Raw genomic sequence first — 57,166 nt, 5'->3', positions numbered from 1 at the left:
GAGCCGCAATCAATTCATCAGGCGCAGGGGTCAGCTCTTCCCTGTTACGCACCTGCTCGAACATGGCATTCACATGGTCCAAAGCTTCCAGCACAACATCCATCAGCTCGGAATCCACCGCGCGCTTATGGTTGCGCAAAATATCGAACACGTTCTCAGCGGAGTGGCAACAGTTCACCAGAGCATCCAACTGCAGAAAGCCTGCACCGCCTTTTACGGTGTGGAATCCACGGAAAATGGCGTTGAGCAAATTGCTGTCGTCTGGATGTTGCTCAAGATCAACAAGCTGTTCCGACAGCTTCTCAAGGATCTCCCCAGCCTCCACCAGGAAGTCTTGCAGGATCTCATCATCGGCATCAAACGCCATGGGTTAACCTCTTCTGTTCAGAAACCGAGACTGGATAACAGATCGTCTACGTCAGTTTGTCCCGAGACTACATCTTCGCGCTCTTCTGCCTTCATCTGAGGTCCCACACCCTGTTCGGCGGAGACTTCTTCACTTTCAATCTGGTGCACTGTGCCGGTAAGTTGATCAACATGGCTGGCCATAACCACCAGGCTGAGCATCTGCTCCTCAACTTCCTTCACCAACGCGGTCACTCGCTGTATCACCTGGCCGGTCAGATCCTGGAAATCCTGCGCCAGCAAAATTTCAGAAAGACCGTTATAGAGGGTGTCCGCATCGTTGGTTACGCTCAGAAAAAAGGCGTCGATACGGCCATACAAATCACGGAATTCAGCGGGCTGCATTTCGCGGCGGCGCAATCGCTGCCACTCCTGGCTCAATGACGTAGCTTCTTCGCGCAGGGTTTGAGCAAGAGGCATGCTCTCTTCAACCAGATCCATAGTGCGATTGGCAGCCTGGCCAGTCATTTGAACAACGTAAGCCAGCCTGTCGGACGCATCGGTCATCAGGGACAGGACTTCTTTCTGCTCCGGGCTGCGCGGATCTATCTGGAAGTTGCGAATTGCCTCATGAAGCGTTCGCGTCAAACGGCCGACTTCACGATAAAGACTCTGGTCCCTGACCTCGCTTAACTCGTTGATCAGGTTCATAGCGCTGGCATAATCACCGCGCTCAACGCTTTGGGCGAGCTCTGCTGCCTGGTGCCGGAGCTTTTCGGTCACTTCTGGCTCAAGACCCCGATGGATCTTCTTGTTATCGCTCATACGACCCATCCAATTTCCAGTTACTGAATTCGTTCAAAAATCTTCTCGATTTTTTCTTTTAGAACGGCTGCAGTAAATGGTTTTACCACGTACCCATTTACGCCAGCCTGAGCCGCTGCAACAATCTGGTCACGTTTGGCTTCGGCGGTAACCATCAAAACAGGAAGGGTTTTCAGGTTTTCATCGGCCCGCACGGCCTTGAGCAGATCAAAGCCAGACATTCCCGGCATGTTCCAATCCGTCACAAGAAAGTCGTACTTGCCACTTTTCAGCATGGGCAAAGCCGTATTGCCGTCATCCGCTTCATCCGTATTGGTGAAGCCCAGATCACGGAGCAGGTTTTTGATGATCCGTCGCATTGTGGAGAAGTCATCCACAATGAGAATTTTCATGTTTTTGTCCAAAGGGACCTCCAGTTATTAAGACCCGGAATTCGTTTTGACCTTTGCGCTTAAAGTGTAGCAGGCCGCTGATTTAACCATGTATTGTCTGATCTTTATCGCGCTTGTAAAGCATCGGTTACCAAATACTACACTTCATCAGAACCCTGAAGTCTCCTGCCACGCCTAGCTGTGCTCCTCAAGGCGCCACTCGGACAGCCTTCCACGCAATCTCAACGCGGCCTGACTGTGAATCTGGCTAACTCTACTTTCACTGACACCCAACACAGCGCCAATCTCTTTGAGGTTGAGCTCTTCCGTGTAATACAGGCTCAGCACAAGCTTTTCCCGCTCGGGAAGCAGCTCAATCTCGGCCGCCAGGTTGCTGCGAAACGAATCAGATGTGAGATCATCCAGCGGATTATCCCGGGCCTCTGTTTCTTCTATCGGCAGCTCACCGGATTCATTGAGCTCATCAAGACTAAAAAGCCGTCCGCTATTGGTGTCGGCCAGAGTGGCGTGGTACTCCGAAAGCTCCATATCGAGCTTTTCGGCCACTTCAAAGTCTTGGGCTTCGCGACCCTCTCGATCTTCTACGGCCTTGATTGCACGGGCGACACGACGGGCGTTTCGGTGAACAGAGCGCGGCACCCAGTCGCCTTTGCGAATTTCATCCACCATGGATCCACGGATGCGAATTCCTGCATAGGTTTCAAAGGTTGCGCCTTTGGTCGAACTATAGCGCTGTGCGGCCTCCAACAACCCGATCATGCCCGCCTGCATGAGGTCGTCGAGCTGCACCGAGGCCGGTAGCCGAGCCAAAAGATGAAGTGCGATTTTCTTTACCAGGGGGGCGTGAGTTTCTATGAGGTCCGAGGGACTTTTCACACCAGCCTGATGATAAATTCCCAGGTTTTTCGCCAATGTCATGCATCCGGTTTTATTTTTTACGGGATCCGTTTCAGACTTCGACGAGCCGCTCCACAAAAAACTCCAAGTGTCCGCGGGGTGATGAAGGCAGTGGCCAGCTTTCTACCTTGTCAGCCAGTGCCTTGATCGCAAGCGACGCTTTGGCTCGGGGGTATGCATCCAGCACGGCTTTCTGGCGCTGAACGGCTTTCTTCACAGCTTCGTCGTAGGGCACCATACCTACATATTGTAGTGCCACATCGAGAAATCGTTCGGTTACCCGGGTTATTTTTTCAAATAAATGGCGGCCTTCCTGCTCACTACTCACCTGATTGGCAAGGATGCGGAAGCGATTAGTACCGTAATCACGGTTCATCAGCTTAATCAGAGCGTAGGCATCCGTTATGGATGTGGGCTCATCGCACACCACCAACAGCAGTTCTTGCGAGGCCCGCAAAAAACTTACAACAGACTCTGAAATCCCGGCCGCTGTATCCACAATAAGCACATCAATTTGATCGCCCAGCTCGCTGAATGCGTTAATCAGGCCCGCGTGTTCCATGGGACTGAGCTGAGTCATGCGCTGGGTTCCGGAAGATGCCGGTACAATCTTCACCCCGCCAGGGCCATTTACCAGAACGTCCCGGAGGTCACATTCTCCTGCCAAAACATCCTGCAAGGTACGATTGGCGGTTACCCCGAGCAGCACATCAAGATTTCCCAGGCCCAGATCGGCATCGAGCAACACAACGCGCCTGCCTTTTTGAGCCAGAGCGATGCCAAGATTAACTGAAATATTGCTCTTGCCGACCCCGCCCTTGCCGCCGGAAACCGCGATCACCTGTACCGGATGTGCTTTGCTCATACTGTTTATAATCTCTCGCCAGGATTAACCGGATATGGTTCATAGCCGGATACAACTCGGAACTTCAGAGCCTCACGCAATTTCCCGCGGGCGCTCTGTGCCAGGCAACGTCTCTGCCGCTGCCTGCTGCTGAAGCATTTTCAGGCGCTCGACGCCTAAACGAACAAGCGGAACTGCTTCGGCATGATGCAGATCCCCCGGGATTTTTTGTCCATCTGTGTAGTAGGCAACCGGCAACCCTGTTTCCATCACAAAGCCCAAAGATTCGCCCAGAGTCAGGGCTTCGTCAATCTTGGTCATCACACAGCCTGTAAGACCTGCCATCTTATAGCAATGCCAGACGGATTTCATAATACGCGGCTGGCTGGTTGCAGAAACCACCAAGTGTGTCCGGATCTTATGATGACTACGGGCCAACTCTGCCAACTGCTCCTGATACCCTCTATCTGTGCTGGTTAGACCCGCAGTATCAATCAACACCAAGTGCCGGTCTGACAGCTCATCAAGAATATCGTCAAGGGTGTTGCTTTCATCCACCACTCGCACCGGCACATTCAAAATACGACCAAATACAAAAAGCTGTTCATGGGCCGCAACCCGATATCTATCTGTCGTAACCAGGGCGATTGAATCGGCACCGTGTTTCAGCACATAACGCGCTGCAAGCTTACCTATGGTGGTTGTTTTTCCAGAACCTGTAGGGCCAACCAATGCGTATACACCGCCTTCGTCAAGCCATTCCTGACTGGGAGTGCGTATGCCCGCAACGAGCATTTTCAGTGACTGCTTCCATCCGTCTTCCAGCTTGCCGCCTTTGTGGCGACGGGAGAGCGAACCTGCCAGGTCCGTACCAAGACCAAATTCCTGAAGTCGTTCTGCAAGCCGCTGCTGAACCGCATTGATACCGGGTTTCTCCGGCTCACCAGGCTGGCCACTCATTAGATCCCGCAACGAGCTGATTTCCGCACGCATGCGCGCAAGCTCATCGGAATAGTTTGTATTAGCGGGACTTTGGCTCAGCGGCTCTGAAAAATCGTCACTCGCACCCCCGTGCAGCTCTGCAAATGACGCATCAGCATAGCCCTGACCTCGCGCGGCGCGACTTTCACGCACGTCGCGAATACGGGAACGGGAACGGCTCAGCTCATCCTCCAACCGGCGATGTCGCTCTGCCTGCATTTCTGCAAGGCGGGCGCCATTGGTGGCCTCACTGGCCTCGGCGCCCAAACTCTGGCGCGCCATATTCTCGTCGTAGTCCAGCGCAGTGACGATCTCGACGCCACCGTCTACACGGCGATTGGAAAGGATGACAGCATCAGGCCCCATTTGCTCGCTAACCTGCTTTAGCGCCTCGGCCATGCTTTTGGCAAAAAAACGTTTAACTTTCATGATATTGCATCCTCCACCGGCCACACTCTATCTGAGCTGCCCGTTCTTTCATCCGCCAGCCTATTGGCCCACGGACGCCACGATCGTTATTTGTTTGTTATCCGGTATTTCCTGGTAGGAGAGCACATGCAGCCGCTCCACACCGTAACTGGCAAACTTTGCGAGCACTGGCCGCAAGGGCCCGGATACCAGCAGGATGGCGGGCTTACCCAGCATCTCCTGGCGCTGCACGCTGTCTTGTAATGAGCGTTGCAGCTTCTCCACCATATTCGGTTCCAGAACCAGGCCTATATCTTCCAACCCGCCAGATTGTTGACTCTGCTGAACAGACTTAAGCAATAACTGTTCCAAATCCGGATCCAAGGTAATTACCGGTATCTCCGAGTCGTTGCCACAGATGCTTTGGATAATCATCCTGCGCAGAGACTGACGCGCCACCGTGGTCAATAATTTTGGATCCTGGCTCTTTGGATGCACGTTCACCATGGATTCAGCAATGGAACGCATATCCCGGATGGGGACTTCTTCTTTGAGGAGGTTCTGCAGAACTTTCAGCAGGAGGCTGATAGACACAGTGGTCGGCACCAGCTCCTCTGCCAGCTTGGGCGAGGCCTTTTCGAGCTGATCCAGCCACTTCTGCACTTCTTCGTGCCCCAACAGTTCGTGGGCATGCTTTTGCAGAACCTGATTCAGATGGGTTGCAACAACCGTGCTGGCATCCACCACTGTATAACCGAGCGTCTGCGCCTGATCTTTCTTTTCAGGCTCAATCCAGCTCGCATCCAGACCAAAAGCAGGATCCTTTCCCTCTATACCTTCGATTTTTCCGAACACCTGACCCGGATCGATCGCCAGTTCGCGATCAGGGTGGATATCCGCCTCCGCGATGGTTACTCCCATCAACGTGATGCGGTAAACGTTCGGCATCAGATCCAGGTTGTCGCGAATATGCACGGAGGGCATCAGGAACCCCAAATCCTGAGACAGTTTTTTACGCACGCCTTTTATACGGCTAAGCAACTGACCGCCCTGGGTTCTATCGACCAACGGAATCAGGCGGTAACCCACCTCCAGCCCGACAATATCAACCGTAGCTACGTCGTCCCAACCCAGCTCGCGAGTTTCGCCCGGCGCGGGTAACTGACGCCCCGGATCACCACCCATATCACCGGTTAGCGGCAAGTCACGCCCACCAGGGCCAGACACAACACCCGCGCCTCCGCGGCTAGGAAACATACCCCCCTCTTCCACTGTTTGACTGTCTTTTTTCCAGATATACCAGGCACTCCCCGCTGCAATCCCGCCAAGACCAAGGAAGGCCACGTGGGGCATACCGGGAATCAAACCAAGCAATATCAGAATGCCGGCAGCAATCGCCAGGGCTTTTGGCGCACTGAACATCTGCTGAAGTATCTGCCCACCCATATCCTGGCTGGAAGTAACACGGGTAACCATGATGGCAGCGGAGGTAGAGAGCAGCAGTGAAGGGATCTGGGCAACCAGGCCGTCACCAATGGTGAGCAAGGCGTAGCGTTCCATTGCAAGCCCAAAATCGAGGCCATGCTGAATCATGCCAATGGCAACACCGCCAATGATGTTGATTGCAAGAATCAGCAAACCGGCAACCGCATCACCTTTAACAAACTTCGAGGCACCGTCCATGGAGCCGTAGAAATCCGCCTCTTGGGCGATTTCTTCGCGACGGTGTTTTGCTTCGTCCTGATTAACCAGGCCTGCGTTCAGGTCGGCATCAATGGCCATCTGCTTGCCAGGCATGGCGTCCAGGGTGAACCGGGCGCTCACTTCCGAAACCCGACCAGCACCTTTGGTCACCACGAGGAAGTTAATGATCATCAAAATGGCGAACACCACGAGACCCACCGCGTAGTTACCACCGATCAGAACGGCACCGAAGGATTCAATAACCTTACCCGCCGCATCACCGCCCTCATGCCCCTCCAGCAATACAATTCGGGTAGATGCCACGTTCAGGGCAAGCCGCAACAGAGTCGCAACCAGCAGTACCGTTGGAAAAGACGCAAACTCCATGGGGCGCAAGGCATAAACACACACCAGAAGAATGACTATGGAGAGCGTAATGTTGAAGGTGAAGAATACGTCCAGCAAAAACGCCGGCATGGGCAGTATCATCATGCCCAGCAATCCCATCAGCATAATGGGTACGCCGAGGTTACCCCGCGTCAGGGATTTGACGTTACTGAGGACTAAAGCTCTGTCCATGCCCTAAGCTACTCCGATTTACTGATTCTGAAGGCGTTTTCATGGTCGAGATTCTGACACATACGTATCTTTTACCCTGTTACCGCAAGATCCGTACCAGCCTGCACAGTATTTCATTCACAAGCTGACTTCCGGTGCCTGACTCACCCTGTAAGATGCGGTATCCTTGCGCCACTAAACTGCAACACAACCCTTTAACCCCAGACCCAGAAAACAGGTGAGCCCATGCCAGTCCACGAGGTAAGACACCCCCTGATCAGACACAAACTCGGCTTGATGCGCCGCGCAGAGATCAGCACCAAGAATTTTCGTGAATTGGCCCAGGAAGTCGGGGCTTTGCTGACGTATGAAGCAACCAAGGATTTCAGCCTGCAGGAAAAAACGATAGATGGCTGGGCTGGCCCGGTTAGCGTTGAACAAATTCAGGGCAAAAAAATCACTATCGTTCCCATTCTGCGAGCTGGGCTCGGCATGCTGGATGGTGTACTCAGCCTGATTCCGGTTGCCCGAGTGAGCGTGGTAGGCCAGATCCGTAATGAGGAAACTCTGGAAGCCAATACCTATCTGGAAAAGCTGGTGGGTGAATTGGATCAGCGCATGGCTTTGATCGTAGACCCTATGGTTGCGACGGGTGGCTCAATGATTTCCACCATCGACGTTCTCAAAAAAGCCGGAAGCACTGAAATTCGTGCCCTGGTACTGGTAGCAGCGCCCGAGGGTATCAAGAAGGTTCTGGACGCGCACCCGGATGTATCCATTTACACCGCGTCTGTAGACGATGGCCTGAACGAGAAAGGCTACATCCTGCCCGGGCTTGGCGATGCCGGCGACAAAATTTTCGGCACCAAGCAGAAGGACGTTTAATCATGGAAGACCACACTAAGGATCCTGTCTGGAAGCAGGCGATTGCCGGCTCGCAGATGCTCCTCGTAGCATTTGGCGCGCTGGTTCTGATGCCACTGATCACAGGCCTTGACCCGAACGTTGCCCTTTTCACTGCCGGTGTGGGCACTCTGATTTTCCATATCGTTACTGGCGGCCAGATTCCTATTTTCCTGGCCTCGTCTTTCGCTTTTATCGCGCCTGTTATCGCGTCCAAGGGCAAGTTTGGCCTTGAGGAAACCCTGGGTGGCCTGATGGCGGCAGGTATTCTTTATATCATCCTGAGTGGCGCCATAAAGCTGCGAGGAACCGGCTTTGTAACCCGCCTATTGCCCCCTGTGGTGATCGGCCCGGTGATCATGGTGATCGGCCTTGGGCTAGCATCTGTTGCTGTGCACATGGCGGCAGGCCGCACCGGCGATGGTGCTGTGCAGTTGATACCAGAGGCTACAGCTCTTTGGATTGCAATGACGTCACTGGTTGTGACGATTGTTGCCTCGGTATGGGCTAAGGGCATTTTCCGCCTGATTCCCATTATGTTTGGTGTGATTGTTGGCTATGTATTATCTGCACTTGCAGGCATTGTTGATACTACGCCTATACAGCAAGCCCCTTGGTTTGCCGTTCCCAACTTTGTGGCACCAGCGTTTAGCTGGGGGGCGATTTTATTCATGATTCCGGTGGCCATTGCTCCGGCCATTGAGCACATCGGGGATGTTCTGGCGATCGGTAACGTGACCCGCAAAAACTATCTGGAAAAGCCCGGGCTGCACCGCACGCTGCTGGGCGATGGCCTTGCTACCAGTGCTGCCGCCATGCTGGGCGGGCCGCCGAATACTACATACTCCGAGGTAACCGGCGCTGTGATGCTGACCCGTAACTTTAACCCGAAGGTTATGTGGTGGGCCGCCTGCACTGCGATCGTGTTGGCCTTCGTAGGCAAGTTCGGTGCGGTTCTGCAGACTATTCCGGTACCGGTAATGGGGGGCATTCTGTGCTTGCTGTTCGGTTCTATTGCCGTGGTAGGCATGAGCACTCTGATCCGCCATCAAGTTGATCTATCCCAGGCGCGGAATCTGGTTATCGTAGGCGTAACTCTGGTGTTCGGCATTGGCGGCATGGTTCTGGGCCATCTCGAAGGTATCGCCCTGTGCGCGGTTGCGGCCATCATCTTGAACCTGATTCTTCCGGGCAGCCGCGAAGCATGGGGTAAGGCGATTTACGAACACAAAGAAGACTGACCTCAGCGTTAATTGTTGCCCCACTGGTGCCTTCGGGCACTGGTGGTGGTTCATCCTCCTTGTACCTACCCTCCTTTTTTGTAGCCTGCCATCTTGGGTGATAACCTACAGGTGAGTATCCCTCCCAAAAACCGCTACGAGCACATCCATGTGCGCTTGTCTTCGGCCGTCCTTGGCCTACGACATTTTTGGGAGGGATACTCACCCGTAGGCTATCCGGCTTCTCAGATATCTCGACATAGCGTGCCCTGAACCGCCCCGCCACTGCCGCTTTGCCCCAAAACTACCCAGCTAAACCCAACTCAAATATCCCGCCGCAAATCAGAAGGAATCGGCAAATCAGGCATCCCAGGCTTGGGCCCTCGCCCCTTGCGGAACTGCCGGAGCTGGAACACATAAGCCAGAACCTGAGCTATGGCCATGTAGAGGCCATCGGGGATTTCGTCGCCTATGTCGCTGTTGTGGTACACGGCTCGGGTTAGCGGAGGCGTGCGGAGGATTTCGACTTTGTGCTCGCGGGCAATTTCCATAATTTTGAAGGCCGTCTGGTCATTGCCTTTTGCCACAACCATTGGAGCCCCCATGGAGTCCGGATCGTATTTCAGCGCTACCGCATAGTGAGTCGGGTTGGTGATGACCACGTCGGCCGTGGGCACGTCCTGCATCATGCGGCGTTGGGCCATTTCGCGCTGGAGCTGGCGGATTTTGCCTTTGACCTCAGGCTTGCCTTCACTGTCTTTGTACTCATCTTTTATTTCCTGCTTGGTCATTCGCAGCTTTTTCTGATGGTCGAAAATCTGGAATGGTACGTCGATCATGGCAATGATGATGGTGGCACACGAGAGCAGGAAAAAACTCCAACCCAATGTCCAGAGCACGTGCTCCATGGCGGGCACTGCCGGCTCATTGGCGATAGAGAGTAAATCTTCGGTGCGAACGTTCAGAATCAGGAGCGCCAAGGCCATTACCAGGCCCACTTTGGCGATGGCTTTGACCAGCTCGATCAGGGAGCGTGCGGAAAACATCCGGCCCAGACCCTTGATGGGGTCCATGCGATTGAGTTTGGGGGCTATGGCCTTGCCGCTGAACAGCAATCCCCCAATGCCTATAGAGCCAGCGATAGCGGCGATGACCAAGAGAACAAGAATGGGCGAAAGCGCCCAAGCTGCTTCTTTGGCGGACGCCATCAGCTGAATGCTCATGTGCCGGGTGTCGAATATGGCTGAGCGTTCCAGAGTAAAGGCATCACGCATGATGGCTTCCATTGAGGCACCCAGTTGCGCCCCGAACATCAGCAGACCGCCAGCCCCAGCAATCAGGACCGCCATGGTGGCCAGCTCTTTTGATCGGGCAGTTTGGCCATCCTCCCTGGCTTTTTCGAGCCTTCGGGGGGTGGCCTCTTCGGTTTTCTCCTGACTGTTGTCGTTTTCTTCAGCCATGCTAAAACTCTTGGCGTATCAGTTAGGGTTGCCCCTGAAGGCCCCGCATGAACTCAAAGGTTTGCTCAGTGTAGTTCTGGAAATGCGGCAGAAAGTTGGCGTGCAGCACCCATATAGCAAACAATCCAAAAATCAGGCCAATTGGGAAGCCCAACGCAAAGATGTTCATTTGAGGGGCGGCCCGGGTCATTACGCCGAAGGATATGCTGACAATAAGCACCGCAGTCACTGCCGGTAGTGCGAGCAGCATGGCAGACGTAAACATCCAGCTTATGCGGTGCGCCAGTTCCCATACACCTACCTGGCCCAAGCCTTCCATGCCGATGGGCATGGTTCGGAAGCTTTCAATAAACACCTCAAACGCCACCAGATGACCGTTCATGGCAAGGAACAGTAAGGTAACGGTTATGGTGTAGATTTGCGCCAGTACAGGCACGTTAACGCCGTTGGCAGGGTCGACCATGGAGGCGAAGCCGAGGCCCATTTGCATGGCGATCATCTGGCCGGCAACAACGAACAGCTGCCAGAGCGCCGTCAACGCGAATCCCATGCCTACGCCGATCAGTATTTGCTGCAGAGTGATAACGACCGCGTCTGCACTCAGAGCGTCGACTTTTGGCACTTCTGGAATCATCGGTACAATCAAAATAGTCATTAACAGCGCAAGCCCCAAGCGCACTCTGGCCGGAACCAACTGGGTACCGAAAATGGGGATGACCATCAGAAAGCTGGCCAAGCGAAACAGTGGCCAAAGGTGCTGCCCAACCCACTGGCCGAGCATGTCTGCACTGAGTTCCATGGGGGTCATGGATTAACCAATCAGGTAGGGGATGCTGGAGATCAGCCGGTGTGCATGATCCAGAAGCTTGGTCAGCAACCAAGGGCCCAAAACAATGATCACAATAAGTGTTACCAGCAGGCGTGGCAGAAAGCTGAGGGTTTGTTCGTTGATCTGGGTGGCCGCCTGGAAGGTACTCACCACCAGACCAATAACCAGTCCCGGCCCGATAATGACAGACGCAAAAAGCACAATCATCCACAGGGCTTCACGGATGATGTCGATAACGGTTTCCGGAGTCATGCTGCTCTCCTGTTTCCCATAGCCTGTCTATATCCCGTAACTGGCTGCGAGGGTGCCCATGATCAGGGCCCAGCCGTCCACAAGAACAAACAACATAATCTTGAACGGCAGCGAGATAATGATGGGTGACAACATCATCATACCCATGGCCATCAAAACACTGGCGACGACCATGTCGAGAATCAGAAACGGAATAAACAGTATAAACCCTATCTGAAAGGCTGTTTTCAGCTCACTGGTCACAAACGCCGGCATCAGTATCCAGAACGAGACATCCTGAGCCGTATCATACTTCACGTCTGCAATGCGCATGAACAACGCAAGGTCGTCTTCTCGGGTTTGCCCCAACATGAATTCTTTAAACGGCTTACTGGCCAGTTCCACGGCTTCCAGAGAAGTCACCTCCTCCTGAAGGTAGGGCTGCAACCCTGCGCGATTAGCCTCTTCCAGCACTGGTTTCATGATAAAAATACTGAGAAACAGTGCAAGGCCAAGCAGTATCTGATTTGAAGGCGTCGCCTGCAGGCCCAGAGCCTGTCGTAAAATTGCAAAGACTACGATGATGCGAGTGAAGGATGTCATCATCATCAGCATGGCAGGCAGGAACGTCAGCGCCGTCATCAACGCTAGGATTTGCAGGGTTACCGTGTACTCCTGAACACCCTCACCCTCACCGGGCTGAACGGTGAATGCGGGAATACCAGGCAAATCTGCGAACGCCAAAGGCGTCCACAGCAGGCCTGCGAGCACAACGAAGAGCGGAAAGTGTCGTTTGAGCTTGGCCACCATCATAGGGCTAATCATTCCTTGCTCGGAGCTGTCCAGGATTTACCAATCATGCCCTGCAGGCGTTTGGCGAAGTCTCCGGGATTTGCTTTACCTGCATCCACAACCGGTTCTTCAAACACCTGCAGTGTTCGTATAGCGGATGGGGTGATCCCCAGTAAGATCTGCTGGCCGCCCACTTCAATCAACGCAATGCGCTCACGGGCGCCAATGGCCATTACGGAGACAACTTTGATGGCATTGTTATTCATGCCCGTCATGCCATTCATTCTGCGAATGATCCAGGCACAACCATAGATAACGGCGATAACAGCCAGCAAGCCGACGCCCAGGCTAAGCAAGGTGCCCAAGGTATCCGGAGCGTTGCCCGTCATTTTTGCAGGGGCACTCTTTACGGCCTCAGCGGATTCTTCTGCAATGGCAGGTACTGCCAGCAGGAGCAGCGACACTACCGCTGTCTGAATCCTCATATTATTTCTGCAGCCGCTTGATGCGTTCGCCCGGGCTGATCACGTCGGTCAGGCGGATGCCGAACTTTTCGTTGACCATAACGACCTCACCGTGGGCGATAAGGGTTCCGTTTACCAACACATCCAGCGGCTCGCCTGCAAGCCGATCCAGTTCGATCACCGAGCCCTGGTTCAGTTGCAGCAGGTTGCGAATGGGTATTTGGGTGTTCCCGACCTCCATAGAGATACTGACGGGTATATCCAGAATCACATCCAGATCTGGCGGCGTAGCGCTGCCTGTGGTCGCGATGCCACTTTCGTCAAACTCCTCCATGGGAGCGGTGCGGACGCTGCTATCGGCGGCCTTACCAGCCCCTGTCTCCCCAGCCTCTTCCATAGCTTGAGCCCACTCATCATCCGTGGACTCTTCGGAGCCTTCATCACCGGACTCTTCCATAGCCGCTTCCCATTCGGCAGCCAGCTTTTCGTCCTCGCTCAGCTCCTGACCTTCTTTATTGTCGTCAGCCATTGCGTCCTACCTTCGATTGTTTTTTTACCTTTGGGCGTTCCGCCCGCTCATGAATTCTCAACGCCAGCTTTCCGTCCCGGGTTCCCATGGTTGCCTTGTAAATGGGAATACCATTGGCGGTGACTGTCAGATGCTCAGGCACCTCTACCGGTATAATATCGCCGGCCTTCAGCTTGGCGACCTCCCTCAGGGAAATCCGGCGCCTGCAGACAGTGGTATTGATCGGGACCTCCACCTCTTTGATGTCTTCCTGCATGGCGCTGACCCAGCGCTCGTCCACGTCATCAACGTCGCTTTGAACACCAGAATCGAGCACGTCACGGATAGGCTCAATCATTGAATAGGGTAAAGCAAAGTGTAGCTCACCTCCGCCGCCATCAAGCTCTATATGAAAGGTGCTGACCACCACCACCTCGCTGGGGCTGACAATGTTGGCCATGGCCGGGTTTACCTCGGAACTGAGGTATTCGAAATCGACTTTGATAACCGCTTGCCAGGCTTCCTGCATGTCCTGAAAAACCTGATTCAGGACCATCTGAACAATGCGGTTTTCTGTTGGCGTGAACTCGCGGCCTTCGATCTTTGCATGCCGCCCCTCACCGCCGAAAAAGTTATCAACCAGTTTGAATACAAGCTTTGCATCCAGAACAAACAGGGAGGTTCCCCGCAGCGGGCGTACCTTGCAAAGATTCAAACTGGTGGGCACATACAGAGTGTGTATGTACTCGCCAAATTTCATGATCTGAACGCCGCCAGTGGAGACATCCGCATTGCGGCGCAGCAAGTTAAACAGGCTGATACGGGTGTAGCGGGCAAAGCGCTCGTTTATCATTTCCAGCGTCGGCATCCGACCCCGGACAATACGATCCTGACTGGAAAGGTCGTAGGACTTTACACCGGTTTCGTCGCTTTCTTCATAGGTATCAATGTCACCTTCATCTACGCCGTGAAGGAGCGCATCAATTTCATCCTGTGACAGTAAATCCTGCATACCTTGTCCTGCCGCTGAAAAGCTTTGCCCAAAAAAAGGGCTCTGTTGCGCTGACTATTGAACTACAAAGTTCCTGAACAACACCCTGGTGATGGCGGGCTCGCCTTCCTGCTCCAAAACCTGATTCACTGTACCCAGCATACTGGCCGCGAGATTTTTACGACCGTCTGGCGTTTGCAGTTCAGCAAAGCTGCTATTCCCGAGCACCATCACCAACTGGCTACGAATCAAAGGCATGTGCAGCTCGGCCGCAGCCAGAGCCTGAGGGCCCAGCGCTTCCAGCGAGACATACACCTGCACATAACGCTGGCGCCCCTCTCCCTGAACCGTTGTTACCAAAGCTTTGTCGATATCCAGATAAGCACTGGGTATAAAGGGCTCTTCGGTTACTGCACTGTCCTCGCTGGCGCCGTCGCCCCCCATTCCGGGTAGGGTGCCACCTAGAAACCACAGGGTTCCTGCGACGGATAACGCTATTGCCAATATCACTACGATCACCAGCAAAATGATCAGTTTCAGTTTACCTTTTTTGGCCGGTGTTGCTTCAGCTGCGCTGTTTTCTGCCATAGTGTTTTTCGCCAAAAATCCGTCGATGAACGCTCTTGCCCATGACGTTTGTAAATTTGGTTGCAAGGAGTGGGCCAGAACGCCCTACCCTCCGTTCAGTCCCGCAGTTTAGCCTTGCAAGAGGTGTTGGGCAAAGGCGTTTGGCGAGCAGAACTCAGTATTTAGCGCTGATGCTCAGGCAAATACATCGATAGCGCCGTTCCAGCTCAGGTCAAGATTGCCGGCTAGCCCCCCTTCGTCACCGCCTTCCAGAGCTGAGAGTGTTGTGCCGGTCCCGGGCGAAGAGCCGTTTCCTTCGTCTGTATTCTGCTCTCCAGACGAATTCCGAGAGTTATCCGACACATCAAACTGAGCCAGAGAAAGGCCTTGCTCACCCAGCATGTCGCGGAGCCGGTGGGAATGAAGTTCCAGCTGCTCACGAACCACAGGGTTCGCTGCATGTACGGTTATGTTGGCCTGGTCATTCTGAACTCGTACCCGAACCTCCATTGGGCCCATGTCAGGAGGCGTCAGGTGAATCTCTGCCACCGACAGGTTTTTGGCTGTGAGCCAACTGAGCTTGCCCATCAGCTTGTCGCCCCATTCTGCATGATTTACCGGCACATCAACCGATGTTGCGTAGCTCCTCAGGGGTACCTGTGCGTCTGCCGCCAGTTTCCCGGCAGCGTTGTTGGCGTTTTGTTGGGAAACCAGTTCAACCGCCGATTCGAAACGGGTTCCGGCCAGCAGCGTAGAAGGATCAACAGAGCCGGCCGATTTACCGGCCAAAGGCATCAATGCGTCGGTTAACTGAGGGGAGGTCTGTTCAGGTTTAGCTCCGGCAAGCCCAGCAACCAACTCGGCACCTGGCGCTGTTACCGCAGGATTGTTAGCAGCTAATCCGCCTAAGGCAGATGTCTGCCCTGTCGCCGGCACCAGCAGTGCCTGCAATTCTGCAAAGGTCAGAGGAATGGCGAGAGCTTCCATCTCGGGCGCAAGTTCTGCGCTCGCTCCGTCAGCACCGGTACCAACCACAGTTGCTTCGTCTGTTGTGGCGGTTTTGCCATTTTTGCCCGGTTCACCGTGCTTCCCGGAAGGCTGAGCCTGGTTCGCATTCGGCTCGCCGTTGGCGTTTCGGGCACTTTTCGTTTCGGCCTGTTTGTTATCGTCACGACGCTGGGTCTGTTGGCGATCCAGCCGTTTTTGCTCCATACGGGAAACAGAATCATACCGGCTTTCACCGGCCACATTGTCTCGACCTGATCCGGTTTTGGAGGCACCGGCATCATTCTGCATCCCTGGTGCGGGAGTCTGGGGAAGAACCATCTGAGTCATGGCAACCTCTTGCCGCTTTTGAACCCTGGATGCCTGATTCAGTCCGCTTCAAAGCGGTTTATCAGGCTCATACCCAGATAACTGCAAAAGCGGTGCCAGCCTAAAGGCTTGGGCACTATTGCCGGCTCAGAAGACTATCCCGCGCCCCCAGCCATGAGCGTGTGCAGGGCGTCCGTCACCCGCTGAAATTCCACTTCAATGGCCGCAAGAACGGGCTGCGCATCACTCAGGCGCTCGTCCTGCCCGGCTTTCTCTACTTCTCGGCTGAGGGCTCCAAGACGCGGTGCTCCAATATTGATGCAACTGCCCTTAAAGCTGTGAGCGGTATGGGCCAGGGCGCCTGCATCTCCATCACTTATCGCTTTCTTCAGGCTTTCAATTCTATCTCTCGAATCGCTGAGGTAGGTGTTAATGAGTGTTTCGAACTCATCTTCCATTACATCCTGAAGCTCTGCCAGAGCTTCTTCATCAAGGTGTGGTTTATCAACCATGACCAACTCCCTTGTTCCTGTTAAAGGTTATTATTAAAAGAACCATTCATAAACAACTTCCACCCGGTTCCCTTTCTTGTAAAACTGGACCGACTTCGCCAGTCGCTTTATTAATGCCAAGCCCCTGCCGCCGTAGCGGGGACCGCTCTGCGCCATCTCTGTGGCTTGCAGAACAGGATGGTTCTGGAAGTCGAAGCCTTCACCGCTGTCTTCGCAGACAACACGCAAACGCCCACCCCAAGCCATCAAATCGTGATGAAAGCTGAACCGTATATAGTGACCTTTCACCCTGTTCAGGCGTTTGGCCCGCTCGGAATAGTATCGGTCAAAGCCCTCAGGGGTGAACTTCCATTCCGATGGAAGCTGAAGCACACCGTGCTCTAGCGCATTATTGTACAACTCTGAAAGCAGTGTATAGATTTCTCCGCTCTTTCTCCGCAACCCAGGCACCTCCATACAAATGTGCAGGAGCAGTGGCAGAGGGTTAAACTCCCCCAACGTGCTGCCCTGGAGTTCATACACACTACGCCACTGGGTTGGCCCCGCCAGGGTCGAAAGCTCAACGGCATCAGGCAAAACCACCTGACCTTCCTCTTCAACCATTTCCAGACAGCAGAGCGTGAGATCGTCGCCAAACTTTTGCTGCCCGGTAAACCGCTGTATTTCCCCCATCAGTGCATCAAAGGGATGCCTGTCCAAGCCAGCGTTTTCTATAGCCCGACGAACGCCCTGCTCTCCAAAGACCTGCCCCGCACCGTCAGTGCATTCCAACACGCCATCAGTCATCAAGAGTAACCGGTCACCTGGGCGCGACCTGACGGTTTCCATGTCTGCATTAAACTGATCAGGGCTCAATATCCCCAAGGGCAAATGACGTGAAGGCAGGCTGAAACGCTCTGTTGGCGATCGCATCAGCCACATATCAGGCAGACCACCATTCCAGATGTTTAACTGATTCAGAGTAAAGTCTACTTCAACCATAACACCGCAGCAGAACATATCTTTCGGGAGTATGCGGACCAGCTTCTGGTTAATCTCCCTGAGGATATCGGCGCCATTAAAACCCTTGCCCGCCATACCATAAAAGGACTCGGCCACAGGCATAGCACCAATAGCGGCTGGCAATCCATGGCCAGTAAAATCTCCCGCGAATACAAGCATCCCACCGGCAGGCCGTGGCGAGGCGAACAGTACATCGCCACTGAACACCGATAAGGGAGATGCATGGTAGCGAATATTAGGCGCATTCAAGCAACCGGTATGAGCGACGTTATCAAAAACCCCACGAGCTATGTGCTGTTCTTTTAACAACTGGCGGTTTCGCTCATGCATCAAATCGCGCTGATTAGACAGCGCCCGGTGCATCAGGCGCATCCGATTGAACGCATTGACCTTGGCTTCAATCATTATCCGGTTATAGGGCTTGCTGAGAAAGCCGTCCCCCCCGGCTTCAAGGCACCCTGCCAGGTCCTCGGGTTCAGTCAGTGAGGTAATAAAAATCAGCGGCACAAGGCGCTCGCCCGCAAGTGTCTTGATATGTCGCGCGGCTTCCATACCATCCATGGAGGGCATGAGTGCATCCAGCAAGACAATATCCGGCGCTTCTGACTGAAAGAGCACCACCGCCTCACGCCCATTGGCCGCATCGACTACCCTGTGGCCCAGGCGCTTCAGTATGGCTTTCAGTATCAGGCGGTCACTGTCGCTGTCGTCTGCAATAAGAATATTTAGGGGGGTAGTCTCTGCTGCAGATTCGTCCATGGCAGGTTTCCGTGATCTGCGCGATCACCGAATGGTGAATAGTTGCTCAAAGTTGGAAATGGTCAGTATCTTGCGGACATCGTTGTTGCAGTTCTCAATGACAATATCGGCACTGTCTCCCCCGGCATGATCCCGGAGCAGGAGCAGCATACCCAGCGCAGAACTATCGAGATAGGTCGCGTCTGACAAATCCACAACGTAACCGCTAACATCTCGCCCACCATGTTCATAGGCATCCCGAAAGGCCTGATGGGTGCTGAAATCAAAGCGACCTTCTATCTTGATGGTCAGGGACCGTCCATCGCGACTGCGGTGAGTCTCAATCGGCATCCGCATAAACCTCCGGTGGCATTCGTTAAAACATCTGGCAGCCTTGGTTCAGGCAAACCTTGCTTATACAAGGATAGCGCAGCGCTGTGAGATTGCATGGAGTGAAGATTAATTCAGCGTAAGCGTCATTGACGACGGCGAGCAAAAGCCCGGCCTGCAGCCTCATCCGCATGCTTTTGCTCTTGAGCATCCTGCGCCCTGCTTTCTTGCTGGCGACAGGTTTCAATGTATTTCTCCATACCCCGCCGACGCTCCCAGGCTTGTTGCCACTCTCGCCGGCGGGCCTCAAACATTGCTTCAGCCTGGGCAAGCTGTTTCTGTTGCTGCAGGATAACCTGATCAAGCTGGGCAATAAATGCCTGCCAGGCTTGTAAGCGATTTACCTGCACCACGCCATGGGCGCTGTTTCGGATCTGATCCCGGTATTCCTGCTGGTAACGGTTGAGCTTATCGACCTGTTCGCTGTGTTGCTCCACCACTTCGCGAGCCTTGCCCATCTGCTCCAGCGCTTCTTTCTCCTTCCGTTCTTCGAGAGTGAGCACAACTGCGAGGCGTTGGGAGCGAAGCATTAACCAGCACCTCTAGTGGCACCGGCCGTTGGGTCAGGAGCGGCAGATTTCCGGCGTTCCGGTGAGCGCCTCTCCGGCACCACCGACAACAAGCCCTCAATACTTTCAGGTAGCGACGCACGCTCGTTCAGATCCTGCTGCAGGAACTGGCGCATGTTGCTGATGTGGGTAATGGCGAAATCGGTTTCGGGATCGGAGCCTTTCACGTAAGCACCTACACTGATCAAATCCCGTGCCTGCTGATAACGTGAATAAACCTGTTTGAACCGCTGGGAACGGGCAAAATGCTCGGTTTCTGTTACTTGTGGCATAACCCGGCTGATAGACGCTTCAACGTCGATGGCTGGGTAATGGCCCTCTTCCGCAAGCCTGCGGGACAGCACAATGTGACCATCCAGTATGGCTCTGGCGGCATCTGCAATGGGGTCTTGCTGGTCGTCGCCTTCGGTCAACACGGTATAGAACGCAGTAATGGAGCCGCCCCCGGGCAAACCATTGCCCGTCCGCTCCACCAGTTGTGGCAACTTGGCAAATACCGAAGGCGGGTAGCCTTTGGTTGCCGGTGGCTCACCAACCGCCAACGCAATTTCACGCTGGGCTTGCGCATACCGTGTGAGGGAGTCCATCAACAGCAGAACGCGTTTGCCTTTGTCGCGGTAGTACTCTGCAATGCGAGTGGTAAGCATGGCCGCACGCAATCGCATCAAGGGTGAATCATCCGCCGGAGAGGCAACAACAACCGATCTCGCCAGGCCCTCTTCACCCAGTATATCTTCAATAAACTCTTTAACTTCCCGGCCCCGCTCACCAATCAAACCAACAACGGTGATATCGGCGTCTGTAAACCGGGTCATCATGCCAAGCAGCATACTCTTACCCACACCACTGCCCGCAAACAGGCCCAAACGCTGCCCCTGGCCAACGGTCAGCAAGGCATTAATAGCCCGGATGCCCACATCCATGGATTGGCGTACAGGAGCGCGGTTAAGAGGGTTGATAATATCGCCGGTAAGAGGCACCCGGGCTTCAGCCTGCAACGGCCCCTTGCCATCAAGGGGCTCGCCACTGCCATCCACTACACGGCCCAGCATAAGAGGGCCAACAGGCACGCGGCTGGCTGAGGATAACCGAACCACTCTTGCGCCCGGTTTAAGGCCTTCAATGGCTGTTAAAGGCATGAGGTAAACTTTATCGTCCTCAAACCCTACCACTTCCGCCTCAACGGTGCTGCCGCCTTCTCCTTTGATCACGCAGCGGTCGCCCACCACCATGGGACAACCGACACACTCGAGCGTTAGCCCGACCATTCTGGTCAGGCGCCCTGAAAGCTCGGGGTCCAGATCTGCCCGGAGGTACGCCTGATATCGATCGAGGCGATCAGCCAGGGAGGATGTCATCGGGTTCGCCTTCAATGGGCTTATCTTCAGTGGGCGCGCCTTCAACAGAGTCTTCGTTTGGCGATTCTCCCGGGGAGCTCAGCACGTCCCGCTGAAAATCTGTCAGATCATCCATAAGTGCACCCAGCTCTTCTGGTTCACCGTTTTCACCGTCACCGATCTGCTGCTCCAACATGCTCTGAACGGCACGCTGAAAGCGTTTTTCGACAGTAAAGTCTACAAGGCTATTGCGGGTTTCAACCCGACAGCCGCCAGGCAGTAACTTGTCATCTTCCACAACAGAGGCTTTCGCCTCAAAACGCTCGGCCACTTCGCGGACGGCGCTTCGGTCGTCCGGATGAACATAAATTCGGACATTTTCCGCAGTTGTGGGCAGTGCTTCTATGGCACGCCGCACCACCTTGCGTATCTGTGAAGAGTCAATGGTCAGTTCGCGGTAAACAACGGCCCGGGCAAGGACCATGGTCAGGTTCAGCAGTGACGTTTCAATTTCATCCTGATGCCGACCGATAGGCACCAGTAACTCGCCCAGCAACTGTTCAAGGCGATCAAGGTTTGCGCTTACTTCCTTGCGGGTTTCGTCATAACCTTCGCTCTGCCCGCGCTCCTTCCCTTCGGCAAGTCCTGCTTCAAGGCCTTCTTTATGGCCCTGTTCAAAACCCGCAGCTCGGCCCTCCTGCAATCCTTGCTCCCGGCCTTCGTTAACGCCATCTTCATGTGCAGCCTGGCGAATTTCAGCGATATCGCCAGCGGTCAGAGGCTTCAGGTCACGCTCTTCCACGCGAGCAACCTCATTACCACGGGCATCCAGCAACGGGAGCTCCCACCGTTCATAGGCGGTCAGTTCCTCCTTGGGAATGCGGCTGAGATCTTTAACAGTATCTTTGGAGGAGTCTTTCATCACATCATTTCTTCACCCGCGCCGCCCAGCGTGATTTCTCCCGCTTCGGCCATACGACGGGCAATGTTAATAATGTCTTTCTGAGCTGATTCCACTTCGCTCACCCGCACCGGGCCTTTCGCTTCCAGATCGTCCTGTAGCAACTCGGCTGCTCGCTTGGACATATTCTTGAAGATTTTTTCCTGTACAGCGTCATCAGCACCTTTCAGGGCAACAACCAGCACTTCAGAGGACACCTCTCGCAGCAACGCCTGAATACCCCGGTCGTCGATATCTTTAAGGTTATCAAACACAAACATGAGGTCTTCTATGGTGGTTGCGAGGTCCGGATCCATATCCTTGATGGAGTCCAGCAGACTGCCTTCAATGCTGCGATCCATAAAGTTCATAATGTCCGCCGCCCGCTTTATACCGCCTATGCGACTGGTCTGGGCCGCAGACCCACCGGAGAACTGCTTTTCCAGAATATCGTTGAGTTCTTGCAGGGCTTGGGGCTGAATGCTTTCCAGCGAAGCCACCCGCATCATTACGTCGAGGCGCACCTTCTCATCCAGCGTTGCCAGAATTTCAGCAGCTTGGTCCGGATCGAGGTAGGAGATAACGATGGCCTGAATTTGCGGGTGCTCATAACGGATAATATCGCCAACAGCTCTCGGCTCCATCCATTTGAGCGTGTCCAGACCGGTGGTATTGCCACCGATAAGAATGCGATCAATCAGGCTCGCGGCTTTGTCGTCGCCCAGTGCTTGAGTCAGCATGGCGCGAATATAATCGTCATTGCCCACACCTAGCCCGGTTTGGCCGCCGACTGCATCGACAAACTGATTCAACACATAGGTCACATCGCCCTTGCTCACATCTTTCATCTGAGCCATGGCAACACCTACCCGCTGGACCTCTTTGGGCCCCATATGCTTGAGCACTTCGGCGGCATCTGCTTCGCCCAGAGACATCAGCAGGATCGCCGCCTGCTCCACCCGAGGAATTTTCCGCTGAGGCGCTTGCGGTGCATCAGCACCTGGCGCTCCGGATTGATCAGTCATCAACATTCACCCACTGGCGCATCACCTGAGAGACCCTCGCCGGATCTTCGGCAATCAGGCCTTTAAGAGCATTCAGTTGTCTATCATAGCTGTCTGTAGCGCCCGGCAAAAGCAAGTCGTCCTGCGAGGACAATGCCTTCCGCAAAGCGTCGTTGCCACCTTCATCATCATACCCATCCAAATCAGAATCCCCACCCCGGGAACGCTGGCCACCACCGGACAGGCTCTTCAATGTTGGTCGCAACAGGCCTAGCACCAGTACCAAAATTACCAGACCAGCCAAAACCTGCTTCATGAGATCCCAAAACCAGGGCTGCTCCCAGAACCCGGGCGCTTCAAACTCGTAAGTCTCTTCCGGGGCAAACGCTGTATTCATTACGGTCACGCTGTCGCCGCGTGCAGCAGAATAGCCTACAGCATCCCGCACCAACATGCTCAGTCGCTGCAACTCCTGCTCGGGCCAAGCTTCATAGGTTACCGCGCCGGTGTCCGGATTGACCACTTTCATGTCGTCTACAGCCAGTGCAACCGTTACGCGCCTTACGCGCCCGAGCTCCTGTCGGGTATAGCTAACCGTGCGATCCATCTCATAGTTGCGCGTAGACTCCTTACGCACGTTCACTGGCGGTGGTACTGGCACGCCGCCCTCTACATCGCCGGCTTGCGCATTAACCTGCTCAGGCACTGTCGCGTTAGCAGGAGGCTGATTGGACAGAGCCCCCGGCACGCCGCCGTTAAAACCGGCGACACGTTGCTCTGTGAGATCACGTTCGCTGCGCACCGCTTGTTGCTCCGGGTTGAACAGCTCCTCGGCCTGCTCAACTGAAGAGAAATCCAGGTCTGCAGACACTTCGGCCCGGTACCGGCCTTCGCCAACAATAGGCGCGATTAGAGAGGCAACGCGGCGCGTCAGCCGCTCTTCCAGGCGCGAGGTGTATTCGTATTGATCCTGCATGCGCTCGCCATCGCCGCGAGTGGTTTTACCAGTCAGCAGGTTCCCGTTCTGATCAACAACCGTGACATGGTCTTTGTTCATCATTGGAATACTGCCGGCAACCAGATTCACAATCGCTGCAATCTGTTCCTGTTCCGGGCGACGTCCTGCAAACACTTCGAGGAAAACCGATGCGGTGGGATCGCGGGCGTCCCGCACAAATACGGAACGCTCCGGAATAGCCAGGTGAACCCGGGCAGCGCGCACGCCACGCATACTGCTAATGGTGCGCGCCAACTCGCCCTCAAGGCCACGGCGGTAGCTGACGGTTTCCATGAACTGGGAGGTACCCAGGCCACGATCCTTGTCGAGCAGTTCGTAACCCATGGTTTTTTGATCTGTAACACCCTCGGCAGCCAATTTAAGCCGAGCCGTGTATACCTGATCGGAAGGTACCAACAGAGCACCGGTGCGCGTATCCATTTTATAATCGATGCCATTGCTGTCGAGAATGGTGGTTACGTCTTGCGGGTTGTATGCAGACAAGTCCCCCACCACGGGCTGATAATTCGGCTCCTGCGCCCAAAGTACAACTGCGAGGCCCAAGGCAACACTGGCAGCAAGCCCTACCATCAGGCCAACCTGTCGCAGCAGGTTCAGGCGGTTAAAGCCCAGAAACAAATCACTGTTGCTTTCGGAGCCACCGCCACCTTGAGTGGCTGGCATATTCGGAATTGTTTCTGCGGGAACGCTGGCCATGTCTGTGCTCCGTTATCAGATCGGCATATTCATTATGTCTTCGTAAGCCCTGACCACCCGGTTACGTACCTGGGTTAAAGCTTCAAAAGACACAGTAGATTTCTGGGCTGCAATCATCACGCGGGTAATATCCACAGTGGGGTCGCCCATATCGTAGGCCGTACGCAATGCGTTGGCATCCTGCTGAACCTCGTTCACATTGTTAACGGCCTTGCTCAGCATGTTGCCAAAGCTGGCTGTTTCCTGGGTTTGATCAACCCGGCGCGGCCCGTCGATACGGCCACGCACTGACAAATCCTGGTCAACACGCTGGTTCTGATTCATTTGCGAACGCAGTGCGCGTATATCCGAAAGAACACTGTTGATGTCGGCACGCTGAACCATAACTTTCTCCTGACACCACCCCTGTAGGGGCTGGCTTGCTGATCTATCTGTATTGATTAAGACTAAGCAATGGTCAGGCCAGAATTACATAACGCTTCATTTACAACAGGTTAAGGGTACACAACAAAGACAAAGGTTACATAACGACAGAGTTTTGACAGGATTTAATTACCCACAATACCTGTGGATAAGATTGTTAGCACAGCAAGGACATGTCACCTACAACACCATGGAATGGGGCCTGCAAGGAACTGGTGTGAAATTGCACAGCGCACGGCACGCAGCCATAAAAAAGGCACCCAGAGGGTGCCGAATGAAGGGGTACTACGGTAATTCGGGTTTACGCCATCGCCAGCTCAGCATCCAGATCTATTCCGGCCTCGCGCATCTGAGCCAACTTGTATCTCAGTGTTCTGGGGCTGATGCCCAGCTGCTCCGCCGCCCTGTTACGGCGGCCGCGCTCACTCCTGAGGGTCTGGATAATGATACGAAACTCCTGCTGGCGCAGATCATCTCCCAGTGACCCGGCTTCAACGGCTGACGGGGCTGAGTCGACGGACTCTTGATACCCCGTCGCAGGCGCTGGCAGCCCCTCGTGTGGCAAAAACGGCTCTTCAATACCCGCTGCAACCGGGGCAGGAGATGTTGGTGCAACTGCATGGCCATCAAAGCGTCCGCTAGTACCCATATCGAGGCACAAGTCGCCCGCATGAATCACGTTACCCTGATGCAGAACCAGAGAACGCTGGATAGCATTATCGAGCTCCCGCACGTTCCCGGGCCAACTATGCTGAGCCAGCGCGCTGCGGGCATCGGCAGCAAAGCTGATGCCGGTAAGTTTCATCTTGCGGCAGTGCTTCTTAAGCAAATAAGTTGCCATGGGCAGGATATCCAGAGGGCGCTCCCTCAATGGCTGCCAATGCATGGGAAATACGCTCAACCGGTAATAAAGATCTTCCCGAAACCGGCCTTCCCGCACGAAATCTGCCAGATCCCGGTTGGTGGTCGCAATCACACGAACATCCAACGAGATGGTTTTGCGCCCACCTACCCGCTCCACTTCCCGCTCTTGCAGAACACGAAGCAATTTGGATTGTAGTGCCGGGTCCATCTCTGACACTTCATCCAGCAAAATCGTTCCGCCATTAGCTTGTTCGAATTTACCTGGGGCTGATGCAATCGCACCGGTAAAGGCACCTTTTTCATGGCCGAACAGAATCGCTTCAAGCATGTTCTCGGGAATAGCCGCGCAGTTAATGGCCACAAACGGCTGTTCCGCCCGGGGCGACTGCTGATGGATGTACCTGGCCAGCACTTCTTTACCAGTACCGCTCTCGCCGGAAATCATCACCGTAGAATCACTGCCAGCCACCTTGGCTGCCAGTTGAAATATGCGCTTACTGGCCGGGTCTTCAGCTACTGGCTCATCGCCAGACTTCGAGCGACTGCCGCCGACCACCTTGGTGACGGCATCAACCAATACCTTTGGCTCAAAGGGCTTGACCAAATAATCCACTGCACCGGATTGCATGGCAGAAACCGCGTGGCTGATTTGGCCGTAGGCTGTGATCAGCATCATCGGCAAGCCCGGGTACAGTCGCTGCACCTCTCCCAACAGTTCATGGCCGGAAAGGCCCGGCATGTTTACATCGCTGACCACCATATCGACTGGTGCCTCTGCCAGTCGAGCCAGCGCCTCATGGGCATTGGAAGCTTCACGCACGCGGAACTTTGCCAGTTCCAGAGTGGTTACCAGCGCCTCCCGCAGGTCGCGGTCATCTTCAACAATCAGTATCTGGGCCTTGGCCATGGTTGCCTCCGATTAAACGGTCTTACGAGAAGGGTTACGGGAAATATTGCTCAAAAGCGGCAAGCGCAGAGTTGCAATAGCGCCGCCCTGCTCTGGCGAATCAATAGAAAACTGCCCTTGGTGCGCCTTAACAACGGCCTGCACAACCGCCAAGCCAAGCCCCGTGCCGTGAGATTTCGTTGTGTAAAAAGCTTCCGCAAGCCTGCCAGCTTCTGCTTTGGCAAAGCCCGGGCCGTTATCCATTACACGGACCAGTAACTCGCCCGTTTCCAACGTAATCTGGACCGCAACGGCGGTTGCACCAGCCTCAAGGCTGTTATTCACCAGATTGGTACAGGCGCCGACCAATGCATCCCGGTTACACATCAGCCGACAATCCGCTGGCACTTCATTCCTTAGCATTACATCCGATCCGGATGCGGGCTTAATGCCTTCCAGTGCCGACTCCAGAGCTGAAACCAGTGTTGCGGCAGAAAGCTCCTCCGCCAAACGAGTCTCACCCCGGGCAAAAATCAACATATCTCGCACCTGCTGCTCCAGGTGGGTAAGCCGTGACATCAAGCGGGAAGCACAACGCTGGCGCATTTCCTCATCCAGATCATCCTGGGTTAAATGACCGCCGTAGAGAATAGCTGCAGACAAAGGGGTACGAATCTGGTGAGCAAGCGACGCAACCATTTTGCCCATGGCGGAAAGCCGCTGTGCGTGAGCAAGCTGTGATTGCAGATGACGAGTTTCTGTTTGATCGGTCAGCAGAATCAGCTGCCCTGGCTGGTTTTCCATGGTACGGATTTCAATGCTCACCCGGCGCCCATCTTTCAAAGACACCTCGTGACCATCATCCCGGCGGGGCGAGAAACAACGGCGAATCACATCTACCCAGCGCTCACCTTCCAAAGGCTCACCCAACAACTCAGCCGCCGCCGGATTACTCTGAGACACCACACCCTGGCTATCCAGAACCACCACACCCGCAGGCAGAGCTTTCAAAAGAGTAGAAAGCCGATCAGCCAACTGCTCCTTCTCCTCCAGTTCCTGCTGACGCTGCAGAGACTCTTGGCTCAATTCGCCAGACAACTGGTTAACCCGCGACTCCAGCGTGCGATAAGAATCGGTAATCTGCCGCGACATCTGGTTAAACATCTCCAACGCAGAATCCACCGCCTCATCATCCTGCTGCGGAAACAACGCCCTAACCTTATCGTTAGCATCCGCCGCAGCATTGGCCTGGGCCTCATGCTCCACCGACTGAATGACAAACTGTGCCTGACTCATAACCTGACTCCCGATTAACCCGTTACACCGGGCCACACCCTTAGGATGATTCGTTTGCAGGTTACAAAGCGAGCATCGTGCCAACTAGACTTTTACTATATAAATCAATGAGTAGAATTACCCGAAGAAAGGCAAGCGACGGGTTTACGTCGCCCAGAAACGAGAAAACGCCAAAGGCCGAAAACCTTTGACGTCTTATTGTCACAAGAAAAAAGAAGGCAACTCGACAGTTAATGCGCGGGTGTGGGGTAGCCCTTTTCAAAAAATGTCGCGTGTCTGAGCGAAGCGAGTTTTGCGACACTTTTTTGAAAAGGTCTACCTCGCGACCGCGCCACCACCAATGCCAGCCACCTCAGGACTCCTCAGACTCCTCCTCCCGAAGCCCATACTTCCGAACCTTCTCAACCAACGTCGTCCGCCTAACTCTAAGCTTCTCCGCCGCCCGAGCAACCACTCCCCCAGCTTCATCCAAAGCCTGCTGAATCAACTGCCGCTCAAGATTCGACAAATAATCCTTGAGATCAATACCATTCACCGGCAACAAAGCCGGGGCATCCAACCCAACCAGACCAGGAATACCAGAAGGCATGCCCGAATCCTCAATTGGCCGATTCTCATCAAAATCGTCCACATACCGGAACTTCTTCGGCAACTCCTGCACCCCGATTACCGAATACGGGTGCATAATCGCCAGCCGCTCCACCAGGTTCGCAAGCTCCCGCACGTTGCCCGGCCAGTCGTGCCGGCACAAACTCATGATGGCCGCCGAATTCATTCGCAAAGAGCCGCGCTTCTCTTTCTCCATGCGAGAAATCAACTCATTAATCAGCAGTGGAATATCTTCCACGCGATCCCGCAGTGACGGCACTTCAATGGGAAAGACATTCAGGCGATAGTAAAGATCTTCCCGGAACTCACCGGATTCAATCATATCTTCAAGGTGTTTGTGAGTGGCCGCAATAACACGAACATCCGCAGAAATCGTCCGGTTACTGCCAACCCGCTCAAACGTACGTTCCTGCAAAACGCGCAGTATTTTTACCTGCATGTTCAGGGGCATATCGCCGATTTCATCCAGAAACAGAGTGCCGCCTTCCGCCATCTCGAAACGCCCAACCCGTGCTGTAATAGCGCCGGTAAATGCACCCTTTTCATGGCCGAACAATTCGCTTTCCAGCAACTCCGCAGGAATGGCGCCGCAGTTTACGGGCACAAACGGCTTGTCACGACGGGAGGAATGGTAATGAAGGTTTCTGGCAACAACCTCTTTGCCGGTGCCAGACGGCCCGGTAATCAGTACACTCACATCCTTATCGGCCACTTGCTCCATCAGCTGGCGCACTTGCTGCACCTTGCGGCTGGTACCAACCAGACTGCGAAACAGCTGCAGGCCTCGCTGCTCACCACGTTCCTTGGAGCGGCGGAACTGATCGCTGTATATTTGAGCGCGGTACAACGAATCAACAAACTTGGTGTAGTTTAGCGGCCATTCCATACGGGCAATGATGCGTGCGGCATCCGCTTCCGGAAGGCCTTTGAGTACAGGGTCGCCAACCATCAGGAAAGGAACGCCCTGAACCGCTTTGCACACTTTTTCAATGGTGCTGACGATGTTCGGGTCTTCCCCATTTACCACAGCAACCGAGATGTCCGCCAAGCTTCCTGCATCGCCGGATTCGAGGAGCGCCAAGGCTTCGCTGCCTGCTAAAACTTGCTCCTCGCCGATGAACTCCAGAATAGTCGCCAGATCCCGGCGCCTCGACTCGTCCTCACTCAGCACCAACACCTTGTTATTTTTGGACATTCACAAACATCTCTTTGGGGGATATGTGCGGTATTTAAGACTGTAAACACAGAAGAGTCAATTTTATGACGCTATTTAGGCTGGGTTGTTGAAACGTTCTGATAGGCCTTGGCGGCACTGCGGTTTCGATTCACGCCCTTCAAGGCCTGTTCCGCTTCGGCCTTGGCTCGGGTAGCGCCCTCGCCTGCTGCGTCCATAAACTGGCGCAACTCTTCAAGCCGTGTCCGAACCAGTTCCGGATCCGCCTGCCCGGCTTCGAGCGAAGTCATAAGTGGCTCTATTGTAGGCTTAACCTGCTCATTGAGCCGAACCAAGGCATCCCAGTCCTGCTCGGCGAGCGCGCGACCGAGGTCTGCCATAAGTTGATCGAAGCTATCCAGGTATGTCTGGAGTGCGGTTGAAGGGGGAGTTTGAGGGTCGGCCACAGCGTGTTCTCCTGGAAGCAAGGGATAGAATACGGACGACCCGGGACAAGCCACCGGCAAACGCTAGCGGCTCAACCATTTACACCATAATCAGCGGCGAGCGTCCCGCCTCGCTGAGGAAGCCGTAAACTCGCTGCCACGGAACCCGGGCTCGAAATTATACGCAGGATAGTTATTGTTCAAACCATCAATATAATAGCGTTTCGCCTTGAGGTCGTACGTCATCTCCATGGTAGTCCAGAATACTGGTACCTGGTAATAGCTGATGTTGTGAGCTTCGGACACACGCCATAAGTTACCAGCCTCGTCATACTCTTCCGACATCAGGATTTGCCAACTGTCTTCGTCCACATAGAAAACACGACGGTCGTAGATGTGCTTGATGCCGGTGCGACGAGTTGCTTCGACAACCCAGACTCGGTGAAGCTCGTAGCGGGCCAGTTCTTGATTGATATGCCCCGGGCGGATGACATCACCCGGCTTAACCGACTCATCATGCAGCTTGTAGGCATTGTAAGGAACAAACAATTCACGCTTGCCCTTCAGCTCCCAGTCATACTGGTTTGGCGCACCGTTATACATATCTTTCTGGTCGACCGAACGCAGCGACGAAGAGTTAGGCAAGTCTGTCTCATACGCAAGGTTCGGTGAGCGCCTCAGGCGCCGTGATCCAGCGTCGTAACGCCAAGCCAACCGAGGGGATCGCACCTGATCCAGTGTTTCATGCACCAGCGTGATTGTTCCAGCCAGAGTGGATGGTGAAATCGTATCGGTCTTGAGATAGAAGATCTTGTTATCTATATCTGCAAGCTCAGTGCCTTCCTTGCTGTAAGGGAAGTAGTAGTCGTAGTGGTTAACCACTGGGTTGAAGGAGCCATCTACCTGCGGCGTCGCAGAGGCACTCCGGAAGGAAACTTCCTCGCCACGGTAACGAAGAATGTGGTTCCACATCACCTCAAGCCCGCTTTTCGGGATTGGAAACGGGCTTGTCATAATGGTGTTGCGTACGCCGTTACCATTATCCAGTACTTCTGCAGTCAGAGCATTCTCATAGAACTTATCGTACACATGCTCAGGAAATGCGGCGGTGCGACGAGTCTGATAAACCGGCATAAAGAAGTTCGGGCCGTATTGGCTCAACATTTTGAGCGAGCCATCAGAGAGCTTGTCTTTGTAGAGATGCATGTTGTTCGCAGTGATTACGAACAACGTATCGTCTGCAGAGAAAGGGTCTATCTCAACCTGCCCCTTACGCCAGTTTCCTGGCGCCTCACGCAGCCCGCCTGTCCACTCGGGAATGCTGCCAGAGGCATTGCCTGCCCGCTCAGCACCAACCGGCGTCAAATCCTGTTTTAGCCGTTCTGCTTCAGCTACCGTTACTGCTGACAGCGCCTGGCCGGTGTACCCGACCAAAAAAACTGCCATACATGCGACTAATCGGCTCCGCATTCCTTACCCCTCCAGACAACCCAATAACCCAAGACGAAGCATGCTTTTTGCCAAATTCAAACGCCCGTTTCAAGTCATTAATTGTGTTTTATTGTCACCTGGGCGCAAGTCTGAAGGGGGATAAAGAAATCTGCAAACCAAAATGGTAGAATGGCTGATTAATTAAGGTGAGCGCTCGATGGCTTCTCAATGGTATTCGCTGGTTTCACAAAAATTGTTTCTTGCCAGCACGTTACTTGATGTCGCGGCCCAAACTGCGATTACAGGAAGTTCGGCGCCACCGCAAAAATTGCAACAGGAAGCAGCAACACAAGGCTCTATCGAGCTACTACTGAGGGCAAAGCGGTTATTGCTGGTAATGATTGCCAAGTTTTACCAGAAGCGCCCAAACGGACCCTTGTCTCTCGCAGAACTCGCCAGCCTTATTGGCGATGAGGCCTCAGAAATTGAGTTGCTTACCGCCCTCGAGCGGGACAGCGGAAGCTGGTGGAGCCACATTGAGCAACTCGAGACTGCTCAGAACAGCCCGCCCGCGACACGGAAGACGGTGAATTCAGAAAACATTATTGCCGTCTCAACAGAGCTTGGGCCAGACCGCTCAGCCCAAGCTCTCAGAAGAACGCTGAAAGCCATGAAACAGTTTACCGACAATCTGGAAGCGCAGCACGGCGAGTGGTAACCCCTACCAAGCACACAGCCTCAGGTTCTCAACATTAAAAGGTTATTGAAATGTCACCATCGTTTTTTGAAATTGTACAACTGAACAACGGCGATTACGCCCTGCGGCGCATCGATGACGACAACGCGCCATTGGTCAAAATTTCGTTTTCAGATGAAGCCCGTGAAATGATGGGAGATCGGGATATGTCTGTGGCCAAAGCCATGATTGCAGCTGGAATAGAAGCCGCCGGAACTGTCTCTCACGACATCGACTGGGAGGATGACGAGCTGGACATTTCAGACACCCAGCCCGCATACACCCTTCATTAAGACCAGGCTCAACGCTGCCTGAGAACAACCCCGTGGCTGTTACCTTTAGCAGCTGCTTCCTGCAAGGAGGCAAACGCTGTTTTACCCAGCTTTCCTGTCCACATAACTACTGCGTGGCAGGTACCCGCGCTGAGAGCTATTTCAGCAAGTTGGCGAGCCGGGTGTTCAGCGGTGGAGCGTAGAACCAGCAGTTCACCGGTCACAATGCCGTGCATCTTCTGCCACTTACTCACCAGCGCCTGGGGCGGGTCTATCCACGCCAGCCAGCGTTTCTCCTGGTTCAGCTGAGTCAGCATTGGCAATAGCAACTGGAAGTTCTCTACCTGCCCTTCCGGGAGAATGATTTCCGTCACATTGCCAGCCGGCTTGGTGCTTTCCACATCGGGCTTGTGCCGAGCCCGAATAACCGTGCGCTGTTTCGGGGCTGCGTATTCCGATATCAGGCCTGGCATAACGCTCTGCTGCCACGCAATATTCTGATTAAAACTTAACTGTTCCATAAATTACCCGCCTTTCAATGCGTCTGTGGTTATGCCCGCCCGATCAGTGCAGATCGGAACGCCGGATAACACCCACACCCAGCCCTTCAATAAACAATTCCTGCTCTTTCAGGTCGATTTCTATCGGCGAAAACTCTTCGTTTTCGGCGATCAGATAGACTTTCGAACCTTCTTTTTTAAAACGTTTCACAGTCACTTCATCACCCACCCGGGCCACGACCACCTGGCCGTTATGAACATCCTGAGTACTGTGTACAGCAAGCAGGTCACCATCAAGAATCCCGATATCCTTCATGCTCATACCTCTGACTCGAAGCAGATAGTCAGCGGACGGCGAGAAGAATTCCGGCTTCAGTGTGCAATGCTCTTCAACGTGCTCCTGCGCCAGAATAGGACTGCCCGCAGCTACCTGGCCAATTACCGGCAGGCCAGGATCTTCAGCAACTTCAGGCAAGCGGATTCCCCTGCTGGCACCTGGAACCATTTCGATGGCACCCTTACGCGCCAGTGCTCGCAAGTGCTCTTCCGCAGCGTTCGCCGAACGGAACCCCATCTCTGTCGCAATTTCTGCACGTGTAGGTGGATAGCCGGTTTCGTCTACAGATCGACGAATAATTTCCAGTACCTGAGTCTGTCTTGCTGTCAGCTTCATTGTTTCGCTGCTCCGCTTGCTGCATGCAGGGCTTATACAAGCCGGGTCTTATAAGAGATGGCGTATACAGTGATTCAACCATCCTGTTTTTTTATACAGTTAAATCACTATATACAGTGTTTTATCCAGTGTAAAGCCAAGCACTTCATTTTCTTGAAGCCCCCTGACTGGTAAGGCTTTGGTAGTGTGATAAAGTTAAAAACCTCACACTCCGCCTTTAGAGAGAACCATGAATCGAACCATCACGTTAAACATGCCAGACACTGCCAAAACAGCCGACGGGAAAGAGCGCCGGGTGGGTGTGGAGATTGAATTGTCCGGTTTGGGGTATCAGGAGCTCGTAGATCTGGCTGGCGAATTGTTGGGCGGTAAATCAAAACCGGAGTCCCGCTATGTAAGCACGCTTGAAACACCCTTTGGTCATTTTATTATCGAGTTGGACTCAGACCCAATCAAGGATCTGGACCTCGCAGACGACCGCTTACCCCAACCCATTCGGGAACTTGGCGGGCAAGCAATGGAGGTTATAGACGCAGCGGCTGAACTGATTGTGCCGCTGGAGATTGTCAGCCCGCCCATGGAGTTTTCAGACTTGTGCCAGATTGAGACTCTGGTCGACGAGCTCAGGGAGGCGGGTGCACTGGGTAGCAGAAACGCGATCTATTTTGCATTCGGCTTACAGCTCAACCCTGAATTGCCGGATCTCAAGCCGACAACACTCGTGCGCTACTATCAGGCGTTTGCAGTGTTATATGAATGGCTAAAGGCGCGCCATCAGCTGGACATCAGCAGAAAATTTACGCCATATATTGAGCCATGGAGCAGCAAGTACACTGACCTGTTGATTGAGGACGACTATGTGCCAGATCAGCGGCAGATGATGGTGGATTATCTCGAATCCAACCCCACACGAAACCGGGCGCTGGATCTGTTGCCCCTGTTCGCGCATCTCGACAAATCGCTGCTCGACGAATACGTCGAAGACCCCCGTATTAAAAGCAGGCCCACCCTGCACTACAGACTTCCGGACTGTGACATCGACAATCCTGAATGGCATTTTTCTACTGTCTGGAATGATTGGGTCGTAGTCGAACAACTGGCAAATCATGCTGAGGATTTGAAAGAACTGCGCACCCTGTTCAGGGACAGCCGTAAAATCAGCTTACGCAATCTGACTACAAGCTGGCAGGAAACTTCTGCAAACTGGCTCGAAAGCAAGGGCTATGTCTAAACACATCGATCCAGACGACAGCCTGCCAGGGCTAACGATAGGTATCAGTGGCCCGGCCCGGAAGCGTGTTGCCCAACGCTTGATTAGCCTGGCGCTTCGCTTGAAGGGTGCGCACACTTACTACATTCGCCCAGGCGCAAGAGTGGATGTGTCCCTGCTTGACGGCCTGGTGCTTTCCGGCGGAACTCACGTTCACCCTGAACGTTATGGCCAGCAACCCCAGGTGAGCGCCAAGTACGACAAAGCACGAGATAGCACAGATCAGCTGCTGCTGGAGCAAGCGGAGTCGATAGGAATCCCTGTATTGGGCATATGCAGGGGTGCGCAGTTCATCAACATATTCCATGGCGGCTCCCTGTGCCAGAACGTAACGCCCCTGAGGGTAAACACCAGGCACCGTCCTTTGTTGCTACCAATGCAAACCGTGCGACTTGTAGCAACAAGCCTGCTGGGGCAGGTTATGAGAGCGCCCGTAATAGGTGCCAACCGCATCCACAGCCAGGCAATAAAGCAGCTTGGTAAAAACCTGAAGGTCACCGCAGTGGATAACGACCTGTTTGTTCAGGCCATTGAAAGCTCCCGGGGGCAATGGCTTATGGGGCTTCAATGGCACCCGGAATACCTGCTTTACCACGGTGGGCACAGGCGCATCTTCGGTCAATTTCTGGAGGCCGCCATGTCATTCAAGCTGGCCCGTTTGTCGAGTGGCACAGCCACCGAATCGTCACCAAGCGAAACCACCAACACTGATGGATGCTAGAAATCCCGGGTATAGAAAATATCCAGAGATGCAGCCAGCCCGCTAGCGGCTTCCAGATAGAAGTATTTGCCCAGATCATAACGCAACGCCACTGTACTGATCGGCTCAAAAATTCCGACCCCGTAACGAACACTGAGTTCGTCGGTCAGGTAACCACTGGCCACCACCGATGTTTGATCGCCACTGCCCTCGGCTTCCAGGGTTAGCTGGCGTATGCCGAACTCTTCTCCAATCTGGCCTGTCACCCGGTTTACCTGGTTCAGGCCAAGGGAAATGGCAGCACGACTCATTTGGCCATCATCGCTTTGGCCACCGGGGGCGCGGCCAAGAATCACATAAGACAGTGCATCTGATTGCGGCATGGAAGGGCTGGAAAACACTTCCGTTGTGGGCGATTGAACCGGCCCACTTAATCGAATCCCTGCTACAACGGTATCCACCTGCCGGATCGCTTCAATATCCAGGTACGGCTGAACCAGATTACCAACAAACAGTAATCGCGCCCGACGCAGCTCAAGCTCCTGCCCATAGGCCTCGTATTGGCCGTTGACCAACTGCAGTGTGCCTCTTGTGTCCATGTCGCTATGGATTCGCAACGAACCTTCCAGATCACCGGTCACGCCGAATGCCTTAAAGGTCACCTGATCATCACCGACCACCACCGTGACATCCATATCCAGTGAGCGGATAAGAGGCTCCTCCTGCTCCACGCCCACAATCACTTCGTCTTCAGATACGGACACCGCCTGAGCAGGCAGACCTTTAATCTCGATACTTCCTCGGGGCACCTCAATCCGGCCTTCCACGCTCAGCGTGCTTTCACGGAAGGCAATGGTGAGATCTGGCGCCACTTCGACGTGCGCGTAGGGTTCCAGGCTAAAGGGTAACCGCTCTCCGGTAATGCGAATCTGGCCCCCGGGAGCCCCCTGCCAGTCGACTTCCCCCTCGATAACGGCTTCGCTGCGGGCATTACTATGAATTCGACCACGAATATCAGCGGAATAGCCGTTGAGCTCAACGCTAACGATCACTTCTTCCATAGGCAGCGGTAAACGTGGATCTACCACCCGCCCATTGGTCAATGCAATCTCACCTTTCACTGCCGGTTTCATCAGTGGCCCGGAAATTGTACCCTCGCCGTTAACCTCGCCAGCAATTTCCTCTAGCCCGGTAAACAAGCCGGCCAGAGCAATACCGAGCCCTTCCAGCTTGAAGCTACCTTCAACTGACCGGTCTGCGGCCATAGGGTCCAGGATCATATCAACCGAAAGATTGCCAAGTTCAGGCCCCGACAGCCGCACGGCCAGATCTGCCTGTTCGGGTTTCAGCTCCAGCTCTGTCCTCAGGGTTGTGTAACTCAAGGTCTCCCAATCGCCATCCAGCAGCATTTCGAAGCGGCCTTCGCCCGCATCAAGCACTATCCGGCCATCCGGACCTGCATCGGCAGAGGTGAAGGCAATTTCGCCATTGATGCTGGAATGCCAGCGCAAGGACTCTGGCATAAGCGGCGCCAAGGCCGCAGCCGGGAAACTGTCAACGCGGTAGGCAACACTAGGCACTGGCAGCAAGGTTTGGTCGTCAGCGCAAACCGAGCTTTGCTGCCAGCGCCAACAATGTGCAGCAAAATTGAGTTCGCCGTTTTCTTCATAGACAAGCCCGGCGGGCGCTTCCAGCCTCCAACTCTGCTCCTGCCCAGGCACATCAATCACACCGCGCGCAAGCTCGCCCTCCCAACCTTTCCAGCTATCCGTAGCCGAACCTTTGAAATCCAGCTGCAGCCTTGCTTCTTCATGCTGAGCATCAAGGGTGACCGTGTGCCCCCCTTGGGTACCTTGCGCCTTCACGGCTAGTGACTCAATAGTTTGCCCACCGACGGAAACGCCTTTCCCCTGTACCTCACTGTTGAGACGGAATCCCTGGTCCAACTGTGCATTTACATCCAGAGTTTCAACAACCAGCAGGTCTTGCCAGCGCAGTTCGGTTGCGCTGGCCGTCAAGGTTCCTCGCGGGTCATCGGGTGTACCGGCAAGCCGTAGCTGAAGATCGGCTTGCCCACCAAGGCCCGGTAAAATTTTCTCCGGCTCCGTCAGCATAAGGTTAAGGCTGGCTGTTAATTGATTACCCCAACGCCCGCTACCTTCAACACGGTTATCACCAATAATCAGTTTCAGTTCCGGAACGTCCCAGTCACCGCTTGAGGTATCAAGGCTGCCTGCAATCACCGTGGGGCTGGCGCGCCACTGTCCCGCAAGGTCCCAACTGGCCGTCATATCAGGGACAGGGCCATCAGTAAGCTGGCCCTCTGTGGTAACACCACCGCTGAGACTAGCTTCCAGAAACGGAACCCAATAGCCCGGATTAAAGTTCTCCAGCTCCAGCGCCGCTTGCCAACTCAGCGGTCCAGCAAACCTGACAGCGCCCTCGCCTGAGAGTGAGCCTGCCTCAGTAACCGCAGAGAGCTCGGTCAGCCGGACCTGGGAAGTGTCGCCATCAACCGAGGCCGCCAATTCTGTACTGCCTTGGGAGCTATCCACTTCGGCGGTGAAGTTTGCCTGATAACGCCCGTCGCGCCATGAGGCGTTTCCATCGAGTCTGCGCAGATCAACCGGCGGCTTTTCCAAGCCAGCAATCAGCGAATACCAGGGAAACTGCCGGAGCTGTATGTCTGCTTCCGCGCTCAGGCCGCCTTGCCATTGGGTACTGCCGGTCACTACAACGGTTTTAGGTGCGCTCTCTGCCTGGTTCTTCGCGTCTTTACTGGCTGCCGTCAGCGCCAGGCGTATGTCTTTGGCGTTAGCGGTTGTAACCAATCCCGCCAGTTTCAACTCAACCGGCCCTTCGGTACCAGGCAATGTGGCCTGGCCTTTCGTCCTGAATCCGCTTTGCAAGCTTCCCTGAGCCTCCGCGAACCAGTTTTTCAGCACCAGTGTGTCTGGCAAAGCCTCTACCGCCCGGAAAGATTCAGAGGTTACCCGTAAGCGCGCTGGCAGGCTGGCTGCCAGAGGCTCTACCTTTCCTTCCAGCGCAGCATTCAAATAACCGCGGCTCTGACCCGTAACTGCAAGATCCCTTACACTCCCCGACAAAACCAGATCAATCACCCAATCCGTGCCATAGGGCGGCGGCAGTGAAGCGCTAACGTCAAGATTTACGGGCCAGTCCCGTCGTGTTTCGACACGACCAGAGGCCACCACTGTGTATTCATCACGCTCGTAGTAAACCCGTTCGAGCGTCCAGTCCGTACCGGAACCCTTGGAATCAAGCTCGAATCTGTCCCACACTTTGCTGCCATTGAAGGTAAACGTGCCTAGCCGCACATCACTTACCCTGAGTCCAAGTGGCAACTCAAGCCTCGGCAAACTGATGTCCTCCGGGGAGCTCTGCTGATCGTCAGAAGGCTGCACATTAACGTCCAGCTGTTCCAGATGCAGGGTTTCAAGGCAAAGCTGCAGATCAAAAAGACAGGAGGGTGACCAGTCTATGAGAGGGGCTTGAACCCTTACATCCACCCCATAGCCGTGCCACTCGATTCGGTCTGCTTGCCAGGTTCCGAACAGGGAGCCTTGGTCGTTCACGGCTTCAAGACCCGGCACCTGGTCAATAACCCAGGCGGTGCCTGTTTCTGAGCGCAGCGCGAGCAAAACCGCAGCGACCAAAACTATCGGGAGAAGCACAAGCAGGCCCAGCAGTAACACTGTCCAGAATCGAAGTCGGCTCATCCGCTTGCGTCGGGGATCAGCCGGGGCGTCAGCTCTGTTATTGTTACTTTCCAGTTCCGTCACAACTCAGGCCCCATTGAGAAGTGAATCCGCCACTCACCACCAAATTCAGGATTCAAGCCCTTGGCAAGGTCCAGACGCAAAGGCCCCAAGGGGCTGATCCAGCGAATATCAGCGCCGACGCCTGTGGCAAGAGGGTCGAACAGGTCATTAACTGCGTTGCCATGGTCAACAAAAACGGCGGCTCGCCACTTTTGCGCAAACTGATACTGGTATTCAGCGCTACCCACCACCGTGTAGCGCCCCCCCTCCGGAACGCCGCTATCGTTTTCCGGTGAGAGCGTCTGGTAACCATAACCGCGCACACTCTGGTCACCACCCGCGAAGAATCGCAAAGAAGGCGGCACATCTTCAAACTGGTTTGTCCCTACACCACCGATCTGAAGCCGTGACAAGAATCGATGTTTTCCAGCAAGCGTATATAGGCCTTTGGCAATGGCATTCACATGCAGAATATCCACACTGGAAAGGGCCGCCCGGTGAGAGCCAGTAACGTTAACCTGCAAACGATACCCCTTGCTGGGATCCAGAGGTGAGTTGACGTGCAGCTTGGAATAACCAAGCCCCGGCAGCAGCAGCGTACTCGTATCCTGCTCATCATCACCAATGCTAAAGCGCTCCCCCTCCCAACTCAAAGACAAAACCTGCAACCATTCATTATCCAGCTGATGCTGCCATTGCTGCCCAAACGTCAGCAGCTCTGATTCGATATTCTCGATATCTTCACGCTGGTAACCCGCCGTAAAACGAATGAGGTCGGTCATGGGCGGGTCCAGCGGCAGCTCATACCAGGTGCTCAGGTTCTGCCTTGGCTCAGATAGTTCAGTTTCTGCACCGCGGGTGTGCCCCATCGGATTGATCCAGTGCTCCCGCCAAGTAGCCCTGAAGCGCGGCCCCACGTCTGTGGAAAATCCGAGGCCTGTGGCAATGGAGCGGCCATCCCGGCGGGTCAGGCTGATGCGAACGGGGATGACACCATCCTCTGCGCTCGAGGGGGCCGCATCAATGTCTACACCTGAGAAGTAGCCACTACTGAGCAGGTCGCTGTTGAGCTTTGCAATTTCATCAGCGTGATATGGAATGCCCGGCTCAAACGTAACAAAATCGTGAAGGAGGTCACTTTCGAACCAGTGCCCATCTTCAAAGGTAACCGCTCCCAGCCGGTACCTGTCGCCACTGTCGAACACGAGAGTGATGTTAGCCTCCAGGGTTTCCGGGTTCACTTCCAGGCTGCGGGTAACAAGCCGGCCATCAAAATACCCTCGGCGCCGGGCACGGGTTTGCAGAATGTTCCTAAGATTGCTGTAGTCGCCGTGGTTCAGTATGTCGCCTTCGGCAGGATGAACAGGCAGATTGTCGGTAAACCGCGGATCGGTCGATGCAGCCCCGCGGATTTCAACGGTACGAGTCTTGATACGAACCGGCTCGCCAGGTGTTATTTCCAGAGTCAGGTGCGCCGTTTCTTCGGAATCCCCCTCATCGACCTGCCAGTCCACAATTGGACTGTAATAGCCTAGTGCCCGCAACCCTTTGCGAGCCTGGCTAACCGCCGTAGAGGCATAGCGTCGAAGGTTACCGGCACTGCGGCCCTCTACCTCACCAATGAAGGCTTCGGCGTTTTCTTTGAGCGCCGGATAGTCGCCTTTGACCCGCACCTCAACCTGTTGCGCCAGGCCCGTGGAAGACCACAGCAAAAGCAGCAGGCCCAGAAGCCGGATATGTCCCGATTTCAAAATGTGTTCAAGTGATAGCATCCGGCTGTTTCAATGTTGCTCGTAACAGAAGTGATTATCGCTCAAGCCTGAGAGTTTAACGACGGGTGGTCAAGTTAATCCGCCCTCAGACAAGTCGTCGACCCGGTGTAAATGCGCTAACCTGTCGAAATAGTTGCGAACGCTATTACACCATAGAGGACGGACACCAGCGAATGCTGAAAATTAACCGTGAGAACCTGAAGTCCAGCCACCAGCTTACCTGGTTGATTATCGATTTCCTGATGCTGGGCCTGATTATCATCAACCTCGCGCTTATTGTCTGGGATTCTGTTTATAACTTCGTTGCTATCCAGAATGTGTTGAAAGAGCACCTTCCGGCTTTTCAGGCCGCCTACCATCCCATTCACGAAAACTTCATTTTCTACGACGCCATGTTCGTCGCGGTTTTCCTGGCAGAGTTTTTTGTGCGCTGGGCCTATGCAATCAAGGCCAAAGTGTACGACCGCTGGTACTTTTACCCCTTTATCCACTGGTATGATCTGGTGGGCTGTATACCCGTGGGAAGCCTGCGCTTCCTGCGGATTTTGCGGATTATTTCCATCGTGTACCGCCTGCATCAGTACAAGATAATCGATGTTACCAGCACCGGAATTTACCGCTTCGTCAATTTCTACTACGAAGCCTTTATGGAAGAGCTATCTGATCGCATCGTGACCAAGGTCCTGAGCGGAGTGCAGCACGAAATAACACTGGGCTCGCCGCTTTTCGAGAAGGTCCAGAACGACATTCTGTATCCACGACGGGAGATGCTGTCCGGTTGGATATCTCAACGGGTAGCGCAAGCTGCAAAAGAAGGTTATGTGCCCAACCGCGGGGCACTAAGAAACTACCTTGAAGACCGGGTTGATCATGCGCTGAAACAGAACGTGGAACTGTCGCGGCTCAAATACCTGCCGATCGTGGGTTCAACCATTCAGGAAACCCTGGAAGATGCTGTGGGCGATATTGTGGCCAACGTTATCCAGCAGATTTTGGAGGACCTGGCCTCTTCTGCAAACCATGCGTTTATTGAAGATATAGTAAACGCCTTTATTCGCGGGCCAGGCGAAGCCGACAGCGTGGAAGCAAGAAACGAAGCGCTAATCGCGCTGATTGTCGAGATCATTGACGCCATCAAGGGCCAGGTCAAAGTCAAACGCTGGCGAGAGCAGCTCCCCTAACCAAATAAGAGACGTACCATGGATTTACTGCATTATCAGCCAGCCCATGAGCTGCTTGCACAACTTGAAGCCGGCACTCTGAGCAGCGAAGAGCTGGTGACGGCCCTGCTCGCAAGAATCCGCGAACACAACCCGGCGGTGAACGCCATTGTTACCCTCGATGAACCCCGCGCCCTTGAGCAAGCAAGGGAAGCCGATCAGGCACGGGCTTCCGGCGCGGAAGTCGGCCCCTTGCACGGCCTGCCCCTCACCCTGAAAGATATCTGGGAAGTGGCGGGAATGACCTGCACCGCCGGTGCCAGAGCATTGCAAAACCACAAGCCTGAACGCCACGCAGATGTAGTACAGCGCCTGGAAGATGCCGGCGCCATTATTCTGGGCAAAACCAATGTGCCGGTCTACGCCAGCGATCTGCAAAGCTATAACAAACTGTTTGGTGTAACCAACAATCCCTTCAATACCGATCACACCTCCGGTGGATCCTCCGGTGGCGCCGCTGCGGCTCTGGCTGCAGGAATGACGCCGCTGGAAGTGGGCAGTGACCTGGCGGGTTCGATTCGTATTCCCGCGCACTTTTGCGGGGTGTTCGGGCACAAGCCGTCGCGAACGCTGGTGTCCTTTCGCGGGCACATTCCAGGGCCGCCAGGCACGCAGTCGCAACCGGATCTGGCAGAGGGTGGCCCTCTGGCCCGCAGCGCCAGGGACCTGGAACTTTTGTTGAAAGTCATTGCCGGACCAAAACCGGTTGATAGCCGTTGCTGGCAGCTGAATTTGGCTCCTTCAAGACTGAAATCCCTGAAGCAGGCACGGGTGGGGCTATGGCTGGAAGACCCGCTGTGCCCGGTGGAACAGGAGCTGACCGACGGATACCGCAAGCTGGGCAAGCAACTCGCGGATCACGGCGCTCTTGTATCCGATGCCAAACACCCGCTTTTAAGCCTTGAACACCCATTGCCCGCCTACATGAATCTGCTGGGCAGCCTGCTGAGCACCTCCTTCAAACCGGCCCAGCGGCGCCAACTGAAATGGATGGCCCTGCTGGAAAAGTGGCTCCATCTCTTCGGCCCGGTTACGCCATTCATCGGAGAATACGGCCGCGGTGCTACCCAGCCTGCCTACCAGTGGATGGCCATGAGCGAGAGACGGGAAAAGATGCGAGCAGAAATCGAAACCCTGTTCAAGGATGTGGACGTGCTGCTAACGCCCATTACCCCCACGGCCGCTATCCTACATGACCACTCCCAACCCATGTTCAAGCGCCGTATTACCGTTGATGGCAAACCCCGGGCCTATCTGGACCAGTTCTGCTGGATCGCCTTCGCCACCGTGCTCGGCTTACCAGCAACGTCCGTGCCCATCGGGCGCACCAGGGACGGACTGCCGTTCAGCGTGCAGATTATCGGCGCACCGGGAATGGACCTGACCACCATTGGTTTCGCACGCTTGCTTGAGGAGGCCGGGCTGGCAGGATTCGAGATTCCGAACGGGTTTTGAAGCTCACAAAAAAAGCCCGGTAATAAGTATCATTCTCATTTCAAATCTTAAACATTCATCTATTATATTAGTTATCGATAGATGGGAGGTGAGTCATGAGATACCAAAGCATTCTAGGAAACTGCAGCGAAACAACCATAGGCGGCATGGTTAAACAATGCCCGGAAACATCCACAGTGTTTCAAAGCCACAGCCTTGATGTGAACAACGATCACAACAAGACTGTGCAAGAAGCTGCAGCGCAAGCGGGTATACCGGGGAAAACCTTATGCAGAGAGCTGTTCGATGTGTGTATGGAACACAAGCCTCTGGAGAAAATGGAAACAGAGACCTTACTGGAACTGTTGAACACCGAATATTACGCCGTTCACCTTGAGCAAATGCCCGCCCTGCACCGCCTTGCAAGAAAGATTGAAGCAGTGCACCGAGCAACTCCCGGCGTCCCTCTGGGAATAACCCGGGCGGTAAAGCAGATTGAGCAAATACTGGCCGATCATATTCAACACCAGGAAGGCGGGAAGCTCTGCTGCCTGCAGCATGACCTTCTCAAACTGCAACTCCGCGGACTGCGAGAGCTTACCGGCAAATACACAGCGCCCGAAGCCGCCTGTCGCTCATGGCGCAGATTGTATGATGAGCTTAAAAGCCTGGATTTCAGCTTATCGGAGCAGATGTACCTGGAGCGGGACATTCTGTCGCCACGGTTCCAGGCCTGACGTTCAGCCGGCACAGCGGCAAACTGTGTTAAGCGAATAATAGCCAACCTCTGAATAATACCGCCGACTTCGGCCGTATTATTCAGAGGTTTTTGTTATCGCTTACTCATTCTTTGCGATATAGGACTGATAAACGGCAAGCGACGCATTCAAGCTGTCTCGATAAGCCGCGCCGTATTGATTGCCTTCCGATTCCGCTTCACGAATAGCTGCGCTGTATTGCCGGAAACCTTGCTGAGCAAATGCCAATGCAGCAGGCACACCATCCCGCCCCGCTACAAAGGCAAGACGCTCACACTCTCTGGTTTCTGCGTCACTCATAATGCTCCTTTTACACAGCCCGGTTCATTGCAATGGTTGATGCAACATAGCCGGCGTGCGTTCCTGTTCCACAATACCAACTCTGACCAGAAAATCACCAAACCGCTCCTGCGCTTCGCGCTCTTGCTGATAGGCGCGAAACAGGGGGCGCAGTTCATCCAATATGGTGTCCGTGTCAATATTCTCACGGTATAACCTGTTCATACGCTGGCCTGAGAAATCGGCCCCCAGGTAGAGGTTGTATTTGCCAGGCGCTTTGCCAGTCAGTGCAATCTCCCCTAAATATGGCCGGGCGCAGCCGTTTGGGCAACCGGTAATTCGCAGATTTATGGCATCTGGCTCCAGCCCCTCTTCCGCCATGGTTCTCTCAACCCGGGTTACAAATTCCGGCAGAAAGCGTTCGGCTTCTGCCATCGCCAAACCACAGGTTGGCAGAGCAACGCAGGCCATGGAGTTCTGGCGCAGGGGCGAACTGCGGGTACCGGCATCCAGCTTGTACTCCTCCACGATGGCATCTACCGCCGCCCTTTTCTCCGGCAGTACATTGGCAATCACCAGATTCTGGTTACAGGTGATCCTGAAACTGCCGTTGTGAACCTCTGCAATCTTGCGCAGCGCTGTTCGCAAAAGCCCGCTTTCAGTATCTGCCACCCGACCTGTAGGAATAAGCAGCGTGAGGTGCTGATTGCCATCTTCGCCCTCAACCCAGCCAAACCGGTCGCCGTTGTGGCTCAAGCTGAACGAGCGCGGTTTTGCAAAGGCGTGCCCTTGGTATTCCTCGAAGCGCTCCTGGAACCAGTCCATGCCGTAATCATCAATGGTGTACTTGAATCGAGCATGGGCGCGGTTGGTACGGTCACCGAAATCCCGCTGAATGGCACAGATTGCTTCGCACGCATCGACAATCTGCTCTTTCGCAACATAGCCCGCCATTGTAGCCAGGCGCGGATAGGTGGCCGGATCGCCATAGGTAAGCCCCATTCCACCGCCAACGACCACGTTGAAACCGCGAATCTGGTCATCTTCAACAATTGCGATCAGGCCGATATCGTTGGCAAACACGTCGCAGTCGTTTTCAGGGGGAACCGCCAGCGCAATCTTGAACTTGCGGGGAAGATACTTGTACCCGTAAAACGGCTCCTCTTCCTCACCCAGTTTCTGGACGCACTCTTCCCCCAGCCAGATCTCGGCATAAGCGGCAGATCGCCAGCGCAAGCGCTCACTGATTGCCAGAGAGAGCTCATGAATTTCCCCGTGAAGCTGCGACTGATGAGGGTTCACATTGCTGATCACGTTACGATTCACATCGCCACAGGCTCCACGGCTGTCCAGGCCCAAAGCATGGATTTTCTGCATGAACGGCTGCATCTGCTCCTTGAATACGCCGTGGAACTGGAACGTTTGGCGCGTGGTCAGGCGCAAGGTTGAATCCGCACACTCGTCGGCAATTTTATCGAGGCCCAACCACTGATCCGTGGTCAGAACACCCCCGGGCAAACGCAAACGCACCATAAACTGATACAGCGGCTCGAGCTTCTGGCGCCGACGTTCATCTCGCACTTCCCGGTGATCCTGCTGGTAAGATCCGTGGAATTTCGTCAGCTTGGTGTCGTCTTCCGGCAAGGCACCGGTGGTACGATCCGCCAGCCCCTCCAGAATGGTTCCACGCAGGTAGTTGCTTTCCCGCTTGATTACTTCGGCTTCAGGCAATTTTCCACTCATCAGTACACATCCCGCTGGTAACGTTTATCCCGATTTAACTGGCGCAGGTAATCCTCAGCCTGCTCCGGATTCAGCCCGCCCTGTTCACTGGCAATATCCAGCAATGCCTGGTGTACATCCGGGGCCATTTTTTCGGCATCGCCGCACACATACAGGCTGGCACCGCGCTGCAACCAGGCCCATACCTCGGAACCGTTCTCCTTGAGGCAATGTTGTACATAGCGCTTTTCAGCCTGATCCCGGGAGAAAGCCACATCCAGCCTTGTAAGCAGGCCATCACGGCGCCACTTGAGCCACTCCGATTGGTAGAGAAAATCACTGCGGAACCGACGATCACCGAAGAACAGCCAGTTTTCACCTTCCGCTTCCCGTTCTTCTCGCTCCTGCAGGAAGGCACGGAAGGGCGCTACGCCTGTGCCGGGGCCAATCATGATCACCGGCTTGCTATCATCCGGCAGCGCAAACTTCTTGTTGGGATCGATATAGACGCGCACCTGGTCGCCTTCGTTCATCCGGTCAGATAACCAGGCCGACGCCACACCCTCACGATCCCGGCCATAGCTGGAATAGCGCACGGCGGCCACCGTGATATGTACTTCATCCTCCACAGCAGCCTGGCTGGAACTGATCGAATACAGCCTTGCAGGCAGTTTACGCAGCAGGTTCACCAGGTCCTGTGGTGTCAGCCAGGCAATGGGCCGGGCCTGAATCAGGTCAAGAAGATCGCGCCCCTCTGTCCAGGCCCGCAGCTCTGTGCTGTCTGCCACCAGAGCCTTTAAATCATCGTCATTCAGCAGCTCTGCCCACTGTTTCATCAGCGGCGGAGTAAGCAGGGTAATCTCCCGGTAGAAAGCGAGCGCCTCCCGCAGTGGAACATCACGCTCATCGGCAGAGACACGTTGCTCACCGTCAAAGCCCAGGGTATTCAGTAACTCGTTAACCAGGGCCGGGTTGTTTTCGGGGTATACACCCACTGCGTCACCGGGTTTATAGACCAGGCCGGAGTCTTCCAATGACAACTCGATGTGCCTCACCTCCTTATCGGAACCTCGGCCACTGAGCAGTTGATTGGTGAGAATGACCGCCGAATAGGGATTCTTCCGGCTAAAGGCGGAGGTTGGCGTCAACTCTGCTGTTACTGAACGGGCAGCCGCAGGCTGGCTGGCGCCTGCTTCGTTGGCAATGGTTTCCAAAACCCGGTTGATCCAGCCTTCCGCCAGATCCTCATAATCCACATCGCAATCCACCCGCTCGGCCAGGGCCGTTGCGCCTAACGCCGCAAGCTTGCGGTCAAAATCCTGACCGGTTTTGCAAAAATGCTCGTAACTGGAATCCCCCAGCGACAGAACGCTGTAGCGAAGCCTCTCCAGTTTCGGCGCCTTTTTGCCATGAAGGAACTCATACAAATCCAGCGCATTGTCCGGTGGGTCGCCCTCTCCATGGGTAGACGCCAGCACCGCCAGGTACTGCTCGTTTTTCAGCTGCTTGGGTTTATAGCCCGCCATATCCACCAGCTTGGCGGAAATACCTTTATCTGAAGCACGGGCCGCTAGCTGCTGCGCAAGCTCTTCTGCGTTACCGGTTTGCGACCCGAATAAAACCGTCAGTTCAGGAGCAGAAGGCGTCGACGCGCTTGCGGAAACAGCGGTTTGGGCCGTCGAACTCGCGGTTCCACCTGAGCACTTTCCGGCCAGAAAACCGGCCAGCCAGTAAAGCTGCCCTTCACTTATGCCGTCAAGAAGCTCTGCCAACCGTGCCTGCTGATCCGCAGAGAGAGGAGATGAGTTCAGATCTGTCGTCATGTTGGATGATCCGTGTGGGCTGTAAATAAATTACTGGTTTCCAGCCAAACCTGATGAAACCTCCCCGCACTCTATGAATCGCCAAATGAGTGACAAAATGAAATAGACAGGACAAATAAATCGATAATTCCGATATAAGAGCTAATTAGCTGTCTTTTATATACATTAAAGATATTCCAAATAGCTCTAATCGAAATGATCTTAATCATTTCATAGAATATCTAAATCCTTTTAAGCTGATACCACTTTTCTTATGCCCAAGGAGCTTCGAGCAGGCTTCTTCAAGGAGTATCAGCAATGTCACAGAGTGCATCTTTACACACCCACCAAGTGGTCGTTATCGGCGCCGGTGCTGCTGGCACCAGTGTTGCTGCATCGCTGCTAAGGCAACGCCCTGGCCTGGATATCGCCATCGTTGAGCCAAGCGACGTTCATTACTATCAACCAGCTCTCACACTTGTGGGTGGCGGCGCCTACTCTCTTGCCAAAACGGCTCGCCCTCAAGCACAAACCCTCCCGAAAGGCGCGCGCTGGATAAGAGCGGCCGCAAAGGCGCTTCAACCGGAGCAAAACCGGATTACTCTTGACGACGGGCGCACCCTTGGCTACGACATTCTGGTCGTCACACCGGGCCTGAAGCTGGATTGGGATAAAGTAGAGGGTTTGCGGGAAACCTTGGGGCGCAATGGCGTATGCAGCAACTACGACCCGTCAGTGGCAGAATACACTTGGCAGTGCATCAAACAGTTCCGTGGTGGGAAAGCCTTTTTCACGCAACCTCCGGCCCCCATCAAATGCGCCGGTGCCCCCCAGAAAATTGCTTATCTAGCCGCAGACTACTTCCGAAAAAATCAGACAGCCGGGCAGAGTGAATTAAGGTTTTACGCTGCAGGCGGCGCGCTTTTCAGCGTACCGGATTTTGTCCCGCACCTGGAAAAAGTGGCTCGCAGGTACAACATCGGCCTTTTAATGAACCACAATCTGGTCGCTGTGAATGGTGACAGGAAAGAAGCGACATTCCGCTTCACCGATAGCGATGGAGAAAGCCGGGAAATAACCGAACGTTTCGACCTGCTTCATGTAACGCCACCCCAGTGCGCACCTGATTTCGTGAAAGCCAGCTCACTGGCGAACGCCGATGGTTGGGTAGATGTAGACCAGCACTCGCTGCAGCATGTGCGCTTCCCCAACGTGTTCAGCCTGGGTGACTGCAGTTCGTTGCCAACATCAAAAACAGCAGCTGCCGTTCGCAAGCAGTCGCCGGTAGCAGCGGCCAACATTCTGGCTCAGCTCGCCAGCGGTCAACTTCAGGCAAACTACGACGGCTACACCTCCTGCCCCATCGTGACAGGTTATGGGAAAGTTATGCTTGCAGAGTTCGTGTATGGCGGCAAAGTAACACCCACTCTGCCACTGAGTCCCTTCAAAGAATCTGCATTCTACTGGCAGGTAAAAAAGCGCGCCCTGCCCCCATTTTACTTCGATTACATGCTTAGAGGTCGAGAAGGTGACATCGCACACAAGGCGCTCTAGGTAACGTGGCATCTGGAAACCATTTTCTTGCAAACCGAACTCAAATACACGCTTAATGAAACTGGTTTCCGGAACGGCGAGCACCTGGCTATGGACTACATTACCTACCGCGACAAGCTGCAGCACCAGTTTCCAGAGCCAGTACTGGCATTTGAACCCGATGAATACGAAGCACGGCTCGCTTCCGTTCGACAGGGAATGGCCGTAGCAGGGCTAGACCTGCTGCTCCTGACCGACGCCGGAGAGCTGTGCTACCTCACCGGATACACCACCTTCGAGGTTTCCGTTCAGTGCGTGCTTCTTGTGGCGCTAGACCGAACCGCACTGTTCGTCCCTGCCATTGAAATCGGTCCTGCTGTGTATCTGAGCCGGGTCGACACAGTTATCGGCTATCCGTGGCAGGCGCCCGAGGCAGTAGCCTGCGAACTGGCTGCTCAGGTGCGCGCCACAGCCGGGGCTTCTTTTAGCACTCAAAAGTGAACTCAGCGCTGCCACGTTTATCGATTTCGGCGCACTGATTGATCGTGTTCGTCTGGTTAAATCTCCTTCCGAACTGACTTATCTTGCCGAAAGCGCCGCCATCACCGGAGCCGGTCTGGATGCAGCAGCGGCCGTCATACAAGAAGGGGCAATTGACCATGAAATCGCTCAGGCTGGCGCCAGTTCCATGCTAGGCGCCGGAAGCGAATTCATGAGCATGCAGCCGATCGTAACGACTGGCATGCGCAGCGGCATCATTCATACAAACCATGCGGGTTACGCGGTTGCACAGGGTGATGTGGTATTCACAGAATTCGGTGCCGTACGCAAGCGCTATACTGCTCCGATGATGCGCACCGCCATAGTCGGCGAAGCTTCGGCCGAAATTCGTGAGTTCCATGGAGTGTGCCTTTCAGTTCTCGAAGCGGTGATGACCGCAGCCCGTGCCGGTTCAAGCTTCGCATCAGCAGCACGCGCGGGTGAAGCTGAACTTGCGCCCCTTGTAGATCGCGCCTTCTTCTCCGGCGTGTTCGGCTATCCCGTCGGCGCGGCTTTCCCTCCTTCCTGGGTGGCTGGCTCGATGTTCATCGCCGCTGACAACGAAGCAATTCTGGAAGAGGATATGGTATTCCACTTGCCGATCTGCCTGCGCAAACCAGGTGAATTTGGTATTGGCTTCAGTGAAACGGTACGGATCACAGCGACAGGAGCGGAACGAATTACTGCGAACACACTTTCTCTTAAGGAAATACTTTTGTAAGTATTCTTTTAGAAGGAAGAAAATAGAAGATCAGAAATGAAAAAAGGCAGATCAGTAACTTACTGATCTGCCTTTCTTTTATATGGTAGCGGGGGCAGGATTCGAACCTACGACCTTCGGGTTATGAGCCCGACGAGCTACCAGACTGCTCCACCCCGCATCAAACTGGTTGGTGGTCTCTCGATCACCGTGGCGCGCATACTACGGAGCCGAGGCCGATCTGTCAAAGACTATTCCGAATTTCGGGCAACTTATCGCTCCAGAATGGCTGTTACGCCCTGTCCACCGGCTGCACAGATTGAAATTAGCCCCCGGCCACTGCCCTTCTCTTCCAGAATCTTGGCGAGCGTAGCCACAATGCGCCCACCCGTGGCGGCAAATGGGTGGCCAGTGGCGAGGCTGCTGCCTTTCACGTTCAGTTTAGCGCGGTCGATGCTGCCCAGAGGCTTATCGAGACCTAGCTTGTCTATACAAAACGCTGGATCTTCCCACGCCTTAAGGGTTGAAAGAACCTGAGCGGCAAAGGCTTCGTGAATTTCATAAAAGTCGAAATCCTGCAGCGTAATGCCTGCTTTTTCGAGAAGCCGGGGCACAGCGTAGGCTGGAGCCATCAACAGGCCTTCTTTTTTGTCCACAAAATCAACCGCTGCCACCTCCGAAAAAGTCAGCCAGGCCTTTACTTCAAAATTGTTGGCTTTCGCCCACTCTTCACTGGCCAAAAGTACGCAGGAAGCGCCGTCAGTTAAAGCCGTGCTGTTCGCAGCGGTCAGGGTGCCGTTCTCGCGATCGAATGCCGGCTTGAGAGTTGCCAGCTTTTCCAGCGTGGTGTCCGGGCGAAGGATGTTATCTCTCTCAAGACCCGCCAGTGGCGTCATCAAATCTTCAAAGAAACCTTCCTCATAAGCCTTAAGCAGCTTCTGGTGACTCTCCCACGCCAACAAATCCTGCTCATCCCTTGGGATTGACCATTCATGAGCCGTAACCTGGGCGTGGGCACCCATGGACATGCCTGTGCGAGGCTCGCCATTTTGCGGGATATCCGGCTTCAGGTGGCCTGGGCGTAGACGGCTGAGAATCTTAAACCGGTCACCAGTCGTCTTGGCACGGTTCAGGTCGAGAAGAATTTCCCGCAGGCCTTCGCTTACGCCAATGGGCGCATCAGAGGTTGTATCGGTACCACCTGCAATTCCACACTCAATCTGGCCAAGAGCAATCTTGTTAGCCACCAGAATGGCAGATTCCAAACCTGTGCCACAGGCTTGTTGAATATCGTAGGCCGGAGTTTCCGGTGCAAGACCGCAGCTAAGCGCTGCTTCCCGGGTGAGGTTGAAATCCCGGGAGTGCTTCATCACAGCACCGGCCACAACCTCACCAAGGCGCTTGCCCTGGAGGTCGAAACGATCCACCAAACCGCGCAAGGCCGAAGTTAATAACTCCTGATTGCTGATCTTGCTGTAAGCGGTATTGGAGCGAGCAAAAGGAACCCGGTTGCCACCAAGAATAGCAACGCGTCGAACGCCACTTGCGCCCTTTTCTGCTGCTTTTGTAGCTGCAGGTTTCTTCTGGTTGGACTTCTGAGCCTGTGCCATGATGCTATCCTTTCGTTAATTTAGTTCCAGAGTAAGAGGGCATGAAGAAGGCTCCTTCTTCATGCCCCTACACTCAAGATAAGCAGTATAGGAACGCCAGTTTAGCGCTAACTACAGCCGTCTCATTGGCAGGCATGACAATGCCGCACAAGCGTTGAGTCAATCACATGGCTGGCGGATTCATTACTCTGTGCATCAACATGCTCCACACATCTCATCAACGCAAGGACGAACCCATGTCTGACATCTATCTTAAACTCGTAAACACCCCGGTAGGCAAAACAGCCGCACAAACCCTTGGCCTGCCATCACCCGTGCCGCTGAAGCGCCTCAAACGCGCAGACCAGCCGTTTATTGAAGGTGATGTGCTGGTTGGTGCGGGCAACGGCGGCAAAGCCATAGCGGTGGTTGGCGGCGTGCTTGGCGCCAGCGCGGCAACACTGCACCATGCCAGCGGCAAAGAATCGCTGGAAGATTCATCCAAAGCCGGGAATAAAGCAAAGGCGCTGGATTTGGCTTCAGATAACGCAACTAAGTTTTCAGCGCTGGTATTCGACGCCACAGGCCTGAAAGGCCCTGATGATCTTCGCGCTCTTTACGACTTTTTCCATCCCACCATCAAAAAGCTCGGAGCCAATGCACGAGTAGTGATCATAGGCCAAGACCCGACAACTTGCCGCAAAGCCCCTCAGGCCGCAGCGCAGCAAGCTCTGGAGGGCTTCACTCGCGCCGTAGGTAAAGAAATCGGCAAAAAAGGTGCGACTGCCAACTTACTATGGATTGCACCCAATGCCGAGAAGCAACTGGAATCCAGCCTGCGCTTCTTTTTGTCTGTAAGGTCTGCATATGTTTCCGGCCAGGTCGTTCGTATTGGCAAAACCACCGATGCACCAACCACAAACCCGGTGGCGCCTCTCACCGGAAAAATTGCACTGGTAACCGGCGCGTCACGGGGCATTGGTGCTTCCATTGCAGAAACCCTTTCCAGGGATGGCGCCACAGTGATCGGGCTGGACATTGAGCCCGCCATGGAAGAGCTCGAAAAAGTAACCAGCGCCATCAAGGGCAAGGCATTGGCCTGCGACATCACGGCGGCAGATGCGCCAGCAAAAATCGCAGACTTTATCGAAAAGCACTTTGGCGGTGTAGATCTGGTTATTCACAACGCCGGCATCACCCGCGACAAAACCCTGGGAAATATGCCTGAACACTTCTGGGATATGACCATTGCCGTCAACCTGACGGCTGAAGAGCATATTAATGACGAGCTCATGGGCCGCGATCTGCTTAAAGAAAATGGCCGCATTGTTTGCATCTCATCTATCAGCGGCATTGCTGGCAACTTCGGGCAGACCAACTATTCAGCTGCGAAATCCGGCGTGATTGGTTATGTGGAAGCTATGGCCAAGCAGGTAAAGAACGGGGTCACCATCAACGTAGTCGCTCCTGGCTTCATTGAAACCCAGATGACAGCAGCCATGCCCATGACCCTGCGCGAAGCCGGTCGACGCATGAACAGCGTGTCTCAGGGCGGCCAGCCTGTTGACGTAGCAGAAACCATTGCCTGGTACTGCAGTCCTGCATCCGGTGGGGTAAACGGGAACGTTGTACGAGTGTGCGGCCAATCACTGATCGGGAAGTAAAAAAAAGGGCAAGTCCGATGGACTTGCCCTTTTTAGTATCTGGTGGGTGGTACTGGGATCGAACCAGTGACCCTCGCCTTGTAAGGGCGATGCTCTCCCAGCTGAGCTAACCACCCAGAAAGAGTGGCGGAGCGGACGGGACTCGAACCCGCGACCCCCGGCGTGACAGGCCGGTATTCTAACCAACTGAACTACCGCTCCGCATTGATCCGGCATTAAGCCTGAATCGTGTACCGAACTCAAGAGCCCGATACTTGCCTTGAAAGAAAGTGGTGGGTGGTACTGGGATCGAACCAGTGACCCTCGCCTTGTAAGGGCGATGCTCTCCCAGCTGAGCTAACCACCCACTTCAGTCACCTTTCAAAGGCACTCACTTGAATTTGCTGATATTGCCTGCGAACAGACTCTATTGCTCAACCAAGTGAGAGGCGCATTTTAAGCATTTGTTCGGCGGTGTCAAATCTTTTTCCGGAAACCCTAGAAAAACCACCAACCGCTGGAGTTTTCCTCTTTACGGCGCTTACGCTCCTCCTCCAGCTGGGCGTACTCCTGCTCCAACTGCGCAATTTTCTGATCCGACTCCAATGGAACCGATGGTGTACCACCAAAAGGCCAGTACCAGGGCGCCGGCTCATACAACCCTTCACGCTCCAACCGCTCCAACTCCAGTTCACGCTCTTCTTCCAAAAGCGCTATGCGCCGCTCGTAGTCGGCATCTTCATTGTCTTCCACAATAGATGCAGCCGCATGGTTCGGTGCCAGCAAATCGCTATTCAGGAAGCGGGTCGAGATTATTTCCCCTTCCTGCATCGCGTATTCCCGGGTAACCAACTGAAGATCACCCTGAGCAAGCGGATGCTCCGGATCCAGCCCTGGGTGAGCCTGCGAGGGCTCAGACAGCTCGTTGTACCGTAAATAATAGATACCGCCCGGCTCTACGGTAAACGTGGCATCCGCAATCAGGCTAAGACTGAACGAGTTTAACCCCTCAAGTCCCAATAGCGGCCTGCGCATGGCAACATGGCGCTCGCCGGGGCTGACTACCAGCCAGGTATAACTGTCGTTTCGGATATTGAAATAATGTGAGTCATCAACGTAAACACTGGGCGCCTCAATTTCATCGTCGGCCCATTCAGAGTGCGTCCGATAAAAGTAGATTACGGCGTGCTTGCGATCCCAGTCGTCGTTATCAATATGCACGAAATCATGGCCAGACACCGGGTGCAAGAACGACCCGGTACTTTTCCCGATCGACTGGTAAATAGTGCACCCGGATACAGATAGCATTGATGTAACCAAAAGCACACGGAGGGAAAACGTACGCAGATTGAATGACTCAAGAAAAGACACAGGGGTTTTCATTTTTGTTAACTCTTCATCCTTTGGTGAGTTGCCAGATCATAGCAACTGCCACTCGGTATAAATGAGAGGTACCGCAAGAGATGGATAACAAAATGTTACGAAACCGGGCGCCCACGGCCAGTGCGACGCCACTCTGATAAACCCCCGACCCGTTACTGCCCGGAGACCTGGCTACGAAGCTGATTCACCTCTTGTGACAGCCGCACAAGCCTTGACGTAAGCTGAGCGCGGGAAGAATCAATTGCCTGAATGTCTCTCTTGATCGCCGCCAGTTCATTCCTGAGTGCCTGCTCACTTTCTTTACCCGAAACGCCTGCGAGCTTCTTCTCGATAGCAGACAAACGCCCCTCGATGCCGCTGATCCCAAGCTTCTGCTCCTGCTCAAAGCGCCGCACCCTTCGCTCAATCACCTGATCAACATCCGCTAACTGCTTGCTCAACGTCGTCAACTGCTCTGCTGCCTGCCGATTTTCAGCTTCCAACGCCGCCACGGATGTTTCTGTTTGCTTCGTTAACGCGGCCACATCGGCACCCAGCGACACTCGAACCTTCTCAACCGTAGAACCCGTATCAGCCAATAACTTCTTGTTCTCCGTAAGCCTCGTTTCTGCCGCTGCAATACGGTTCTGGTGGTCCTCCAGCTGCTTTTTGTTTCGCTCGTTTGCGATAACCCAAAGCTTCCGTATCTCACTATCCGCTGCGTCCAACTGCTTACTCTGGGCCTCCAGCTTCTCAGCCAAAGACGCGCCGCTCTCTGCCAGAGTCTCTCCAGTCTCTGAAAGATCCCCCTCAAACCGCGCCAACGCCAACTTACTCTGCCGCGCCCAGTAGTCTGCCTCTTCCAACTGCGCCTCCAAAACCTGAAGACGCTGATTCTGGGAATACCACCCCGCCACTGACGCAACCGCTACCGCAATCACCAGCAACCACAAAACAGCCAACCCGGCTCGACCACTGCCGCCGCCATTGCTGGCACCTTTGGCTTGCTTCGGTGGTTTGGGATTTCCCCCTGCGCTCTTGCTTCCACTCTTACCAACACTCTCGCCTGACGATTTCGGCTTCTTCAGAGTTGGCGCCTTCTTTTCCGGCGCACCAATAGGCCGTTCGGCTCTGAGCTCATCATCATCTGGACGGATGGGTTCCATTACTACTCCTGGGTATGGGTGGCTCAATTAACTGCCATCGATAATACATGCAGTTGTTGATTGGTTGAAATGACGAAGCGTTCAGACACCTACGAATCACTGGCAGGCACGACTAATGTAGGGTGCGGCAGTGGGGGCTCTTCCCCGGGAATGTCGAAGGCCAAGGACGGCCGAAGACAAGCGCACA

General features: G+C 54.4%; 53 protein-coding genes and 4 tRNA genes (1 of these 57 cut by a window edge). 13 read left to right on the top strand and 44 right to left on the bottom strand.

The features are described 5' to 3' along the window. The 7 genes from RG807_RS00285 to flhA form a co-directional block, all read right to left on the bottom strand. On the bottom strand, positions 1–367 hold the 5' end (the start) of the coding sequence (locus RG807_RS00285; protein ID WP_309043061.1) for a chemotaxis protein CheA. The gene continues 1,718 nt to the left of window position 1, outside the view; 367 of the gene's 2,085 nt are visible here — the first part of the coding sequence; the start codon lies at positions 365–367; its stop codon lies beyond the left edge, outside the window. Between the two features lie 17 nt (positions 368–384). Next, positions 385–1,170: a protein phosphatase CheZ gene (locus RG807_RS00280; protein ID WP_298448012.1), complete on the bottom strand. Its 786-nt coding sequence runs from the start codon at positions 1,168–1,170 to the stop codon at positions 385–387. Positions 1,171–1,190: 20 nt separating this feature from the next. Next, the gene (gene cheY, locus RG807_RS00275) at positions 1,191–1,574 is read right to left on the bottom strand and encodes a chemotaxis response regulator CheY (protein ID WP_008173086.1); all 384 of its coding nucleotides are present in this window, start codon (positions 1,572–1,574) and stop codon (positions 1,191–1,193) included. Between the two features lie 162 nt (positions 1,575–1,736). Then, on the bottom strand, positions 1,737–2,480 hold the full coding sequence (locus tag RG807_RS00270; protein WP_309043060.1) for an RNA polymerase sigma factor FliA: 744 nt from the start codon (positions 2,478–2,480) through the stop codon (positions 1,737–1,739). Positions 2,481–2,511: 31 nt separating this feature from the next. Further along, positions 2,512–3,324, bottom strand: a complete 813-nt coding sequence (locus tag RG807_RS00265) for a MinD/ParA family protein (RefSeq protein ID WP_309043059.1) — start codon at positions 3,322–3,324, stop codon at positions 2,512–2,514. 72 nt (positions 3,325–3,396) lie between these two features. Beyond that, complete coding sequence (flhF, locus tag RG807_RS00260; protein WP_309043058.1) at positions 3,397–4,713, bottom strand: flagellar biosynthesis GTPase FlhF; 1,317 nt, start codon at positions 4,711–4,713, stop codon at positions 3,397–3,399. A gap of 60 nt (positions 4,714–4,773) precedes the next feature. Beyond that, positions 4,774–6,954 (bottom strand): flagellar biosynthesis protein FlhA, encoded by a 2,181-nt coding sequence (gene flhA, locus RG807_RS00255; RefSeq protein ID WP_309043057.1) that lies wholly within the window; start codon positions 6,952–6,954, stop codon positions 4,774–4,776. A 225-nt stretch (positions 6,955–7,179) separates the two neighbouring features. On the opposite strand from flhA, the gene upp reads away from it, so the two are divergent. Both upp and RG807_RS00245 read left to right on the top strand, forming a co-directional pair. After that, positions 7,180–7,818, top strand: a complete 639-nt coding sequence (upp, locus tag RG807_RS00250; RefSeq protein WP_298448022.1) for a uracil phosphoribosyltransferase — start codon at positions 7,180–7,182, stop codon at positions 7,816–7,818. 2 nt (positions 7,819–7,820) lie between these two features. Continuing rightward, positions 7,821–9,077, top strand: a complete 1,257-nt coding sequence (locus RG807_RS00245; RefSeq protein WP_309043056.1) for a uracil-xanthine permease family protein — start codon at positions 7,821–7,823, stop codon at positions 9,075–9,077. Between the two features lie 302 nt (positions 9,078–9,379). Here RG807_RS00245 and flhB read toward each other — a convergent pair whose 3' ends face one another. The 23 genes from flhB to RG807_RS00130 all read right to left on the bottom strand — a co-directional run bounded on the left by flhB (position 9,380) and on the right by RG807_RS00130 (position 31,565). Then, complete coding sequence (gene flhB / locus RG807_RS00240; RefSeq protein WP_309043055.1) at positions 9,380–10,516, bottom strand: flagellar biosynthesis protein FlhB; 1,137 nt, start codon at positions 10,514–10,516, stop codon at positions 9,380–9,382. 22 nt (positions 10,517–10,538) lie between these two features. Further along, positions 10,539–11,324: a flagellar biosynthetic protein FliR gene (fliR, locus tag RG807_RS00235; protein WP_309043054.1), complete on the bottom strand. Its 786-nt coding sequence runs from the start codon at positions 11,322–11,324 to the stop codon at positions 10,539–10,541. A gap of 3 nt (positions 11,325–11,327) precedes the next feature. Next, complete coding sequence (fliQ, locus tag RG807_RS00230) at positions 11,328–11,597, bottom strand: flagellar biosynthesis protein FliQ (protein WP_071267679.1); 270 nt, start codon at positions 11,595–11,597, stop codon at positions 11,328–11,330. 27 nt (positions 11,598–11,624) lie between these two features. Next, positions 11,625–12,389 carry a flagellar type III secretion system pore protein FliP gene (fliP, locus tag RG807_RS00225; protein WP_309043471.1) on the bottom strand — a complete coding sequence of 255 codons (765 nt, stop codon included), beginning with the start codon at positions 12,387–12,389 and terminating at the stop codon, positions 11,625–11,627. Between the two features lie 8 nt (positions 12,390–12,397). Then, positions 12,398–12,853, bottom strand: coding sequence for a flagellar biosynthetic protein FliO (gene fliO / locus RG807_RS00220; RefSeq protein ID WP_309043053.1), 456 nt, complete (start codon positions 12,851–12,853; stop codon positions 12,398–12,400). A 1-nt stretch (position 12,854) separates the two neighbouring features. After that, on the bottom strand, positions 12,855–13,361 hold the full coding sequence (fliN, locus tag RG807_RS00215; RefSeq protein ID WP_309043051.1) for a flagellar motor switch protein FliN: 507 nt from the start codon (positions 13,359–13,361) through the stop codon (positions 12,855–12,857). Then, entirely contained in the window at positions 13,354–14,352 is a 999-nt protein-coding gene (fliM, locus tag RG807_RS00210) for a flagellar motor switch protein FliM (RefSeq protein WP_298448035.1), read from the bottom strand. The genes fliN and fliM overlap by 8 nt, the downstream gene beginning before the upstream one ends. 54 nt (positions 14,353–14,406) lie before the next feature. Then, on the bottom strand, positions 14,407–14,919 hold the full coding sequence (locus RG807_RS00205; RefSeq protein ID WP_309043050.1) for a flagellar basal body-associated FliL family protein: 513 nt from the start codon (positions 14,917–14,919) through the stop codon (positions 14,407–14,409). Positions 14,920–15,093: 174 nt separating this feature from the next. Continuing rightward, entirely contained in the window at positions 15,094–16,233 is a 1,140-nt protein-coding gene (locus tag RG807_RS00200; RefSeq protein WP_309043049.1) for a flagellar hook-length control protein FliK, read from the bottom strand. Between the two features lie 134 nt (positions 16,234–16,367). After that, the gene (locus RG807_RS00195; RefSeq protein WP_309043047.1) at positions 16,368–16,724 is read right to left on the bottom strand and encodes an Hpt domain-containing protein; all 357 of its coding nucleotides are present in this window, start codon (positions 16,722–16,724) and stop codon (positions 16,368–16,370) included. Between the two features lie 33 nt (positions 16,725–16,757). After that, complete coding sequence (locus tag RG807_RS00190; protein ID WP_309043046.1) at positions 16,758–18,485, bottom strand: ATP-binding SpoIIE family protein phosphatase; 1,728 nt, start codon at positions 18,483–18,485, stop codon at positions 16,758–16,760. Between the two features lie 24 nt (positions 18,486–18,509). Continuing rightward, entirely contained in the window at positions 18,510–18,815 is a 306-nt protein-coding gene (locus tag RG807_RS00185) for an STAS domain-containing protein (protein WP_309043045.1), read from the bottom strand. Between the two features lie 125 nt (positions 18,816–18,940). Next, the gene (gene fliJ, locus RG807_RS00180; protein WP_309043044.1) at positions 18,941–19,384 is read right to left on the bottom strand and encodes a flagellar export protein FliJ; all 444 of its coding nucleotides are present in this window, start codon (positions 19,382–19,384) and stop codon (positions 18,941–18,943) included. Beyond that, positions 19,384–20,781 carry a flagellar protein export ATPase FliI gene (gene fliI / locus RG807_RS00175; protein ID WP_309043043.1) on the bottom strand — a complete coding sequence of 466 codons (1,398 nt, stop codon included), beginning with the start codon at positions 20,779–20,781 and terminating at the stop codon, positions 19,384–19,386. The genes fliJ and fliI overlap by 1 nt, the downstream gene beginning before the upstream one ends. Next, positions 20,762–21,682 (bottom strand): flagellar assembly protein FliH, encoded by a 921-nt coding sequence (locus RG807_RS00170; RefSeq protein WP_309043042.1) that lies wholly within the window; start codon positions 21,680–21,682, stop codon positions 20,762–20,764. Before RG807_RS00170 ends, fliI begins: the two co-directional genes overlap by 20 nt. Further along, positions 21,682–22,725 carry a flagellar motor switch protein FliG gene (fliG, locus tag RG807_RS00165; protein ID WP_309043041.1) on the bottom strand — a complete coding sequence of 348 codons (1,044 nt, stop codon included), beginning with the start codon at positions 22,723–22,725 and terminating at the stop codon, positions 21,682–21,684. The genes RG807_RS00170 and fliG overlap by 1 nt, the downstream gene beginning before the upstream one ends. Beyond that, positions 22,718–24,418, bottom strand: coding sequence for a flagellar basal-body MS-ring/collar protein FliF (gene fliF, locus RG807_RS00160; RefSeq protein WP_309043040.1), 1,701 nt, complete (start codon positions 24,416–24,418; stop codon positions 22,718–22,720). Before fliF ends, fliG begins: the two co-directional genes overlap by 8 nt. Positions 24,419–24,433: 15 nt before the next feature. Continuing rightward, positions 24,434–24,802 carry a flagellar hook-basal body complex protein FliE gene (fliE, locus tag RG807_RS00155; protein ID WP_309043039.1) on the bottom strand — a complete coding sequence of 123 codons (369 nt, stop codon included), beginning with the start codon at positions 24,800–24,802 and terminating at the stop codon, positions 24,434–24,436. A gap of 340 nt (positions 24,803–25,142) precedes the next feature. Beyond that, positions 25,143–26,612, bottom strand: coding sequence for a sigma-54-dependent transcriptional regulator (locus RG807_RS00150; RefSeq protein WP_309043038.1), 1,470 nt, complete (start codon positions 26,610–26,612; stop codon positions 25,143–25,145). 12 nt (positions 26,613–26,624) lie between these two features. Next, positions 26,625–27,887, bottom strand: a complete 1,263-nt coding sequence (locus RG807_RS00145; RefSeq protein WP_309043037.1) for a sensor histidine kinase — start codon at positions 27,885–27,887, stop codon at positions 26,625–26,627. Positions 27,888–28,239: 352 nt separating this feature from the next. Continuing rightward, the gene (locus RG807_RS00140; protein WP_309043036.1) at positions 28,240–29,691 is read right to left on the bottom strand and encodes a sigma-54 dependent transcriptional regulator; all 1,452 of its coding nucleotides are present in this window, start codon (positions 29,689–29,691) and stop codon (positions 28,240–28,242) included. Positions 29,692–29,762: 71 nt separating this feature from the next. Further along, positions 29,763–30,116 carry an SOS cell division inhibitor gene (locus RG807_RS00135; RefSeq protein WP_309043035.1) on the bottom strand — a complete coding sequence of 118 codons (354 nt, stop codon included), beginning with the start codon at positions 30,114–30,116 and terminating at the stop codon, positions 29,763–29,765. Positions 30,117–30,206: 90 nt separating this feature from the next. Further along, a complete protein-coding gene (locus tag RG807_RS00130) occupies positions 30,207–31,565 on the bottom strand; it encodes a DUF1329 domain-containing protein (RefSeq protein WP_309043034.1) in 1,359 nt (452 codons plus the stop codon). A 178-nt stretch (positions 31,566–31,743) separates the two neighbouring features. On the opposite strand from RG807_RS00130, the gene RG807_RS00125 reads away from it, so the two are divergent. After that, the gene (locus RG807_RS00125) at positions 31,744–32,244 is read left to right on the top strand and encodes a DUF6586 family protein (RefSeq protein ID WP_309043033.1); all 501 of its coding nucleotides are present in this window, start codon (positions 31,744–31,746) and stop codon (positions 32,242–32,244) included. Between the two features lie 50 nt (positions 32,245–32,294). Beyond that, the gene (locus tag RG807_RS00120; protein WP_309043032.1) at positions 32,295–32,555 is read left to right on the top strand and encodes a hypothetical protein; all 261 of its coding nucleotides are present in this window, start codon (positions 32,295–32,297) and stop codon (positions 32,553–32,555) included. 8 nt (positions 32,556–32,563) lie between these two features. On the opposite strand, the gene RG807_RS00115 is transcribed toward RG807_RS00120, so the two are convergent. Together RG807_RS00115 and lexA are read right to left on the bottom strand one after the other, a co-directional pair. Continuing rightward, a complete protein-coding gene (locus RG807_RS00115) occupies positions 32,564–33,055 on the bottom strand; it encodes a cell division inhibitor SulA (RefSeq protein ID WP_309043031.1) in 492 nt (163 codons plus the stop codon). A gap of 43 nt (positions 33,056–33,098) precedes the next feature. Then, on the bottom strand, positions 33,099–33,707 hold the full coding sequence (gene lexA, locus RG807_RS00110; RefSeq protein ID WP_298448074.1) for a transcriptional repressor LexA: 609 nt from the start codon (positions 33,705–33,707) through the stop codon (positions 33,099–33,101). Between the two features lie 229 nt (positions 33,708–33,936). Here lexA and RG807_RS00105 point away from each other — a divergent pair, with 229 nt between their 5' ends. Both RG807_RS00105 and RG807_RS00100 read left to right on the top strand, forming a co-directional pair. Then, positions 33,937–34,938, top strand: a complete 1,002-nt coding sequence (locus tag RG807_RS00105) for an amidoligase family protein (protein WP_309043030.1) — start codon at positions 33,937–33,939, stop codon at positions 34,936–34,938. Beyond that, entirely contained in the window at positions 34,931–35,698 is a 768-nt protein-coding gene (locus RG807_RS00100) for a gamma-glutamyl-gamma-aminobutyrate hydrolase family protein (protein WP_309043029.1), read from the top strand. The genes RG807_RS00105 and RG807_RS00100 overlap by 8 nt, the downstream gene beginning before the upstream one ends. Here RG807_RS00100 and RG807_RS00095 read toward each other — a convergent pair. Beyond that, complete coding sequence (locus RG807_RS00095) at positions 35,695–39,417, bottom strand: translocation/assembly module TamB domain-containing protein (RefSeq protein ID WP_309043028.1); 3,723 nt, start codon at positions 39,415–39,417, stop codon at positions 35,695–35,697. The genes RG807_RS00100 and RG807_RS00095 overlap by 4 nt on opposite strands. Positions 39,418–39,476: 59 nt before the next feature. Next, on the bottom strand, positions 39,477–41,210 hold the full coding sequence (locus RG807_RS00090) for an autotransporter assembly complex protein TamA (protein WP_435404643.1): 1,734 nt from the start codon (positions 41,208–41,210) through the stop codon (positions 39,477–39,479). Between the two features lie 194 nt (positions 41,211–41,404). Between RG807_RS00090 and RG807_RS00085 the strand changes: the two genes are divergently transcribed. From RG807_RS00085 to RG807_RS00075, 3 genes are all read left to right on the top strand, one after another. Then, positions 41,405–42,412, top strand: a complete 1,008-nt coding sequence (locus RG807_RS00085) for a hypothetical protein (RefSeq protein WP_309043027.1) — start codon at positions 41,405–41,407, stop codon at positions 42,410–42,412. A gap of 18 nt (positions 42,413–42,430) precedes the next feature. Beyond that, positions 42,431–43,906 (top strand): amidase, encoded by a 1,476-nt coding sequence (locus RG807_RS00080; RefSeq protein WP_309043026.1) that lies wholly within the window; start codon positions 42,431–42,433, stop codon positions 43,904–43,906. Positions 43,907–44,001: 95 nt separating this feature from the next. Further along, positions 44,002–44,622, top strand: coding sequence for a hypothetical protein (locus RG807_RS00075; protein ID WP_309043025.1), 621 nt, complete (start codon positions 44,002–44,004; stop codon positions 44,620–44,622). Between the two features lie 102 nt (positions 44,623–44,724). Here RG807_RS00075 and RG807_RS00070 read toward each other — a convergent pair whose 3' ends face one another. The 3 genes from RG807_RS00070 to RG807_RS00060 are packed head-to-tail and all read right to left on the bottom strand — an operon-like array spanning position 44,725 to position 48,467. Further along, entirely contained in the window at positions 44,725–44,943 is a 219-nt protein-coding gene (locus RG807_RS00070; protein ID WP_309043024.1) for a hypothetical protein, read from the bottom strand. Between the two features lie 24 nt (positions 44,944–44,967). Next, the gene (locus RG807_RS00065; RefSeq protein WP_309043023.1) at positions 44,968–46,665 is read right to left on the bottom strand and encodes an NADPH-dependent assimilatory sulfite reductase hemoprotein subunit; all 1,698 of its coding nucleotides are present in this window, start codon (positions 46,663–46,665) and stop codon (positions 44,968–44,970) included. Next, a complete protein-coding gene (locus RG807_RS00060) occupies positions 46,665–48,467 on the bottom strand; it encodes an assimilatory sulfite reductase (NADPH) flavoprotein subunit (protein ID WP_309043022.1) in 1,803 nt (600 codons plus the stop codon). Before RG807_RS00060 ends, RG807_RS00065 begins: the two co-directional genes overlap by 1 nt. A gap of 297 nt (positions 48,468–48,764) precedes the next feature. Between RG807_RS00060 and RG807_RS00055 the strand changes: the two genes are divergently transcribed. From RG807_RS00055 to RG807_RS00045, 3 genes are read left to right on the top strand one after another with little or no spacing between them, the layout of a single operon-like run. Further along, positions 48,765–50,000: an NAD(P)/FAD-dependent oxidoreductase gene (locus RG807_RS00055; RefSeq protein ID WP_309043021.1), complete on the top strand. Its 1,236-nt coding sequence runs from the start codon at positions 48,765–48,767 to the stop codon at positions 49,998–50,000. Positions 50,001–50,027: 27 nt separating this feature from the next. Then, positions 50,028–50,480, top strand: a complete 453-nt coding sequence (locus RG807_RS00050) for an aminopeptidase P family N-terminal domain-containing protein (RefSeq protein ID WP_309043020.1) — start codon at positions 50,028–50,030, stop codon at positions 50,478–50,480. After that, the gene (locus RG807_RS00045) at positions 50,431–51,240 is read left to right on the top strand and encodes a M24 family metallopeptidase (protein ID WP_309043469.1); all 810 of its coding nucleotides are present in this window, start codon (positions 50,431–50,433) and stop codon (positions 51,238–51,240) included. Before RG807_RS00050 ends, RG807_RS00045 begins: the two co-directional genes overlap by 50 nt. Before the next feature lie 83 nt (positions 51,241–51,323). Here the strand turns inward: RG807_RS00045 and RG807_RS00040 are convergent. After that, positions 51,324–51,400 (bottom strand) — tRNA-Met (locus tag RG807_RS00040). A gap of 91 nt (positions 51,401–51,491) precedes the next feature. Next, positions 51,492–52,829, bottom strand: coding sequence for an acetyl-CoA C-acetyltransferase (locus tag RG807_RS00035; protein ID WP_309043019.1), 1,338 nt, complete (start codon positions 52,827–52,829; stop codon positions 51,492–51,494). Between the two features lie 236 nt (positions 52,830–53,065). Here RG807_RS00035 and RG807_RS00030 point away from each other — a divergent pair, with 236 nt between their 5' ends. After that, positions 53,066–54,472 (top strand): 3-oxoacyl-ACP reductase, encoded by a 1,407-nt coding sequence (locus tag RG807_RS00030; protein ID WP_309043018.1) that lies wholly within the window; start codon positions 53,066–53,068, stop codon positions 54,470–54,472. A gap of 40 nt (positions 54,473–54,512) precedes the next feature. Here the strand turns inward: RG807_RS00030 and RG807_RS00025 are convergent. The 5 genes from RG807_RS00025 to RG807_RS00005 form a co-directional block, all read right to left on the bottom strand. Further along, positions 54,513–54,588, bottom strand: a tRNA-Val gene (locus tag RG807_RS00025). An 8-nt stretch (positions 54,589–54,596) separates the two neighbouring features. Next, positions 54,597–54,673: transfer RNA gene (locus tag RG807_RS00020), tRNA-Asp, on the bottom strand. 69 nt (positions 54,674–54,742) lie between these two features. Beyond that, a tRNA-Val gene (locus tag RG807_RS00015) sits at positions 54,743–54,818 on the bottom strand. A gap of 131 nt (positions 54,819–54,949) precedes the next feature. Beyond that, on the bottom strand, positions 54,950–55,834 hold the full coding sequence (locus RG807_RS00010; RefSeq protein WP_435404642.1) for a DUF2846 domain-containing protein: 885 nt from the start codon (positions 55,832–55,834) through the stop codon (positions 54,950–54,952). 152 nt (positions 55,835–55,986) lie between these two features. Next, entirely contained in the window at positions 55,987–56,979 is a 993-nt protein-coding gene (locus RG807_RS00005; protein ID WP_309043017.1) for a hypothetical protein, read from the bottom strand. Between the last annotated feature and the right edge of the window lie 187 nt (positions 56,980–57,166).

Origin of the sequence: Marinobacter sediminicola, assembly GCF_031157525.1 — a bacterium.
Taxonomy (GTDB): domain Bacteria; phylum Pseudomonadota; class Gammaproteobacteria; order Pseudomonadales; family Oleiphilaceae; genus Marinobacter; species Marinobacter sediminicola.
The sequence above is the reverse complement of the archived record's forward strand: the minus strand, read 5'-3'. Positions and strand labels throughout refer to the sequence as shown.

What these genes read in the sequence shown, in the direction of transcription:
- RG807_RS00280 (WP_298448012.1), bottom strand. Translation starts at nt 1,170, where the DNA reads ATGAGCGATAACAAGAAGATCCATCGGGGTCTTGAGCCAGAAGTGACC.
- RG807_RS00270 (WP_309043060.1), bottom strand. Translation starts at nt 2,480, where the DNA reads ATGACATTGGCGAAAAACCTGGGAATTTATCATCAGGCTGGTGTGAAA.
- RG807_RS00265 (WP_309043059.1), bottom strand. Translation starts at nt 3,324, where the DNA reads ATGAGCAAAGCACATCCGGTACAGGTGATCGCGGTTTCCGGCGGCAAG.
- flhF (WP_309043058.1), bottom strand. Translation starts at nt 4,713, where the DNA reads ATGAAAGTTAAACGTTTTTTTGCCAAAAGCATGGCCGAGGCGCTAAAG.
- flhA (WP_309043057.1), bottom strand. Translation starts at nt 6,954, where the DNA reads ATGGACAGAGCTTTAGTCCTCAGTAACGTCAAATCCCTGACGCGGGGT.
- upp (WP_298448022.1), top strand. Translation starts at nt 7,180, where the DNA reads ATGCCAGTCCACGAGGTAAGACACCCCCTGATCAGACACAAACTCGGC.
- RG807_RS00245 (WP_309043056.1), top strand. Translation starts at nt 7,821, where the DNA reads ATGGAAGACCACACTAAGGATCCTGTCTGGAAGCAGGCGATTGCCGGC.
- flhB (WP_309043055.1), bottom strand. Translation starts at nt 10,516, where the DNA reads ATGGCTGAAGAAAACGACAACAGTCAGGAGAAAACCGAAGAGGCCACC.
- fliR (WP_309043054.1), bottom strand. Translation starts at nt 11,324, where the DNA reads ATGACCCCCATGGAACTCAGTGCAGACATGCTCGGCCAGTGGGTTGGG.
- fliQ (WP_071267679.1), bottom strand. Translation starts at nt 11,597, where the DNA reads ATGACTCCGGAAACCGTTATCGACATCATCCGTGAAGCCCTGTGGATG.
- fliP (WP_309043471.1), bottom strand. Translation starts at nt 12,389, where the DNA reads ATGATGGTGGCCAAGCTCAAACGACACTTTCCGCTCTTCGTTGTGCTC.
- fliO (WP_309043053.1), bottom strand. Translation starts at nt 12,853, where the DNA reads ATGAGGATTCAGACAGCGGTAGTGTCGCTGCTCCTGCTGGCAGTACCT.
- fliN (WP_309043051.1), bottom strand. Translation starts at nt 13,361, where the DNA reads ATGGCTGACGACAATAAAGAAGGTCAGGAGCTGAGCGAGGACGAAAAG.
- fliM (WP_298448035.1), bottom strand. Translation starts at nt 14,352, where the DNA reads ATGCAGGATTTACTGTCACAGGATGAAATTGATGCGCTCCTTCACGGC.
- RG807_RS00205 (WP_309043050.1), bottom strand. Translation starts at nt 14,919, where the DNA reads ATGGCAGAAAACAGCGCAGCTGAAGCAACACCGGCCAAAAAAGGTAAA.
- RG807_RS00200 (WP_309043049.1), bottom strand. Translation starts at nt 16,233, where the DNA reads ATGACTCAGATGGTTCTTCCCCAGACTCCCGCACCAGGGATGCAGAAT.
- RG807_RS00195 (WP_309043047.1), bottom strand. Translation starts at nt 16,724, where the DNA reads ATGGTTGATAAACCACACCTTGATGAAGAAGCTCTGGCAGAGCTTCAG.
- RG807_RS00190 (WP_309043046.1), bottom strand. Translation starts at nt 18,485, where the DNA reads ATGGACGAATCTGCAGCAGAGACTACCCCCCTAAATATTCTTATTGCA.
- RG807_RS00185 (WP_309043045.1), bottom strand. Translation starts at nt 18,815, where the DNA reads ATGCCGATTGAGACTCACCGCAGTCGCGATGGACGGTCCCTGACCATC.
- fliJ (WP_309043044.1), bottom strand. Translation starts at nt 19,384, where the DNA reads ATGCTTCGCTCCCAACGCCTCGCAGTTGTGCTCACTCTCGAAGAACGG.
- fliI (WP_309043043.1), bottom strand. Translation starts at nt 20,781, where the DNA reads ATGACATCCTCCCTGGCTGATCGCCTCGATCGATATCAGGCGTACCTC.
- RG807_RS00170 (WP_309043042.1), bottom strand. Translation starts at nt 21,682, where the DNA reads ATGAAAGACTCCTCCAAAGATACTGTTAAAGATCTCAGCCGCATTCCC.
- fliG (WP_309043041.1), bottom strand. Translation starts at nt 22,725, where the DNA reads ATGACTGATCAATCCGGAGCGCCAGGTGCTGATGCACCGCAAGCGCCT.
- fliF (WP_309043040.1), bottom strand. Translation starts at nt 24,418, where the DNA reads ATGGCCAGCGTTCCCGCAGAAACAATTCCGAATATGCCAGCCACTCAA.
- fliE (WP_309043039.1), bottom strand. Translation starts at nt 24,802, where the DNA reads ATGGTTCAGCGTGCCGACATCAACAGTGTTCTTTCGGATATACGCGCA.
- RG807_RS00150 (WP_309043038.1), bottom strand. Translation starts at nt 26,612, where the DNA reads ATGGCCAAGGCCCAGATACTGATTGTTGAAGATGACCGCGACCTGCGG.
- RG807_RS00145 (WP_309043037.1), bottom strand. Translation starts at nt 27,887, where the DNA reads ATGAGTCAGGCACAGTTTGTCATTCAGTCGGTGGAGCATGAGGCCCAG.
- RG807_RS00140 (WP_309043036.1), bottom strand. Translation starts at nt 29,691, where the DNA reads ATGTCCAAAAATAACAAGGTGTTGGTGCTGAGTGAGGACGAGTCGAGG.
- RG807_RS00130 (WP_309043034.1), bottom strand. Translation starts at nt 31,565, where the DNA reads ATGCGGAGCCGATTAGTCGCATGTATGGCAGTTTTTTTGGTCGGGTAC.
- RG807_RS00125 (WP_309043033.1), top strand. Translation starts at nt 31,744, where the DNA reads ATGGCTTCTCAATGGTATTCGCTGGTTTCACAAAAATTGTTTCTTGCC.
- RG807_RS00120 (WP_309043032.1), top strand. Translation starts at nt 32,295, where the DNA reads ATGTCACCATCGTTTTTTGAAATTGTACAACTGAACAACGGCGATTAC.
- RG807_RS00115 (WP_309043031.1), bottom strand. Translation starts at nt 33,055, where the DNA reads ATGGAACAGTTAAGTTTTAATCAGAATATTGCGTGGCAGCAGAGCGTT.
- lexA (WP_298448074.1), bottom strand. Translation starts at nt 33,707, where the DNA reads ATGAAGCTGACAGCAAGACAGACTCAGGTACTGGAAATTATTCGTCGA.
- RG807_RS00105 (WP_309043030.1), top strand. Translation starts at nt 33,937, where the DNA reads ATGAATCGAACCATCACGTTAAACATGCCAGACACTGCCAAAACAGCC.
- RG807_RS00100 (WP_309043029.1), top strand. Translation starts at nt 34,931, where the DNA reads ATGTCTAAACACATCGATCCAGACGACAGCCTGCCAGGGCTAACGATA.
- RG807_RS00095 (WP_309043028.1), bottom strand. Translation starts at nt 39,417, where the DNA reads ATGAGCCGACTTCGATTCTGGACAGTGTTACTGCTGGGCCTGCTTGTG.
- RG807_RS00085 (WP_309043027.1), top strand. Translation starts at nt 41,405, where the DNA reads ATGCTGAAAATTAACCGTGAGAACCTGAAGTCCAGCCACCAGCTTACC.
- RG807_RS00080 (WP_309043026.1), top strand. Translation starts at nt 42,431, where the DNA reads ATGGATTTACTGCATTATCAGCCAGCCCATGAGCTGCTTGCACAACTT.
- RG807_RS00075 (WP_309043025.1), top strand. Translation starts at nt 44,002, where the DNA reads ATGAGATACCAAAGCATTCTAGGAAACTGCAGCGAAACAACCATAGGC.
- RG807_RS00070 (WP_309043024.1), bottom strand. Translation starts at nt 44,943, where the DNA reads ATGAGTGACGCAGAAACCAGAGAGTGTGAGCGTCTTGCCTTTGTAGCG.
- RG807_RS00065 (WP_309043023.1), bottom strand. Translation starts at nt 46,665, where the DNA reads ATGAGTGGAAAATTGCCTGAAGCCGAAGTAATCAAGCGGGAAAGCAAC.
- RG807_RS00060 (WP_309043022.1), bottom strand. Translation starts at nt 48,467, where the DNA reads ATGACGACAGATCTGAACTCATCTCCTCTCTCTGCGGATCAGCAGGCA.
- RG807_RS00055 (WP_309043021.1), top strand. Translation starts at nt 48,765, where the DNA reads ATGTCACAGAGTGCATCTTTACACACCCACCAAGTGGTCGTTATCGGC.
- RG807_RS00035 (WP_309043019.1), bottom strand. Translation starts at nt 52,829, where the DNA reads ATGGCACAGGCTCAGAAGTCCAACCAGAAGAAACCTGCAGCTACAAAA.
- RG807_RS00030 (WP_309043018.1), top strand. Translation starts at nt 53,066, where the DNA reads ATGTCTGACATCTATCTTAAACTCGTAAACACCCCGGTAGGCAAAACA.
- RG807_RS00010 (WP_435404642.1), bottom strand. Translation starts at nt 55,834, where the DNA reads ATGAAAACCCCTGTGTCTTTTCTTGAGTCATTCAATCTGCGTACGTTT.
- RG807_RS00005 (WP_309043017.1), bottom strand. Translation starts at nt 56,979, where the DNA reads ATGGAACCCATCCGTCCAGATGATGATGAGCTCAGAGCCGAACGGCCT.